This window comes from Bacillus cereus group sp. MYBK227-1 (genome assembly GCF_051916325.1).
Classification (GTDB): domain Bacteria; phylum Bacillota; class Bacilli; order Bacillales; family Bacillaceae_G; genus Bacillus_A; species Bacillus_A cereus.
Window position 1 is genome coordinate 1 of sequence record NZ_JBQAGK010000014.1, and the last position, 48,412, is coordinate 48,412.

Genomic DNA, 48,412 nt, shown 5'->3' on the forward strand with positions numbered 1-48,412 from the left:
GTTCATCCTGAGCCAGGATCAAACTCTCCAATAAAGTTAGTTTGTCTAGCATCTAAAATAAAAATTGACGTTTCACGTTGTTTGTTTCGTTCAGTTTTCAAAGAACTACTTCGTCGCTCAGAAGCGACTTTATCAATATAACATTTCGTTATATTTTCGTCAACAACTTTTTTCAATAAGTTGTTTTTCGTTTGTTTTGTTTGTTACCTTTCGTGGCAACGAATATAAATATACCAGTTTGATTATTAAAATGCAATAGTTTTTCTAATAAAATTTTTAACTTAGTAAAAAAGTATAAAAACAGCACATTTCTTCTATATAAATATAATTTCTCGCACTATCAAGATTTACTATACCCACGCAACTCATGCTCAAATAAAAAAGCTTTGGAGAAATCTCCAAAGCTTAGTCTTGTTTATGGCGCATAGCAGGGAATAATAATACATCACGAATAGATGGTGCATTTGTTAATAACATAACTAGACGATCAATACCGATTCCTAATCCACCCGTAGGAGGCATACCGTACTCAAGAGCTTCAATATAATCGTCATCCATCATATGAGCTTCATCATTACCTTGTTCGCGCTCTTTTAATTGCGCTTCAAAACGTTCTTTTTGATCGATTGGATCATTTAACTCAGTGAATGCATTTGCATGTTCACGCGCAACGATAAATAATTCGAAACGATCTGTAAATCTTGGATCTTCATCATTCTTTTTCGCAAGCGGCGAGATTTCTACCGGATGACCGTAAATAAATGTTGGTTGGATTAATTTATCTTCTACTTTTTGTTCGAAGAATTCATTTATAATATGACCAACTTCCATTGTATCTTTAATTTCTACATTATGTTCTTTTGCAAGCTCACGTGCTTCTTCTACACTCATCGGATTCCAGAAATCAGCTCCAGAGTATTGCTTAATCGCATCTACCATATGAAGACGTGTCCATTCTGGTTCTAGATTAATTTCATAATCACCATACTGGATTGTTGTTGTACCCAGTACTTTTTTCGCGATATGAGCAACCATATCTTCTGTTAACTTCATAATATCTTTATAATCAGCGTATGCTTCATATAATTCAATCATCGTAAACTCAGGGTTATGACGAGTTGATACACCCTCATTACGGAATACACGGCCGATCTCATATACTTTTTCCAAACCACCTACAATAAGACGCTTTAAATGTAGCTCAATTGCGATACGCATATATAATTCCATATCTAACGCATTATGATGTGTAGTGAAAGGACGCGCAGAAGCTCCACCTGCAATTGCATGCATCATAGGTGTTTCCACTTCAAGATAACCGTTGTCATCTAGGTATCTTCTCATCTCACGAATGATTTTACTACGAGTAACGAACGTTTCACGACTTTCCATACTTGTAATTAAGTCTAAGTAACGTTGACGGTAGCGTTGTTCAACATCTTTTAATCCATGGTATTTATCTGGTAATGGACGAAGAGATTTCGTTAATAGCGTAAAGCCTGTTGCTTTTACTGAAAGTTCTCCAACGTTTGTTTTGAACACTTTACCTTCAATACCTACTAAATCACCTAAATCTGCTGTTTTAAATAATTCGTACTCGTCATCTCCAACAGCATCTTTACGAACATAAATTTGAACTTGTCCATGTAAATCTTGAACGTGTGCAAATCCAGCTTTCCCTTTTCCGCGTTTTGTCATAATACGACCAGCGATAGAAACAGCGATTTCCTTCTCCTCTAATTCTTCCTTAGAGAACTCTCCATATAGACTCACTAAATCAGTTGTTGAATTTGTGCGTTCAAATCTTTTACCGAACGGGTCAATTCCTTGTTCACGTAAATTATGTAGCTTTTCACGACGAACAATCAATTGGTCGTTTAATTCTTCGTGGTTCATGTTATCCATGATATTGATATCACTCCAGCTCTATTTAATTTTACAATATATACAGTATAGCATTTTCTACTCAACTAGAAAAACTGCCAGCAACTAACTGGCAGCTCTTCTTTCTTTCACGTAATTATAGGAAGTGTATAGAAGAATGTCAATCTCCTATGTCCATTATTAACCAACGTAAATTGTTTGTTGTTTCGCTTCCACTTCTTCTACAAATGTACCTAACACATTCGCAAGGTCTTCCCGTGTGTTACAAGCATTAATACCATTACGTACACTCGCATTACCACGAACACCTTTTAAATACCAAGCTGCATGTTTTCTCATCTCTCTTACAGCGACACTTTCGTTCTTTAAGTCAATAAGACGATCTAGATGTAACATACATACATCAATTTTCTCGCGCACTGTTGGTTCCGGCATTAATTCACCCGTCTCCAAATACTTTACCGTACGATAAATCATCCACGGATCTCCAAGAGCCGCACGACCAATCATAACACCATCTACACCAATTTCATCAAGCATACGCTTTGCATCTTGCGGCGTTGCGACATCACCATTTCCGATAACCGGGATATTTACAGATTGTTTTACTTGTTTAATAATATCCCAATCCGCTTTTCCTTCATACATTTGCACTCGTGTACGTCCGTGAACCGCCACAGCTTGGCCACCAGCACGCTCAACAGCCCTAGCATTTTCTATTGCGAAAATATGTTCTTCATCCCAACCGATACGCATTTTAACTGTAACCGGCTTTTCAACAGCATCTACAACCGCTGCTACCATTTCATATATTTTATTCGGATCTAAAAGCCACCTTGCCCCCGCATCACATTTAACGATTTTCGGCACTGGACAACCCATATTAATATCAATTATGTCTGCTGTCGTATATTTATCTACATATTTCGCAGCATCTACAAGAGTTTCTTTCTCTCCACCAAAAATTTGTAAACTTAATGGCTTTTCTCTCTCGTCGATATATAACATATCTAATGTTCTTTTATTATTAAGTAATATTGCCTTATCACTTACCATTTCAGCACAAACTAAGCCGGCACCAAATTCTTTTACTGTTAAACGGAATGCAGAGTTACACACTCCCGCCATCGGTGCTAGTACAACCGGATTTTTCATCTCGATATTTGCAATCTTTAACAATCAACCTACTCCTTCCTGTACAATCACTTTGGCATTAATTCCTCTATCGAAACATTTAATGCCTTAGCAACTTCTACTACAAAATCTTGAGAAGGCGATCTATTCCCTCTCTCAACCTCACCTAAAACAGATACAGATACCCCTAGTTCTTTAGCAAAACCTTCTTGTGTATAGCCTTTTAGCTTTCGAAAAGCACGAATGCGTCTTCCCCATTTTTCTGCTTCCATACCGTTACTCCCTCTCGCCTTTTCATTTCTTCTATTTGTGAACGTGAAATGTTTTGTTTTATGTCTTGATTAATCTCTAACAACGGAACGATAACAAAAGCTCTTTCAAACATCCGCGGATGCGGAACAATAAGATTCTCTGCTTCAATATTCTCTTGATTATAAAGTAAAATGTCAAGGTCGATAGTCCTCGGCCCCCACCTAATTTCCCTTTTTCTTCCTAGGTCATTTTCTACTTTTTGTGTTACTTTCAATAACTCTTGTGGTGATAAATTGGTAGAAATTTTTATAACTAAATTTAAAAAGCAACTTTGGTCAGTATAGCCAACTGGCTCAGTTTCATATACAGATGAAATATCATCAACCTGAATATAAGGATTTTTATTTAAAAACTGAATCGCTTCAGTTAGATACGTATAACGCTCTCCAATATTTGACCCTAATGCAATGTAAGCTATATTGTTCATGGACGTTCTCTCGTAATTTCTACTGCTACAGCACGATAATGACCCGGTATCGGTGGATCCGGCTTAATTACCTTAATTGTACAGCGTGAAATACTTTCATATTGTTTTAATATATCTGCAGCAATATTTTCAGCGATACTCTCCACAAGCTTATACTTTCTATCCTCAACAACTTTTCTACATAATTCGAAAAGCTCTCCATAATTGACCGAATGCTCTAAGTCATCACTTTCCCCTGCACGCTTTAAATCCAACTCCACCGTTAAGTCAACTTTAAATCTCTGACCTAATTTATTCTCCTCTGGGAACACACCATGATAACCATAAAACTCCATATCATGGATATAAATTTTATCCAATTACCTTACCCCCTTACCAATCATCGCATCCATCATTTTAGCCATACGCGCCATTTCTTTCACATCATGGACACGAACAAACTCACAGCCCTTTTCAATACCAAGACAAACGGTAGCTCCTGTTCCCTCAAGACGTTCCTCCACTGGCAAATCTAATACGTGCCCAATAAAGGACTTTCTCGAAGTACCTAAGAGAACCGGATAACCTAGCACATTTAACTGTTCTAAATTACGCATCGCCTCTAAGTTCTGCTCAGGTGTTTTAGCAAAACCGATACCTGGATCTAAAATAATATTCTCATCTGGCACACCAGCATTTTTAGCAATTTTAATACTGTCATACAAATCAGCAATCATATCCGCCATTAAATTACGATAATTCATATTATCGCGGTTATGCATTAAAATGATGGGTACATCATAATGAGCTGCGACTTCAGCAATTTTTGGCTCCGCCTTCGCTCCCCAAATATCATTAATAATATGAGCACCAGCCTCAATTGCTTGCTTTGCAACTTCAGCTTTATATGTATCGATAGATATAGGCAATTTTACTTCTTTTGAAACTGCTTGAATCATCGGGACAACTCGCTTTATTTCTTCTTCTACTGATACTTTAGCAAAACCTGGGCGAGTAGATTCGCCACCAATATCAATAATATGAGCACCTTGACCTTGCATTTCTTTTGCGTGACGTACCGCAGCATCTACCTCGTTGTAACTCCCACCATCAGAAAACGAATCTGGTGTTACATTTAAAATCCCCATAATTAATGTTTTTTCATTTAAATTCAATGTATATTCGCCGCAGCGCAAATCATAATCCCACTTCAAACTACACATCTCCTCTTCGTAATTCATTTCTGCTCCATAATTTCTCTCTTTGCATTCCATAAAGGTACATTAAACTTTTTGTAACCACTCCTACTTTACCCGGGAAATCCTGCGCTTCTATACGATAAAGCGGAACAATTTCTTGAATGGAGTTTGTTACGAAGACTTCATCCGCTGAAAGTAGCTCATCTTTTGTAAAGAAACCTTCCTTTACTTCTATATTTAATTCTTCAGCACTCTTTATAATAAACGCACGAGTGATACCATTTAAAATCCCTGTCTCTAACGAAGGTGTATATAAAACATCACCTTTCACAAAAAATAGATTCGAAACAATGCCCTCTGCAACATAACCTGCTTCAGTGAGGAAAATACCTTCCTTACTCACAACATTTCCAATTTCACGCTTCCCTAAAATATTATTTAAATAGTGATGAGACTTCAGGCGAAATGTCCCTTCCGGTGTATTTCGCACTTGTTTTAGAATAACACCTTCTTTTTCCACTACATCCCCTGGAGCTGTTAAAGGTTTTATAAAAACAATAACAGAAGGCTCTTCATACATTTCCGTTTGTAATCCTATTTCATCTATACCCGCCGATACATTAAAACGTACATATGCATGCTTCAATTCATTCTTAGCGAGTAAATCTTTCAAAATAAGCATCACATCATTTTTTGTCATTGTCCATTTAATTTGCAATGTATCCAGCGCCTCTATTAAACGGTTATAATGATCATCCAATAAGAAAGGATGACCATTATAAATACGAAACGTTTCAAAAACTCCAAGACCATATAAATAACCATGATCATAAGGAGAAATTCTCGCTTCACTTGCTTCTACATACTGACCATTTACGTAAATTAACATAATGTCGCACTTGGACTGTATTTACGAATGAAATTCTGCAACAGCTCTTTCCCATGAGAAGTCATAATAGATTCTGGATGGAATTGCACACCCTCTATCGGCAATGTCTTATGACGAAGTGCCATAATTTCCCCTTCCTCTGTCCAAGATGTTACCTCTAAGCAATCGGGTAACTTCTCTTTCTTAACAATAAGGGAATGATAGCGCGTCGCATTAAACGGATTAGGAATATCCGAAAAAATCGTCTTTCCATCGTGATGCATAAGCGACGTTTTTCCATGCATTAATCGCTCTGCACGGACAACCTCTCCCCCAAACACTTGTGCAATAGATTGATGCCCTAGACAAACACCAAAAATCGGAGTCTTTCCAGCAAAGTATTTAATAGCTTCCATACTAATCCCAGCTTCATTAGGACTACATGGGCCTGGAGAAATCATTAGAAAATCTGGTTTCATATTCTCAATATCTGAAATGGTCACTTCATCGTTACGTTTAACAACGAGCTCTTGTCCAAGTTCTCCAAGAAACTGCACTAAATTAAATGTAAAAGAATCATAATTATCAATCATTAATATCATTTCTCTCACCTAACCGTTTCTTCGCTACGTTCTTTTGCACGCCATAAAGCAATCGCCTTTTTTAACGACTCTTTATATTCATTTTCCGGATTTGAATCAATTACAATTCCCGCCCCTGCTTGTACATGAGCTTTTCCATCTTTAGCAAGAAGTGTTCTAATTACAATATTCAATTCTGTATCTCCAGAATAACCAATCCAACCGATTGAACCTGTATAAATCCCTCTTCGAACAGGTTCTAATTCCTCAATAATTTCCATCGTACGTATTTTTGGGGCACCAGTAATTGTTCCCCCAGGGAATACAGCCTTCACTAAATCAAAAGCATCTTTATCTTCTTCCACCTCACCACGCACATTAGAAACAATATGCATAACATGTGAGTATTTCTCAATTACCATAAATTCATCTACTTCTACAGTGCCATATTTACAAACACGTCCTAAATCATTTCTTTCTAAATCCACAAGCATTACATGCTCTGCTCTTTCTTTTTCGTTCTCAATTAATTCTCTTGCTAATTCTTCATCCTCTTGCTCATCCGCGCCTCTAGATCTCGTTCCAGCAATCGGTCTTGTACTTACTTCAGTTCCTTGTTTCTTAATTAACAACTCTGGCGATCCACTAACAATTTGAAAATCCCCAAGCTCCAGGTAACCCATATATGGAGATGGATTAATCTCACGAAGACTTGTATAAATTTCTAGTGGGTGTGTCTGTAACGTTCTTTCTTGTCTCGTCGACAAGTTTACTTGGAACACATCACCCGCCCCAATATATTCTTGAATACATTCAACTGCCTTCATAAAGCTGGCTTCAGTAAAAGCAACTGCTTCACTTTTCTTTTCAGGACTTTCAAAGGGCACGGTCACTTCAGGCGCTTCTGTCATCCAAAGACTCTTCCACTCATTTAGCCGTTCTTTCGCCTCTTCATATTTATCTATATAATGCGTAATAACCCATAACACTTGTTCTTTTTGATCATAGACAAATACGTCATCAAATAATAAAAAGAAGATGTCAGGTATATTAATATCATCTTCCGCAAGAGAAGGCAGCTTTTCAATATAACGGATACAGTCATAACTGAAATAGCCAATTGCACCACCTTGAAAAGGCGGATACTCTGGGTTATAGTCCGTCTTCCATTGTTCCATATATTCTTGCATTAAATCTAACGGATTCCCTCGTTTTATTGTTTCCTTACCACTTTCACTTATATGTAACGTTTCATCCTTCCCTCGAATTACCGCTACTGGGTTCAGCCCTACAATATTATAACGACCGCCACGGCCGCTTTCTAACAAAATATGTTGCGATTTACCCTGAGAAAGAAATTTATATTGCTTAAAGAAATCTAACTGATATGGAATAGAAAGCGCTAAAGATTTTCTTCGTTGCATATCAACACCCCGTCTTCTTTTATCCCACCCTCTTAGATAAACCAGCTCAAACTACATAAGTTATTTATATAGAGATTGATTATACTCGAAGGCTAGTGAAAATAATTTAATTATACTACCTCTTATTTTACATGAAGTTTTCTAGTCATTCACTCTTTTCCTATTTCCAATCCCAAAAGAAAAAGCACCCTTTTTCAAGGATGCTTTTTCAATCGCATTTAATTAGGATTCAAATTGATAAAGTGGTGTACTTAAATAACGTTCACCGTTACTCGGGATAATAACAAGTACCTTTTTCCCTTTACCTAACTTTTTCGCAACTTCTGTTGCTGCATAAATAACTGCGCCTGAAGAGATACCAACTAAAATACCTTCCTCTTTAGCCACTCTTCTCGCATATTCAAATGCTTGCTCTGTTTTCACTTGAATAATTTCATCATATACTTCTACATCCAACGTCTCCGGAACAAATCCCGCCCCAATTCCTTGGATTTTATGTGGACCTGGCTTCCCACCAGATAATACTGGTGAATCTGCAGGTTCTACTGCATAAATTTTAATATCTTTATACGCTTCCTTCAGTACTTCACCAGCACCAGTAATCGTTCCACCTGTACCAATACCTGCAATAAACGCATCTAATTGGTCGCCCATTTGTTCAATAATTTCTGGACCTGTTGTTAAACGGTGAATTTCTGGATTCGATTGGTTTTTGAACTGTTGTGGTATAAAGTAGCCATGTTCTTTTGCTAATTCAGTCGCTTTACGAATTGCTCCACCCATTCCTTCAGGCCCTGGAGTCAATACTAATTCCGCACCGTAAGCACGTAATAAATTACGACGCTCAATACTCATTGTTTCTGGCATTACTAAGATTGCATTATATCCTTTAGCAGCCGCTACCATCGCTAAACCAATTCCTGTGTTACCACTTGTCGGCTCAATGATTGTATCGCCCTCTTTTAATAATCCCTTTTTTTCAGCATCTTCAATCATAGCTAATGCGATACGATCTTTAACACTACTCCCCGGATTCATAAATTCTAATTTTAAGTATATATCTGCGCTGTCTGATTCTACGATGCGGTTCAACTTAACGATCGGCGTTTTCCCGATTAATTCTGAAACTGATTGTGCCACTCGCATTCCTGTCACTCCTAACACCGAGTATTTTTATTGGTTTTATCTATATTTAGATTTTGTCAGAAAATTCCCTGTTTGTCAATTCATTTGGAGGATTGCTCCTCTTAATTCCCTTATTACAAATTCTCGATTAAATTTGTAATATCTTCTTTAGAGAACTTGTATCGTTCATTACAGAAATGACAGTGAACTTCTGTCTCTTCCTCTTCTTCACGAACTTGCTCTAACTCTGTTTTACCTAAACTAATTAATACACTCTCAATACGCTCGCGTGAGCATGTGCAATTAAATTGAACATCCATTGTTTCTAATACTTTTACTTTATCTTCTCCAAGAACTGCATATAGTAGCTCTTCCGGAGAAAGACCTTGTTCAATCAACGTTGATACAGGTGGAATCTTTTGTAAACGGTCTTCAATAAATGAAATCGTTTCATCTTGCGCACCCGGCATAATTTGAAGGATGAATCCACCTGCCGCTAATATGCTATCATCTCCATTTACAAGAACACCAACACCTACAGAAGAAGGCGTTTGTTCAGAAACTGCAAAATAATACGTAAAGTCTTCTCCTAATTCTCCTGAAACGATTGGAGATTGACCAATAAACGGCTCACGCATTCCAATATCTTTAATTACAGTTACAAACCCCTCTGTACCTACCGCTTGATATACACGTAACTTCCCTTGTTCTGTTCCTTCAAAATCAACATGCGGATTCGTTACATAACCACGTACATCTCCATTTGCATGAGCATCTACTAAGATAGGGCCAATTGGACCGTTACCTTCTACCTTAATCGTTAACTTTTGCTCGCCCTTTAACATTGCGCCCATCATTGTACCCGCAGTCAAAGAACGCCCTAGTGCCGCTGAAGCTGTTCTCCATGTATCATGACGTCTTTGCGCCTCACTTACTGTATTTGTTGTACGCACACTATACGCACGCACTTCTCCATCAAATGCTAACGCTTTTACTAAATAATCTTTCATACGTATTTATTCACCTTTCTCATGCTGTAAATTTGCATTACGTTCATATAACATATACAAACCTTTTAACGTTAAAAACGGATCTACAATATCAATTACATTCGATTCTTCGGAAATTAATTTTGCCAATCCACCTGTTGCAATAACTTTAGGTTCTTGTCTAGCTTCTTCTTTCATACGCTTAACAATACCTTCCACTTGTCCAACATAACCATAAAGAATACCAGATTGCATCGCACTTACTGTATTTTTCCCAACAACACTGCTTGGTTTTGTAATTTCGATACGAGGAAGTTTTGCTGCTCTGCTATATAAAGCCTCTGCTGAAATCATAATTCCTGGCGTAATAACTCCACCCATATAATGTTTTTCTTCGTTAATATAACAATATGTAGTAGCCGTACCAAAATCAACAATAATGAGCGGACTTCCATATAAGTGGATTCCTGCTACTGCATTTACAATTCGGTCTGCGCCTACTTCACGCGGATTTTCATATTTAATATTTAGTCCTGTTTTTATCCCAGGCCCTACTACAAGCGGTTTAATTTTAAAATATTTTTCACACATGCGCTCTAAAGCAAACATAATTGGTGGTACGACTGAAGACACAATAATACCTTTCACATCTTCAAACGAAAGACCCTCATGCTCAAGCAATTGCTTTACAAGCATTCCATATTCATCTTCTGTCTTATGACGATCTGTTTCCATGCGCCAATGCTGACGAAGTTCCCCCTCTTCAAACACACCTAGTACAGCATTTGTGTTCCCTACATCCAATACAAAAATCATATTCTCACCACTTATCTTATTTAATCTATATTTGTGCAGTATGTATAAAACTTATAAAAACATCATATCACACATACTTATATAATCAGCTTTCCTACCCTCATCATTTTACAAAAAGATTGCTCTCTATTTCAATTTTTAATACTAGTTTTACTTAAATTACTTTATCCACTAAGTTCTCAATAGTAATTAACAAAGATTTTAACAAACAAAAAAGGAGTGACGATAGTCACTCCTTCACTTCTTACTTATCTTCTTTATCTTCATCGTCTTTCTTCATGTTGATGTTTACTTTCACATCATCTGAAGATGTTGGACGTTCTGGCAATCTGCCGTAATCACATAAATGATTGATTTGCTCTGCATCTAATGTTTCTACTTCAAGTAACGTTTGTGCGATAATATCTAGTTTATCACGGTTTTCAGTAAGAATTTGTTTTGCACGAGCATAACATTCTTTCATAATTGATTGCATTTCCATATCGATTTCATGTGCAATCGCATCACTATAGTTTTGTTCTGAGTGGAAGTCTCTTCCTAAGAACACTTGACCACCTTGCGAGCTACCAAATTGCATCGGTCCAAGTTTGTCACTCATACCAAATTCCGTAACCATACGTCTTGCAATACCAGTCGCACGTTGGAAGTCATTATGAGCACCTGTACTCACTTCACCAAATACAATCTCCTCAGCTACTCGGCCACCAAGTAAACCAGTGATTTTATCAAGTAACTCTGGTTTCGTCATGAAGTAACGATCTTCTTTCGGAAGCATTACCGCATATCCACCAGCCTGACCACGAGGGACAATTGTTACTTTATGAACGACATCTGCTTCATCGAGAACAACACCAATTACAGTATGACCTGCTTCATGGAAAGCAACGATATTACGTTCTTTTTCAGAGATAACACGACTTTTCTTAGCTGGACCTGCAATAACACGATCCGTCGCTTCATCGATATCACTCATATCAATTTTCTTCTTATCTTGACGTGCAGCTACTAAAGCAGCTTCGTTTAATAAGTTTTCAAGATCCGCACCAGAGAATCCTGGTGTACGAGTCGCAATCGCTCTTAAATTAATATGCTCATCAAGTGGTTTATTACGCGCATGTACTTTCAGTACAGCTTCACGGCCATTTACATCTGGACGATCTACTGTAATTTGACGGTCAAAACGACCTGGACGTAATAACGCTGGGTCAAGAATGTCTGGACGGTTTGTCGCAGCAACGATAATAATACCTTCGTTTGCACCGAATCCATCCATTTCAACAAGTAATTGGTTCAATGTTTGCTCACGCTCATCATGACCACCACCAAGACCTGCGCCACGTTGACGACCTACTGCATCAATTTCATCAATGAAAATGATACAAGGAGCATTTTTCTTTGCATTTTCAAATAAATCACGTACACGTGATGCACCGACACCGACAAACATCTCTACGAAGTCAGAACCACTGATAGAGAAGAATGGAACGCCAGCCTCACCTGCAACAGCACGTGCTAATAAAGTTTTACCTGTACCTGGAGGTCCAACTAATAGGACACCCTTTGGAATACGAGCACCAACTTCAGAGAACTTACGAGGGTCTTTCAAGAATTCAACTACCTCAACAAGTTCTTGTTTCTCTTCATCCGCACCAGCAACATCTCTGAAACGAACTTTTTTCTTTTCATCATTATATAACTTCGCCTTACTTTTCCCGAAGTTCATAACACGGCTACCGCCGCCTTGAGCTTGGTTTAATAAGAAGAAGAATAAAATGAAGATGATGACAAATGGAATGATTGAAGTAAAGAATGTTACCCAAGCACTTGTTTCTTCTGCTGGTTGATACTTAACTTCGGCACCTTTCGCTTTATCATTAATTTTCTTTTGTAATTCCTCAGTATTTGGTGCATAAGTAACAAATTGTTCTCCTTGGCTAGAGTTATTAAATTGTCCTTTTACCTCAAATACACCATTTTTCGGTTGAAGTTGCACATTACGCACTTCACCGCTTTCTAGTTTAGTAATGAATTTGTCGTAGCTAACTGATGTCGTTTTTTGTGTCGAACCATTAAAATAGCTCACGATTCCAATTACTACTAAGAATATCAGTAAATAAAAGATGGTATTACGGAAGATACGATTCATTCCTAACCTCCTCTCACGGCATAAACACTATAGTAAATCGTAACATAGAAAAACTTTCCTATACAATTGTGAAGCCTATATTTAATTAATTTGAGTAAACGCTTGGTTTTAATACGCCTACATAAGGAAGATTACGGTACTGCTCTTTATAATCTAATCCATATCCTACTACAAATTCATGTGGAACAGTAAATCCAACATAATCCGCTTTCAGATCAACCTTACGGCCTGTTGGCTTATCTAATAATGTAACAATTTTTACAGACTTCGCTTTACGATATTTGAATAAGTCTACTAAGTAGCTTAGTGTAAGACCACTATCAATAATATCTTCGACGATTAAAATATCGCGACCTTCTACAGAAGTATCAAGATCTTTTAAAATTTTCACTTCGCCTGTTGAAACTGTAGAGTGACCGTAACTAGATACAGCCATAAAATCCATTTCAAGATATGTATCTGTTCTCTTTAATAAATCTGCCATGAATGGCATTGCGCCTTTTAATACACCAATTGCAAGAGGTACTGTGTTTTTATAATCCTCTGCAATAATTGCACCTAGTTCGCGCACCTTTTCTTGTATTTGCTCTTCAGAAATTAATACTTTTTCGATATCTTGATTCATCATTTCATTATCCTCCCGGAAGACTCCTTGCTTTTGTAGTGAATAATCATATATTTATCCTTCTTTGCCATCTCTTTCGAAATTGCAAATGCAGATCGTTTCAACAAGGGTACCCAAATAATAGTCCCACTTGCATCACAAACGACCGGCCATTCTTCTCTTTTTTCTTTCGGTACTTTCGCTTCGATAAAAATAGCTTTTATCTTTTTCGTACCATTCATACCTTGTATTGACATGCGATCTCCATTTTCTCTAGAACGAATACGAAGTGGATATGATATATCATTATACTTAGCAACAAATACTGTTTCATTCATGTTACTTGGTATATCTTCGCTCACCTCTGTTACAAATTCATCCCCGTTCAATAGCGTAATGGTCCCGGGTACTAATAAATCTTGTGAAAAAGGAGAGACAATTTCTTGTTTAAATCTAAAGCTACACTCCTCGTATGAACGAACAATTTTCAAATCACCCGGAAAATCAAGTGAACCTGAAGGTTGTGTCCGCTTAAAAAACTCAATCAACTTGTCAATATGTATAGAAGAAAGAGAAGATGGAATCTTATATTCATAAAGATAGTTTAATATTAGTTGAATCCCTCTTCTTTGTAAAGGCATAGACATGGATTCAAAGGCAGGAATTGATAAGCTAATTTGTTTATCACTTTTTTTTGTAATTACTTTATTCATTTTCTCAAAAGCTAATTCCTGCAAATAAGCCTCATCCTCTTGCATCTGCACGCTAAATTTTTGGAATTTCTCATGCATTTGTGGATTTTCTTCTTTCAAATGAGGAAGGACATATTTACGTAATCGATTCCTTGTATATACTTCCTTTTTATTACTCGGATCTATACGTGGCATTAAATTTAGCTTATTACAGTAATCAACAATTTCTTCCTTCGTTACGCCAAGTAACGGCCTAATTAAATATCCATTATGAAAAGGACGCTTCACTGCAATTCCTGCATATCCTTTCGGAGTACTCCCTCTTACAAGACGCATTAAAATTGTCTCGACTTGATCATCTCCATGATGTCCAAGAGCAACATATCTCGCATCATATTTCTTCATTATTCTTTCCAAAAATGCATATCTGCATTCTCTCGCAGCAACCTGTGCATTCATTCCGTATTGCTGTTGATATTGTGATACATTAATCCTTATCGTTTCACAAATAATTCCCAGTTCTTCACAAAGGCCCTGCACAAACTGTAAATCCTCATAAGATTCATCACCTCTAAACATATGATCCACATGAGCAACTACAATTTCCAACTGTTTTTCCGCTCTTTTTTCTAATAAATAATATAAAAGCGCTAACGAGTCAGGACCACCAGAAACTCCCACAACAATTGTTGAATCATTCTTTAATACATCATGCTGCTTTACAAAGTCATCTACTTTTTCAACAAATGTATCTTTCAACTTCGCAATCACCTTTCATTAAACAAGAACAGCAACCTTAGTCACCTTGTCTACAATGGTACAACTTTTACAAACATTGTGCAAAAAAAAGATATACAAAAATTACATTTTTATCTTACATCCTCCGTGTATATTCACAAAATTAATAACATTACCTTTTCCCACAAAAAAACCTAGGTATTCACCTAGGTTTTTAAAATCAAATTATAGATAAACATTCCACTTACATTTTACTGCGCCTGCATTCCTACAATCGGAATCGTAGCCCACTTCGGCATATTTTTCTTCACTTTTGCCACTACAATAGTCATATCATCATTTATATAACCATCACAAGAGCGAATCACTTCTTCCATAATGATATCAGCAATTTCTTGCGGGTCTTCGGTTTGCAATTCTTTAATTTTTCGTTTCATCCACAATTCATGATTCTCCACATGCTGTGCTCCTTCAAAAATCCCATCGCTCATCATAATAAGAATATCGCCCGTTTTTAATTGTTCACCCACCACATCAACTTCAACATCTTCGATGATTCCCATCGGCAAATTACTTGCTTCAATTTTCAAAATATTATTTGCGCGTTTAACAAAACTCGGCGTCGATCCAATCTTTAAAAACCTTGCACTCGCATCCCGCAAATCTACCATAGCTAAATCTAATGTCGTAAACATTTCTTCTGTCGTTCTCAAAGAAAGAATTGAATTGATAGACTTAATTGCTATTTCTTCATCAATGCCTGATTGGAGTATTTTTTGTAATAATTTCACCGTTTCCTTACTTTCCATATGAGCTCTTTGCCCATTACCCATACCATCACTAATCGCAAGTGCATATTTACCAACACTTAAATCCATCATCGCATAAGAGTCACCCGAAACAAATCCACCGCCTTTTGCAGCTGTAGCCAATCCTGTATCAAGAGAATACGTCTTCGCCGAACCAAATGATATTAAACTGTGGCCATTTGGATAAGACGACTTTTCTTCATGTTTAACGACAATATTTTCTTTAAGGATATCTGAAAGCATCGGTGCAACTAACTTTTCACACTCACCATGTTCATTAGATGCAACTGGAATTAACATTTCAATATCAATACTTCCTCTATCTAAACAATAAATATCAACATGCTCTACTTCAACACCAAAATCTCGGAACGCTTGCATAATCTGTTCTTCCTGCACTTGATGATTTTCACGCTCTCGTTGTATCTCCTTAGCAAAATCCTCCATAACCTTTGATACACCTAATAGTTGCTCCGCTACTATTCTACGATTTTCCTTCATTTGTTTTCGTAATTTTTGTCCCTCATAGAAGTGATCTAATTCACCGGCTACTAAATCCGTCACTTTTTTCCCTCTCACACAATGCTTGTCCCACTCACGAACTAATTTACGATTATGTTGCAGGGTTCCTTCTTCCGTTTCATTCATTATTTGTTTCATATAATCGTACGTTTTATCAAAATTCACTACCCAGCATTGATCCTTTTTAAAGCATGTTTGACATGTTTTCGCAGTAATTGTACTCAAAAACAAATCTGCTTCTGTCTCTTTATCTTCTTCCTCTACATACCCATATACAGAAAAGCTATTAGATAAAGCAGCAAATACATTTGCAAATTGGTTGATTTTATTTGCTGTAACATCACGCATCCTTCTTAAATATTGTTGTTGATCTTGCGAATGCTCTTGTGTACCTGGCATAAATTTAGCAATACGATCCAAAACAAGCTTCGGTGTTAATAAGAAGATAACAATCGCTACACCTGACTCAATTAAAGTTGTTACAATATTTGTCTGTTTGTCTACATATAATGTAATTAAGCTTGTCCCAATTAATAAACCTAAACTAACACCTAAACGCTTTCCTTCTTTTAACAATCCACCAAGCAATCCAGAAAAAGCAAGAAGGCTAAGCTGAGACAAGCTAGACACATTTGCTAAACTTAATATTAGTCCTGTTACAACCCCCACTGTAGACCCTGTGGCAGCACCCGCAATAAATGCAAATACTAGCACTAAATACCTTGTAAAAATATGTTGAATAGAAGCATCATATACAAACCAATCTGTTGTACCCGTTAAAACAGATGCTAGTAATATAATCAAACAAACAATTTCTTCCGTCTCTAATGCCTGTTGTTTTCCTTTCCTTTCCACTAAAAGCGGGACACTTTGTAAAAATATCATAGTTAATACAAAACTAAGTCCAGCCTCAATGGTACTAACGAGTAAATCGTACATGGTGACAGTTTGTTGCGCAAAATATACAACAACTAAGTGTGCGGTTAATGCGGAGATAAATACTTGAAATGGAACAAGTCCAACAGTTTTACGTGTAAATCGACTAAAGAAGATATTATAAATGAAGAAGGTAAAGATAGATGCAAAGGTAAAAAACAAATTATCTATCGATACTGAAAGAGCTCCTCCCATTAGAGCTAAAAATGCTAGCGGCATCTTATCCCGCTTCATAACATAAACAGCAGCAAAAAATGGCAGTGCAAACGGTAAAATATTTGTTAATATATATGCTCGTCCCAAAAGAAAACCAATAACAACAATAATAAATCCCCATCTAAAGAAAACTTGCTCAAATTTCATTCGCAACTTACTCGTCCACTTTATTCCACCAAGCTGACTCTCATTCATTGCCAATGCACTTGTATTCATAGTATTCCTTCCTGCTTTAGGCATATTTTTAACACCACCTGCATAGTTTAATTACTGTCATTATAAAAGATGATTGTTGGTTTTTTTGTCAAAACAACAGTTTTCACTTTTATAATCGTTCGACTTTTTATTCGAAATAACTCTACAGATATACAGGGTATGTAAGTTATTTTCGATATTTTAATTAAATATTCAGAAAATATAGGGTGATTTTGTAGAAGTATTGTATATCTTAATTTATTTAACAAAAAAAGATCATGCAAATTTGCATGATCTTTTTAGATGACCCGTACGGGATTCGAACCCGTGTTACCGCCGTGAAAGGGCGGTGTCTTAACCACTTGACCAACGGGCCGTTAAATTAAATATAGCGGCGGAGGGGATCGAACCCCCGACCTCACGGGTATGAACCGTACGCTCTAGCCAGCTGAGCTACACCGCCATGTCGTCTTATTTAACGGACAATTAGTATCTTACATCAGATACTGATTAAAGTCAACACATCTCAAAAACTTTTTTGAAAATATTTTTTACATATAAAAAAGCACCCTGAGCCATCACTCTGGGTACCTCTCTATATGTTAAAAACTAAACGTCCTTATTATCCGCGACGCGCGCCACGGCCACCACGTTTAGACTCTGTGTTACGCTTTAAAGAAGTTAAACGATCTTCGCTATCTTTTAAGAAGCGTGCCATCTTTTGCTCAAATGTTTCTTTCGGAGCTCGGTCGTTACCGCCACCGCGATTATCTCTGTTGAAAGAGCGATTATTACGTTGTGGACGTCCAGAACGTTGTTGATCACCACCGCGTTGGTATTCACCACGTGGACGATCTCCTTCTGTTTTTTCACGTTCTTTCGCTTTTTTGATAGATAAACCAATCTTTCCATCTTTTTCAACATTAATAACTTTTACTTCTACTTGGTCGCCCACTTTTAAGTGATCGTTAATATCTTTTACATAGTTATCAGCAACTTCACTAATATGAACAAGACCCGTTAAGCCCTCTGGCAGCTCCACAAAAGCCCCAAAATTTGTAATACCTGTTACTTTACCCTGTAACTTGCTGCCTACCTCGATTGACATAAAAAAAATGCTCCTCCTTAGTGGTTAAAAAGTCAAATTTTACTTTATTATATATAATCCTAAAATATAGTGTCAATAAGACATACTCTACTTAGAAACAGGAAAAATTATCTCCCCTTTACCAGAGAAGAAATAATCCCTTCTAGCAATCTTTAATACGTACTCTTCATCATTTAACTTTTGAACTTCGTCTTTTAGACTTTTTTCTTTATTCGTTAATGAATCCAGTTCTTTTTTCATGTCCTTAACTTTTGCTTCTTTTGCTTTAATGGAACTGTTTTGTTGATAAAACGTTACACTAATACTCGCAATAATTGTAAAAGTAAAGACAAGAAAAACCGCTAAACGGCGATAAAGTCGCTTCCTGTTCTCATCCGTTTGTATTATATGCTCTTTAACAGGATTTGGACTCTGTTTTTCGATTGTTCTTTGTCTCAGTTCCCTCATTTCCGAGGTCCCCCTAACTTCTTTTTTATATGCTCCCATAGTTGGAAGATATGTCCCTTCAATTTTGCTATATATTGCAGGAACCCTATATGTTTCACTATAAAAAGTTTAACACGATTAGGGAGAAGTTTCCATATGAGCGAAGCAATAAATCGAACAGGCCAGAAAAAAACTTTCCATATGAAAAGTAATATCCAAATCACCATTTTCCATAACACATGTCCAATTGAAAGCAGTATACGAAATAAGAATAATATAAATGCAATAAATAGCTGCGCTATAATAATAACAGGTTTTATCATGAGTAGCTGTATAATTCGAACAAAAAAATATGTTGTTTGCATAAAAATATAGATGAGAAAATTTAACAGCTTCATGTATAGTGCCTTCAATAAGCTTTGATATGCCGCAAAACCACATAATAATGCCAAAAACACATATATACGTAGCTCAGCTTCATTTACGAGAAGCAATACATAAAAGACGAATAATGCTTGGACAATCCAAAATAATATATCATGTATAAATACAAGCCAACGTTTACGTTCTTGGCGCTTTAAAAAACGTTGATATGTATCTAAAGACGCTCCAATCCAAGCACCCATCCCAATCATTGAAAGCATTGTATACAACTGAATTGTTAAGCTCATTTAAACAACTTACTAAAGAAACCTTTAGTTTTTTCCCCTTGATTTTCATCAATATACAGCATCTCATTAACTTTCCCTTTAATCGACACAATACCTTTTTCCACATCTAAATTTTTCATTTGTAAATTTTGACCACGAATCGTTAAAAAACCCATTACGGTCTCTAGTAAAAACTCTTCGCTATCAAAACTCTCTACCTGCTTCACACCGGTAATATCGATTATACGCCTGCCACGCATAATAATGTCATGCTCTACAGAAACATTTTGTTGATTAGAAGACGTAGGTGAGTAACCATTATTCACGTAAATCCCCCCATAGGTTTTTACTAGCTAATAGTAATGTATGAGGGGGTACATGATTTTAGAACAAGCCTTCTTCCGCTTTTACTTTTTCTTCACGAACTAAGCTATACATATTTGCTGCATCTTCTTTTTTAGTTGTTTCTTTTAATTCATTTATTTTCACAGTCACTATTTTTTGACCAAAACGAATTGTTAATTCATCAGCTACTTTCACATCAGAACTCGCTTTTGCCACTTGACCATTAATAGATATTCTTCCTTGATCAGCTACTTCTTTCGCTAATGTTCTTCTTTTAATTAAACGTGATACTTTTAAAAACTTATCTAGACGCATATCAAATCCCCCTATTAACGCTCTGTTTGTTTCGCTTCTTCCCATAAAACATCTAACTGTTCTAATGATAAATCTTTCATCTCTTTATTCATTTCAGCTACTTTTGCCTCCATGTATAAAAAACGACCAGTAAATTTCTCATTAGTTGAACGTAACGCCTCTTCTGGATCTATTTTGTAATGACGAGCTATATTAACAAATGCAAATAGTAAATCACCAAACTCACCCAGCATCTTTTCCTCATCCATATTTGTAACCTCTTGTTGGAACTCTTGCCATTCTTCCAAAGCTTTCTCTATCATCGGTTGCACATCAACCCAATCAAATCCAACCTTACCAGCTTTCTTCTGAATTTCATAGGCGCGTAGTAACTGCGGCAAACTTTTTGGAACGCCATTTAAAACAGATTCTTTCACGAATCCTTTTTCTTGTTTTTTAATTTCTTCCCAATTTGCAATCACTTCATCAGTGCTGTTTACATCCGTATTTCCAAACACATGCGGATGGCGACGAACCATTTTCTCAGATAGAGTTCGAATGATATCATCTATAGAGAACCAACCTTCATCTTCTCCGATTTGAGCATGAAGCATAACTTGTAATAATATATCACCTAATTCTTCTACTAAGTGATCATCATCCTCTTCATCGATTGCTTCCAACACTTCATAAGCTTCCTCAATTAAATATTTCTTTAATGATTGATGTGTTTGCTTTTTATCCCACGGACAACCATTTGGACCACGAAGTTCCGCAATAATTTCTCTAAGAACATCAAACTGTTGATACAAGGACGCACGCTCCTGAACTGGCGGCACGTACACACTCGTTAAATTATTCAATTCCGTTTCATGATCTAACATGTACAACGGTACCTTCTTTACTTGTTCAAATGAAGTTCCTGCAGCTGTTACGATATACACTTCATAATCATCTGGTAACATCTCCATTAATGTTAATTTCACATCAGATGCAACGAATGCATCATATACTTGGCAAAAGATTAAATGTTGACGCAGTTCTAATTGCCCTCTTTCAAATGATGTAGCATCAAGTAATTGGAATCCTTCAATCGGATCAATCTTTAGACTTGCAAACATAGGATCAAGGAAACTTTGTCCACCCTCAATTCGCACTTCAACATTTGAAACTTCTCCTTTTTCTAACAGTAGCTGAACTGTTCTTTCTGCTACAAGTGGATGCCCGGGAACAGCATAGATAATTTCTGTACCTTCAGCTTGTTCTAGCAATTTATTCGCAATTGTTTCATATACAATTTCAAACGTATCATGCGCTTCATATACAGCATCAAAAGACGTATATTGTACGCCTTCTTTCTCCAATTCTTCTATAACTGGATGTTCCTTCGTTCTAACAAACAGATGGTCTGCTTCTTTTATTTTTCGATATACACCCATCGTTAGCTGATCTAATTCACCAGCTCCTAAACCTAAAATAGTAATGATTCCACTCACAACCAGTCACCTCTATCCACTCTTCTTCAATGAACCTTCTTTTTTCTCTTGTTTCATAACGGTTCCTAATTCTTTTTTTGTAAATACACGTAATTTCAAAATAAAAAACATATATGTCAATCCGCCGATGGCTACACCTAACAACGCTTCAAGCGTCGCGCTTCCTCTATGTTCCGTATTAATTACTAATCCAGACATCTGTAACACACGTGTGAACATCATTAATACAAACCCCATACAGATACCACTAATTACTATCCCTAACATATTTCGCTTATTGATAAGTGACCCTGATACAGCTCTCGTAAGCAACAAACTATTTAATCCAGAGATTATAATTAACGCACATAAAGTCGCAAAAGCTGCACCTTTCACACCAAAATAAGGCATGAATATATAATTTAACGCTAACTTTAAGCAACCTCCAAATACAACAAATAACGCTGGCTTAAACGTTTGCCCTAATCCTTGTAAAATAGAAGCTGTCGTAATTGACAATGAACTAAATAAAATAGATAACGATAAAATAGATAAAACATCTGATCCATCACTGTTTTCAAACAACATAATATTGGTAGGTTGAATAATACAAGTTAGTCCAATAGCTGCTGCAAGTCCAATAACAAATGTTATTTTCATTGCTAACTTTACCTTTTCTTGAATAAAGGAAAGATCTCCTCTTTCCTTCGCCGCTGTAATAATCGGAATAAGTGACAACGAGAAAGAAGTCGTCACAACAGTACCTAATTGCATTAGCGGAATACTTCTATCATAAACACCCTTTAATACCTTTGCATTTTCAACCTGTTCTCCCGCACCAATAAGTAAGCTGTAAAAGGACACTGAATCAGCCATCTGTATAAAAATAAGCACTAAATTACTAACACAAATCGCTAACCCCTGCCAAAAAAGGATTTTAACTATCTTCCTTTTACCCTTAATTCTCGCTGCACTTTTGAAGAATATAGAACGAAAATCTTGACGCATATACAATATAAGTACAATAATCCCAATAAGTCCACCCGCAATTGAGCCTAACATAGCCCCTGCACCAACTGTATATAAATCAAATCCGTGAGCAATTAGGAATAGCGATAAAAATACAATAATAGAAACTCGAATTGTTTGTTCTATTACTTGCGAAACAGCCGTTGGCATCATATTATTGAATCCTTGAAAATACCCTCTTGCTACAGACAAAAATGGCATCAATAAGAATGAAAATGAAATAACACGTAGTAACTTATCTAAGTGTATATCGCCCATAGCTACCGCAATTGTTTCGGCCCCAAAAAACAGTGTAAAGAAGCCTATAAAACCAATCCCTAATAAGAACCAAAAAGATACACAAATAATTTCTTCTGCTTCTTTTTGTTTTCCCCGCTCTAGTCGTTCTGCAACCATTTTCGAAATGATAACAGGAAATCCATAAGTAGCTAAAATTAAACAAAATCCATAAAACGGGTAAATTTGTTGGTAAATATAAAACCCAATATCCCCCGCTATATTTTGATATGGAATACGGTAAAAAGCGCTTAATACTTTTGTAACGAAACTTGCAATCGTTAATATAATAGCCCCACGCCAAAAGGCTTGATACTTCTTCGCTTCCATACAAGAAAACTCCTTTTTCTATTCTCACCTCTCGTATTATATCATAAAGAAAAGAACAAACTCCCTTACCAACACGGGTAATAATGAGTTCCTAAATGTTAAAAATATTCAACGAAAAAAGGTAGCAAAGTGCTACCTTCATTCAATATACATATATCTCCAAATAATTGATTTCTCAAAAAGAAAGATCATAATTAGGAAAGATTGCTACTTCTAAAATCAATATACCCTTACTGTTCCATTTGTTTCGCTAAGAAACTGGCAGCAGTATTAACCGCTTTATGCTCGATCTCGCTTATAATGGCTTCTTTTGAAAAAATAATGACGGCTCCAATCGGATCTCCGTTTGCAACAATCGGTCCAACTGTATAAGAATGAACCTTTTCTGTTACACCATCAATAATGGAAATATCACTTTCATCCGTCATAATAACAGACTTTCGTTCTTCCATCGTTTTTTCAATTAGATCGCCAACACTTTTATTTAAGTATTCTTTTTTCGATACGCCTGATACTGCGATGATAGAATCTCGATCACACACAAGCACATTATGTCCTAAGCTGTCATATAAAGCATCAGCATATTCTTTTGCAAAATCACCTAGCTCACTAATTGGAGAATATTTCTTTAAAATTACCTCTCCATCGCGATCAACAAATATTTCTAGTGGGTCTCCTTCTCGAATACGTAAAGTTCTACGAATTTCCTTCGGGATTACTACCCTGCCTAAATCATCAATTCGACGTACGATTCCAGTTGCTTTCATTCTAATGCTGCCTCACTTTCTACTGATGATCAAAGTGGTGAATTTACCTGTTCATGTAAAAATCACCAACTGTTAGACATAGTATTTTACACATTAGTTCTTCTATGCACGTCGAATTGTATTTTTTTATCTTATTTTAGGCATTTATTACTTCTTTTTTTACATTTGGTAAGCCTTTTAATAAATTTTCAGCAATTGTTAACCACTTCGATGTCTCTAAGCCATTTGTTTTCATAACAATTTTCAATTGTGATCCTTCCATTCCTAAACCGATCATACGTCCAAAACTATTTCCGAGCATGAATAATTTTCCACCATCAATATTTTGACTTGCTTGTTCAGAAAACAGGAATGTTACTTCAAATTTATTCTGCTTAATTAATTCAATTTGTTCTTTCATTGCCAACACTTTAATATTTGCAATTTGTAATAAATAACCAACTTCTTGTGGATAATCGCCAAATCTATCGATCATTTCTTCCTGCAATTCTTCAATATCCTCAATTGCAGAAACACCTCTAAATTGTTTATACATCATAATTTTTTGCTTACTATCTGAAATATAAGCATCTGGTAAATATGCATCTACCTCTAAGTCAATTTCAACATTAACTATATTTTCAGCCCCATCTGTTCCTCTACGCTGTTCAATTGCATCTTTTAACATTTGCGAATATAGATCAAATCCGACAGAATCAATAAATCCATGCTGTTCTGCCCCTAACAAATTACCTGCTCCACGAATAGATAAATCTCTCATCGCAATTTTGAAACCAGATCCAAGTTCCGTGAACTCTTTAATTGCTTGTAGACGCTTCTCTGCAACCTCTGACAGCACTTTGTCACGTTTATATGCAAAGTATGCATACGCAACACGATTAGAACGTCCAACACGCCCACGAAGCTGATACAACTGTGATAATCCCATACGATCTGCATCAAATACAATTAACGTATTTACATTCGGAATATCTACACCCGTCTCAATAATTGTTGTACTTACAAGAACATCATGCTGTCCTTCTAAAAATGATAGCATAACAGACTCTAATTCGCTTTCGTTCATTTTCCCATGTGCGTACGTTACGCGGGCATCTGGAACTAACATCGAAATTTCATCTGCTTTTCTTTCAATATCCTCTACACGGTTATATAGGAAGTAAACTTGACCACCTCTTGCAAGCTCTCGCTCTATTGCCTCTCGCATTAACGCTGGATTATACTCGACTACATACGTTTGGACTGGGAAACGATTTTCTGGTGGTGTCTCAATAACAGATAAGTCGCGCACACCAAGCATAGACATATGAAGCGTCCGCGGAATCGGAGTTGCCGTTAATGTTAATACGTCAACATTTGCCTTCAATTGTTTAATTTTTTCTTTATGTGTTACACCAAATCTTTGTTCTTCATCAATAATAAGAAGCCCTAAATCTTTATACGTAACATCTTTAGATAAAATACGATGTGTTCCGATTACGATATCTACTGTTCCATCCTTTAAGCCCTTAATTGTTTCATTTTGTTGTTTTCTCGTACGGAATCTACTTAATAAGCCTATATTGATCGGATAATCTTGAAAACGCTCTCGAATTGTTTCATAGTGTTGCTGCGCAAGAATCGTTGTCGGTACTAAAATTGCAACTTGTTTTTCATCCATAATTGCTTTAAATGCCGCACGAATAGCCACTTCAGTCTTTCCATACCCTACGTCACCACAAAGGAGCCTATCCATCGGGCGTCCGCGTTCCATATCTTTTTTAATCTCGTCAATAGAACGTAACTGATCCTCTGTCTCTTGATATGGGAAAGAGGATTCGAACTCTTGTTGTTCTGCCGTATCTGGCGTATATGCATAGCCTTTTGAAGCTTCGCGCTCAGCATATAGTTTAATTAGGTCATCCGCAATGTCTTGTACAGATTTTTCAACTTTCGTTTTAACCTTTTTCCAATCATTACCGCCTAATTTATAAACTTTCGGATCCTTACCTTCAGATCCTACATATTTTTGGACTTGATCAATTTGTTCAATTGGAACGTATAGCTTATCATTACCTTGATATTTAATATTTAAATAATCTTTGTGAACACCATTAATCTCTAATGTCTCAATACCTAAAAATTTACCTATACCATGATTTACGTGAACTACATAATCTCCAACTTTTAATTCCGAATAACTTTTAATACGTTCAGCATTCGATAACTTTTGTTTACGTTGTGATTTTTTAACTTTCTTATGAAAAAGCTCCTTTTCAGTAATGACAACAAGCTTTTGCATCGGCATTTCAAATCCTGCATGTAAATCACCTACAGCAATTTGTAACCTTCCAGGCAATAAGATATCTGTACCTTCTACAATATCTGCCTCAATATCATAATCACTTAAAATATGTTGTAATTTTTTCACACGTTCATCATCTGTTCCAAGTACAACAGTCGTAAAATGCCCTTCATTCCATCTATCAATTTCTGTTTTTAACAAATTCATCTGTCCATGGAAATCTTGCATTGTTTTACATGTTACATTAACAATATTTTGCGGATGTGTGTGTGCGATATGACGCAAGAATAACGTTAAATATACAAAACTTCTTTTTTTATGATGAAGAAACCCCTCGAATGGGTGAGAGAAAGATAAATCTTGAATAATTGTTCCTTCACCAAGAAGTGATATATACCATTCCGCCTCTTCTGTTTCAAGATGCGATGCTGTTTCTTGAATACGGGAAATCTCGTCTAAAATTACAACACCGTCTTCTGGTAAATAATCTATCAGACTAGCAGGTTCTTTATAGAAAATAGATAAGTATTTAAACATCTGTTCTATACTTTGCCCGTTTTTCAACATCTCAATTTCATGACTTACCGTCTCAAGCACTGTAGTCTTTAGTTTATCATCAGAAAGTTTTTGCATCGTCTTAGTTAAACCTTCTTCAAGATGCTGAATTCCTGATTTTAATTCTTCCTGTGAAAATAAAAACTCTGTTGCCGGACCAAACCTAACGCTTTCTTTTTTACCTTGAGAACGCTGTTCATCCACATCAAATAATCGAATAGAATCGACTTCTGTATCAAAGAATTCAATACGAAATGGTAGTTCTTCAGTTAAAGGATAAATATCTAATATTCCCCCACGCAAACTGAACTCCCCTGGAGCTTCTACCATCGACTTACGTTCATAGCCAATATGATGTAAAGTATGCAAGAGCGCATCTAAATCAATCTCTTGCCCTAGATTGATTTCAACTTGCTTTTGCTTCCACAATTCTTTTATTGGTAAAAATCTACGCAATCCTGCCACTGGCGCTACAATGATTCCATTCTCTCCCGCAGCCAAGCGATTTAACACTTCTATACGTTGCGCCTTCAATTCTGGACTTGCAACCCCAATTTCCGATGCTATCAGTTCATTCACTGGATATAGCCACACATCTTTTTCACCAAGTAATGCCACTAAATCTTCATGTACTTTTTGTGCTTGGTATAAGTTATGTGTCACGATTAATTGTGATTTTTTTGTTTTTTTATATAAAGCCGCCATTAATAACGAACGAGAAGACGTTGCCATCCCTGATATAAGTTGTTCTTTTAACCCATCTTCTAATCCATTAATAACCGATTGTATCTCTTCATTTTTATAAAATTGCTCTAATAAACCTATCATTTTTAAAACTCCTCTCAACATAAAGAGCAAGTCATTCTATTTTATGCAAATATTTTGGAAAAGGAAAACAGAAAAATGCTTTGGACATGCCAAAGCGACAACATTTTATTGCAGAAATTTTTCATACTCATAATACTCAGGATAAGATGCGAGCGTTTCTTGACACGATTCACAAATCGTTTTTATATATATATTTCCATTCTCATGAAAATGAATCATTTCTACTACTTCTTGCTCTGTTAGTTGAAATAAAACGTCGCTATATACTTTTTCTGCGTTAATGGAGCCTACATTACCTCCGCAGTGTCTGCAATAATAATACCCTTCCATACTAGCCTCCTAAAAATTCAATTACTACTAGTATGGGTAAAACAAAAGAGAAATATTCCCAATCTCATTTTTAACTATTGAAAGTATTCATGATTTGGAGAAAAGGCTTATTTAGCCACTCTTCACATGCATCCGCTGCTTTTTCAATAGAATGGTTAACATCCGGAATCTCTTCAGATGTAAAGCGTCCTAATACATAATCGACTACCTTCATTCCATTTTTCGGGCGATCGATTCCCATACGGATACGTTGAAATTCTTGTGTTCCTAGGTGCGAAATCGTTGACTTTACACCATTATGTCCACCAGCACTACCTTTCATGCGAAGACGCAATTTACCTACAGGAATGTCCAAATCGTCGTACATAACAACGAAGTCCTCAACATCAATTTTATAATAATCCATGAGTGGACGAATACTTTCCCCAGATAAGTTCATGTATGTTAGCGGCTTTAATAAGATTACCTTTTCTCCATTAACAAACCCTGCACCAAATACACCTTTAAATTTTTGTTCATTCAAAGAAATGTTCCAACGCTTCGCAAGTTCATCAATGGCCATAAATCCAATATTATGCCTTGTTAATTCATATTCTCTACCTGGGTTCCCAAGTCCTACTATCAATTTCATTCTTGTACCACTACTTTCTTTTTTCGATACGAAAAGACGTAACCAATTTTGGTTACGTCTCATTCTATCCAATTAATTGAATAATACACTCACAGATTCTTCTTCGTATACACGAATGATTGCTTCTCCGATTAATGGAGCAACTGAAAGTTCATGTACTTTGTCGATTTTCTTCTCTTCTGGTAATACGATAGAGTTCGTTACAACTAACTCTTTAATATTTGAATTTTGAATACGCTCAATTGCTGGACCAGATAATACTGGGTGTGTACAGCAAGCATATACTTCAGAAGCACCGTTCTCAACAAGAGCGTTTGCTGCTAATGTAATTGTACCAGCTGTATCAATGATGTCATCAATTAAAATCGCTGTTTTACCTTCAATATTACCGATAATGTTCATTACCTCTGATACGTTCGGGCGAGGACGACGCTTATCAATAATAGCGATTGGCGCTTTTAGACGATCTGCCATTTTTCTTGCACGAGTTACACCACCATGGTCAGGAGACACGATTACGATATCTTTAAGACCTTTTGTTTCAAAGTAATCTGAAAGAATCGGTACACCCATTAAGTGGTCGATTGGGATATCAAAGAACCCTTGAATTTGTGGAGCATGTAAATCTAGAGTGATTACACGAGTTGCACCTGCTGTTTCAAGCAAGTTTGCTACAAGTTTCGATGTAATTGGTTCACGAGAACGCGCTTTACGGTCTTGACGCGCATAACCATAGTAAGGAATAACAATATTAATTGTTTTCGCAGATGCACGTTTTAATGCATCAATCATAATAAGTAATTCCATGATATGTTCGTTTACTGGGAAGCTTGTAGATTGAATAATGAATACATCGCAACCACGGATACTTTCTTCAATGTTAATTTGAACTTCTCCATCACTAAAACGATCAACAGAACATTTTCCTAGCCCTACTCCAATATGCTTTGCAATCTGCTCAGCAAGTTCCTTATTAGAGTTTAAAGAGAATACTTTCAAATTAGAATTTAGATATTGAGTCGACATCTAGATTAACCCTCCACATTATGATTTTTTCTTATTCAGCAATTGATCAACATAGTCTTCTTTGTTAACTTGACGTGCACGTGCTACCGATAATGCTTTTGATGGAACATTCTCTGTAATTGTAGAGCCTGCTGCCACATAAGCACCATCTTCAACTGTTACTGGAGCAACAAGGTTTGAATTACATCCAATAAATACCCCATTACCAATCACAGTTTTGAATTTATTCTTACCGTCATAGTTCACCGTAATTGAACCACAACCAAGATTCACGTCTTCTCCAACTTGTGCATCCCCGATATAACTCAAGTGTGAAGCTTTACTTCTATTACCAAAGACAGTTTTTTTGATTTCCACGAAGTTTCCAACGCGTACTTCGTCTCCAATAACTGAATCTGGGCGAATATGTGCAAATGGACCAACCGATACTTCTGTACCAAGCTTACTATCATGTACAGTAGATTGTCGAATTGTCGTACGATCTCCAATTTCACTATCGCGAATTACTGTATGCGGTCCAATTTCACAATCAGAGCCAATTACAGTGTTCCCCTCAATAATTGTTCCTGGATGAAGAACTGTATCACTACCGATAACTGCATCAGCAGAAATATAAGTGTTACTTGGATCAATAATTGTAACACCGTTTACCATGTTCTTTCGGTTGATACGGTTTTTCATAATAATTTCCGCTTGCGATAGAGCGACTCTGTCGTTAACACCTAACGTTTCGTCGAACTGCTCTGTTTGATAAGCTGATACGATATGACCTTCATTTTTTAAAATCTCAATAACATCTGGAAGGTAATATTCACCTTGCACGTTATCATTTGAAACTTTAGAAAGTGAAGCAAATAAAGCCTTATTATCAAAACAATACGTACCTGTATTGATTTCTTTAATAGCTAATTCTTTCTCATTTGCATCTTTATGCTCAACAATCTTTTCAACATGACCATTCTCATTACGAACAATACGGCCATATCCAGCAGGCTCTTCTATGTATGCTGTTAGCACCGTCGCCATTGCTCCTGCTTCTTTATGTTGCTGAAGTAATGCTTCCATTGTTTCAGCAGTTATTAGAGGCGTATCACCACAAATAACTAAAGTTGTTCCTTCTTCATTTGCAAGTACACTTGCAGCTTGATCTACAGCATGTGCTGTACCAAGTTGTTCTGCTTGTAATGCAAATTCACTTACGTTCCCTAGCTGTTCTTGTACCATTTCAGCACCATGTCCAACAACCGTTACAAGTTTCTGCAATCCTAATTGAGATACTTGATCGACTACGTGTTGTACCATAGGTTTTCCACATACAGGATGCAGCACTTTGTATAGCTTAGACTTCATACGTGTGCCTTTACCTGCAGCTAGAATCACTGCAAATCTGTTTGACATATAGACCCTCCATCGCAACCTATTTATCCATTAAAGATATTATCCTAAATCATCATATATTTCAAGAAACACATTTTAACTATTAAATTTTACCATAATTCTTATAAGATGTTTTACTCTTTAGTATCTTTTTTAAGAAATAAGCTATACTATTTAAAATGATTTTGAAAAAATTAGTAGTTTCTTCTTTTTATGTTAATAAATTATGCAGTTTCCAAATATAAAGCAAAAAAAAACAAACCCCTGTAAATGCTTACAGGAGTTTGCTACAAAATTATAAGGCTTTTTGTCAAAAGCCCTTTTCATTCGAATTTTACGAAGCACCCGCTTCTTCAAACTCAACCTCTTCTAACTCGCCTAAACGATGATACTCTGTTAAAACCGCATCTTGAATTTTAGAGCGTGTACCAGAATTAATTGGATGTGCAATGTCACGGAACTCTCCATCTGGAGTACGTTTACTTGGCATTGCTACAAATAATCCATTATTACCATCAATTACACGAATATCATGAACAACAAATTCATGGTCTAGAGTAATAGAGGCAATTGCTCTCATGCGGCCTTCTGTGTTTACGCGGCGTAATCTTACGTCAGTCACTTCCATCTTGTGTTCACCACCCTTTTCTAAATAAGCGATATATTTGTATAAATTCCACAAATTTTCTATTTTCCCTTTAATTTTTTAAAAATTTTTAAGATAAAAATTTTTAAAGTAGTTGAATATAGAGATTAGTGGAGGTTATCGCTTACAAAAGGTTACTTAACTAGGGCGATTACTTCAATTTCAACGGAAACATCTTTCGGTAATTTTGCTACTTGCACACAAGATCGAGCTGGTTTATGAGTAGAGAAATAAGAGCTATACACTTCATTCACAGCATTAAAATCATCCATGTCCTTTAAAAATACTGTTGTTTTTACGACTGTATCAAATGAAGCACCTGCTTCCTCTAATACCGCTTGTAAATTTTGAAATACTTGTTCTGTTTGTACTGTTACATCTCCTGTTACAAGCTCCCCATTTGCCGTCAATGGAATTTGTCCTGAGCTATAGAACATGTTATTTACAATAATCCCCTGTGAATAAGGTCCAATTGCTTGTGGTGCCTTGCTTGTTTGAACAACTTTCATACTTTTCACCCTTTTATTATTTATTTTACTCTTTAAAAATAGTGTACGAAAGGCAGTTTGTCCATCTATTTTATAATCTATAAATAAAATAAAAAAAGATAGAGCTATCTGCTCTATCTTTTATTCCGCCTCTACAAGCCCTTCATCAAATGGCGCAAGAGAATAATTCCCTTTTTCCACTTGAATCGTTTTTTCTTTCACATCAACTTCCGATAGACGAATTAATGATACAAAATTATTAATTAGTCGTTCTTCAATATCTGTGGATTCTACTAATACACCAATACCAACAACATTAGCCTTGAACTCTTCTAACATACTCATCATACCTTGAATTGTTCCGCCAGCTTTCATGAAGTCATCAATAATTAAAACATTCGACCCTTCTGGAAGACTGCGTTTTGCTAACGTCATTGTTTGAATTCGTTTAGAAGAACCCGACACATAGTTAATACTAACAGTCGGACCTTCTGTTACCTTATTATCTTTCCTTGCAATTACAACTGGTACATCTAAGTAATTTGCCACTGCATAAGCAAGTGGAATCCCCTTCGTTGCCACCGTCATAACTGCATCAATTGGTTGCCTAGCAAAAACAGAAGCAAACAAACGACCTGCGCCATTAATATGGCGAGGATTACTCAATAAATCTGTCATGTATAAGTAACCGCCAGGCAAAATACGATCTGGGTTTTCAAATAAGCCACAAAGCTCATCAATAATTAGATCTGCCTCTTCTTCACTTATATACGGTATATATTTCACTCCTCCTGCTGCTCCTGGTATCGTTTGCAATGTGCCGACCCCTTGTTGTTCAAACGTTTGCTTAATAATAACTAAATCTTCACTAATGGAAGACTTAGCCGATTGATACCTTTCAGCAAAAAAAGTGAGAGATACTAGCTGACGAGGGTTTTGTAGCAAGTAATAAGTCATATCGACTAATCTTGTACTTCTTCTAATTTTCATACTCTCACCTCAAATCACGAATATTCTAAACAAATCATAACGTATTATACGTCTTTATTCAAGCGTTTCTCGCTCTCCTAATAAACGTACCGCATAGACTTGTTCACAAAATCCTTTTAATCCGTTATAAATGCGATGCATTCGTGAATCATGGTGTACAAGTCCAAATACAGTTGGACCACTTCCACTCATTAATACAGCATCCGCTCCAAATCGCTTCATCTGTGATTTAATACGGGCAACTTCAGGATGCATTCCAAATGTTACATCTTCTAAAACGTTACCAACAGTATCACAAATTCCTTTATAATCACCAGAATTTATGACATCAACCATTTTATCTACATTCGGATGTGTAACTCGATTTAACTTTAAATTTCCATACACATCAGCAGTAGATACACCTATATGTGGTTTCGCTAAAATAACCCAACAAGAAGGCGGAGTCTTTATATGCTCAATTTTCTCTCCTCTTCCAGTGGCAATTGCTGTGCCTCCGTATACACAGAACGATACATCTGATCCAATTTCTGCGCCAAGCTCTGCTAACTCATCAATTGTAAGCCCTAAATTCCATAATTTATTAAGACCACGTAATGTCGCTGCTGCATCACTACTTCCACCTGCTAATCCAGCTGCTACTGGAATCGTTTTTTCAATAGTAATAGATACACCTTTTTTTACATTAAACTTCTCTTTTAATAATTTCGCTGCCTGATAAGCTAAATTTCGTTGGTCGTCTGGGACATACCGATTATGGGATAAAATTTCAATACGGTCTTCTGCTAATTCCGTTAGTTCTAGACGATCTGCTAAATCAATGGTTGTCATAATCATTTTCACTTCATGATATCCGTCTTGTCTTTTTCCCAGTACATCTAACGACAGATTAATCTTTGCTGGTGCTTTCACTAGTAGCTTCAATCTATTCACCCACTCTATGTACTCAATCTTTTATCGTTTATTTTACCATAAATTTATAGTAAGACGATGACACTTCCCTAATTATAACGAAAAGCATTCAGAATGAAACTACTTATGTAAAATGATGGCACCTTTTAGAGTACAAAAAGCCGAGGAATGTCTCCTCGGCTACCGTAGCATAGAAAGTATCTTACAACTACTGGTTTCGTTTCATTAATTGCTGTTCTGCAATTTCTATAGCACGTTTCACCATGTTACCAGCATCTTTCGCACGAATTCCGCCCCATCCTTCTTTCTGAACAACATCATAAAAGCCAAGCTCTTTTGCTAGCTCTTCTTTAAATTGGTTTGACATGACACCTCTTCGTCTACTCAATGCAGAGTCCCTCCTTATTTTGCTACGGTATAGTTAGTATGCAAAATAATATAGCTTTTCATTTATGGGAATATATGTAATGATATACAAATTATAAAATGACCTCATTATGAGGGTCTCCATAAAATGTTAACTCTACTGTCTCTGTTAAAACATCTGCATAACTATAAGATACACGTTGCAACGCATCTTCTTGTTGATCTAATTGTACAACAAAAACGGAACGGTATGTTTCTGCTAGTACACCTGATTGCTCCACAGTTTTTCTTCTTCCACTATTTGCTTTTAACATAAGTCGCTGTCCAAGATGGTGATCTAATTCGCTTTTAATTTCATCTAAACGTTTTGACATATACTTCGCTACACCTCGCTGTAATTTAGATTGAACACTTAAAGCACGATATATCTATCCTAATTATTAACCGCGATTCACAGCTAATATCATCCTGCGTTTGAATAGATAGAAGAAATACTATATTGTAAAAGTATCATTACGTAGTCTGCACGTTCTTACCTCTTTTTATCCAAATTCATTTAAATCCTTCCATACAAAAAAGCAAGATACATATGTATCCTGCTTACTCTTCGTAATGTTGAAAAGGTAATCCCGTTCGTAAAATCCCTCTCGTTTCAATTCCACCTAGTCCCTTTTCACCAGTAATTGTATTACGTACGACATCCCATACATTGACTCTCTCCATAAATGAAGTAAAACTAATTTTACCAACTACATATACAGGATCTAGTGCATGAATATTAATTCTAGATGGTGAACTAGCGAAATTGGCCCCTGCACGAATTAGTGCCTCAAAATGTGATTGACATGCCCCAGCAAAAATAACAAGTTGATCCAATGATGGATATTTTTTTCGCACTTCACGAACAGCCTGTACAAAATGTCTTGAATGCCTATATGCCGCTAAATCTCCCTTCACTCCTTTTGATTTTGTATATGCATCATGCCCTGTAATAACGAGAATGTCTGGGCGAAAGTGATCTATTAAGTCTACTACTTTTTCATGCATCTCCGTTTCTTTACAATGAATACCTTGAACAGGAACGCCAATTTTATTATATAAATCTAAGCACTTGCGCAAATATAAAGGGTCTCCATCTATATGCAATACACGTCCCGGCATTTGAAAATAATTCACCTCACTTGTGTATCCACCAGTTGAAGTATGTTCATGCCTTTGTTTCATCAGTACATAATCTTGTTGAAACAAACGATACGTGCGCTCCATTGTTTCTTTCTCACGCTTCACCCTTTTTTTATGTTCTCTTTGATCTATACTAATTAAATCTTCAAGTGGCGCATCCGCCACCAGTCTAATTTCCTCTCCAAACAATATAGCTATCTCGCCTTTTATTTCTATAATACGAAAAAGAATATCCCTCTTATGAGAATATCGTTCCACTAATTCTCCAACATGTAAAACCATTCTCCTACCTCCAAACTCATTAGGCCATCTTACCTGTTTTTAAAGTATGAATTTAAAGAGAGAAAGGTGACAAAAGGGACAGTTCAACTTGAACTGTCCCTTTCATATTCTTATGATAATTTATGAAGAACTAATGCATTACTTAATGTTGCAAACTCTTCAATAGATAGCGTTTCGCCTCTTCGCTTTGGATCAATTCCTACTTCTGTTAAAATTCGATCCAATAATTCCTTATCTTTCGGGAAACCATTTAAATTATTTGATAAATTATTCATCAAAGTTTTACGGCGCTGTGCGAAACTTGCTCGTACTACTTCAAAGAAGAATGTTTCATCTGTCACCTCTACAACCGGTTTCGGACGCTTTAGAAGGCGAATAATTGCAGAATCAACATTTGGCTGTGGTACAAACACTGTACGCGGTACAGTCATAACTGTTTCAACTTCTGTATAATACTGAATAGCAATCGATAAAGAACCATACTCTTTCGTTCCAGGTTTAGCAGCTAAACGATCTCCAACTTCTTTTTGCATCATAACAACAAATCCACGAACTGGTAACTTTTCTTCAAGCAATTTAAATAAAATTGGCGTTGTAATATAGTATGGTAAGTTAGCTACTACCATTACATCTTGCCCTTCTTCAAATTGCTCATTAAATACTTCATGTACATCTGCTTTTAGTACGTCTTTATTAATAACTGTAACGTTACCATATGGCGCTAACGTCTCATCTAAAATTGGTAATAGTCTTTGATCAATTTCAAAAGCCACTACTTTTTTAGCACGCTTTGCTAATTGCTCTGTTAATGCACCAATACCTGGTCCAATTTCAATTGCACCACTTTCTGAACCAATTTCTGCATGATCGACAATACGATTTAATACATTTGTATCAATTAAAAAGTTTTGTCCTAAACTTTTTTTGAATGAAAATCCATACTTTTCAACAATGTCTTTTGTACGATTTGGCGTTGCGATATCCTTCATTTTTTTTCCTCCTGTATTACTTGCTTATAAGCTTCTGCAAATGATTCCTTTGAAACTTGAAACATCTGTAATCGTTTATGTAACTGTTTTGCATTTGTATAACCAATCTTTAATAGCTTACCCATTCTTTCTCTGCGGCTCTTTGCCATTTCTCCGCCCACTAAGCCTGCATCGACTAAATCACTCCAACTAATTTCACTTGTGTAAGCTTCCATTTCTTCATGTATATTCTCTAGAGCGCGGCGAATCGACTCATTAGAAGCGTGTTCTATCCCAACACCCTTTTTCCTTTTAGCAAGCGCTTCTTCCTTCGGTAAAAAGGCATGCTTACAGCCAGGAACCTTGTCAGAAATAATTTTTCGAATACGCTCTCCAGGATAATCCGGATCTGTGAAAATAATAACGCCCCTTTTTTGCTGCGCTAATTTAACTTGCTCAATAACATGATCACCGATTGCTGAACCGTTCGTTTCAATTGTATCCGCATCAACAGCACGCTTAATCGCAACTGTATCATCTTTACCTTCTACAACGATAATCTCTTTTATTTTCATGCTTGCCTCCACACTCATTTCGTCTCTACTTAGTAAAACAAAAAAATGACGACTTTTCCATTATTATTTTCCCCATTCTTATATTTTAAAAAATAGAATAGAAAAATCTTTGTTCTCTGTCCTTATTGTAACACTTCATCATTCACATTTATTTTCTTCATCACTTCTACTAGTTTTTCTCAAAATAAAAAAGAACAGGTTTCCCCATTCTTTTTTATTCAACACCAAATAAAACTTTTGCATTTTTAGTTGTCATTTCTGCTACTTCCTCATAAGAAATTCCTTTTAAATTCGCAATTTCTTCTGCCACGAGTTTTACATAACTCGGTTCATTTCGTTTCCCTCGAAATGGATGCGGTGTTAAATACGGACAATCCGTCTCTATTAACAATTTCTCTAATGGAATCTCCGTAGCAACCTCTTTCGGCTTCTTAGCGTTTTTAAATGTAACTGGTCCACCTAACGAAATTAAAAAGTTCATATCAACACATCGCTCTGCTACCTCTACGCTGCCGCTAAAGCAATGCATAATGCCTCCTACTTCAGCTGCATTCTCTTCTTCTAGAATATCAACAATATCTTGAGTTGCATCGCGGTTATGTATAATAATCGGCAATTTTACTTTTTTCGCTAATGCAATTTGTTTACGGAATACTTCTTTCTGTATTTCTTTTGGAGACTTATCCCAGTGATAATCTAAGCCCATTTCTCCAAGTGCAACGACTTTAGGATGAGAAGCAAGTTCTTCTAACCAAGCTAAATGTTCTTCTGTCATGTCGATTGCATCAACTGGGTGCCACCCAACCGCAGCGTAAATAAAATCATAGGCTTCAGCTAATTCCATCGCCTTTTTTATCGTTACTTCATCAAAACCAACAACAACTGTATAAGTAACTCCCGCTTCTTTCATTCGGGCAATAACCTCTTGCAAATCTCCTTCGAATTGCTCTGCATTCAAATGTGAATGTGTATCAAACAACATAATACATAACTCCTTTTATATTGAAATCAAGTTTATTCTACAAAAATAAGTTCTTTAATAACTTAACGATAACAATACTACAATCTTAATGCAAAAATAGAGAGTGTAAAAAGAAAAAAGACGCTTCACACATGTTACACGTGAAACATCTCTTTTCTTGTCTTAATTACTTGATTTTTGTACCATTTGGTAGATTTTGGTCAATTGATGCTAATGACAATACGCCATTCTCTTCACCCGCTAAAATCATACCTTGCGATAATTCACCGCGTAATTTTACAGGTTTTAAGTTTGTTACACAAATAACCTTTTTACCTTTTAAGTCTTCCGGCGAATAGAATTTTGCAATTCCAGAAACAACTTGACGCTTTTCTGTACCTAAGTCTAGTTGAATTTTTAACAGCTTGTCTGCTTTTTTCACAGGTTCAGCAGATAGTACTTCAGCTACGCGTAATTCTACTTTAAAGAAATCATCAATTGTAATTTCTTCTGCCTTCGGTTCTTCTTCTTTTTTCTCTTCTACTTTAGGAGCAGAGCTTTTCATTTGTTCTTTAATGTACTCTACTTCCACTTCCATTTCTAAACGAGGGAAAATTGGGTTTCCTTTTTCTACTTTTGTTCCACCTGGAATGCAGCCAATTGTAGATAGACTTTCCCAAGATTTATGAGCTTCATCAGTAAGGCCAAGCTGAGCAAACATCTTGCTTGGTGCTACTGTTAAGAATGGCATAAGCATAATACCTGTTTGACGAAGTACTTCTGCTAAATGAGCCATTACAGAGGCTAACTTTTCACGATCATTCTCATCTTTTGCTAATACCCATGGTTGTGTTTCATCAATATATTTATTCGTACGACTAACTAGTTGCCAAATAGATCCTAACGCTACAGAGAACTCCATATTCTCCATTGCTTCTTCTACTTTTTTCAAAGTATCTTGTGCAAACGCTACTAACGTTTCATCAAATTCCGTCACATTTGCTTTAAATGCTGGGATTTCTCCGTTAAAGTACTTATCAATCATAGCTACTGTACGATTTAATAAATTACCTAAGTCATTTGCTAAGTCGAAATTAATACGCTCCACAAATCCTTCTGGTGTAAATACGCCATCAGATCCAAATGGAACTTCACGAAGTAGGTAATAACGTAATGCATCTAATCCGTAACGATCGATTAATGTAACTGGATCTACTACGTTTCCTTTTGACTTACTCATCTTTCCATCCTTCATTAAAATCCAGCCATGAGCAAAGACTTTCTTCGGAAGAGGTAAATCTAATGCCATTAAAATTATCGGCCAATAAATTGTATGGAAACGAACAATTTCTTTCCCAACTAAATGCACATCTGCAGGCCAGAATTTTTTATATTTCTCTTCATTTGCTGTTCCATAACCTAACGCCGTAATATAGTTAGATAATGCGTCAACCCATACGTAAATAACGTGTTTTGGGTTACCAGGAACACGAACTCCCCAGTCAAATGAAGTACGAGAAACTGCTAAATCTTCTAATCCCGGTTTAATAAAATTATTAATCATTTCATTTTTACGAGACTCCGGCTGAATGAAATGTGGATTATCTTCATAGAACTTTAATAGTCTGTCGACATATTTACCCATTCTAAAGAAATAAGATTCTTCACGAACAAGTTCTACATCATGACCACTATCTGGGCTTTTTCCTCCAACTACTTTGTCGCCTTCCATAATTGGCTCTACTAATTGATGCTCTGTATAGAACGTCTCATCTTGTACAGAATACCAACCTTCATATTCATCAAGATAAATGTCACCTTGATCTACTAATTGTTTAAAGATTTTTTCGACAACATCTTTATGACGATCTTCAGTTGTACGAATAAAATCATCATAAGAAATATCCATCTTCTCCCAAAGCTCTTTAATTCCTGCAACAATGTTATCAACATATGCCTGTGGCGTAATATTTAACTCTTCTGCTTTCTTTTGGATCTTCTGTCCATGTTCATCAGTTCCTGTTAAATAATGCACATTATAACCTTGCATACGCTTATATCGTGCCATCGCATCTCCTGCTACTGTCGTATAAGCATGTCCAATGTGTAATTTTCCACTTGGATAATAAATTGGGGTAGTAATATAAAAGGACTTATTTTCCTCTGTCATTGTTTTGGACCTCCCGAATAACCTCATATGTATTTATAAACAGTATATCAAAAACTCATATATAAAGTGAAACTTTAATCAGTAGGGTTTTTGTTCCTCCCCACTAATTATTAGCCTACGTTAATTGGGCTTTTACGAGCAGCCCAAATCTAACTTATCTTCTTTACGCCAACCTAATTTTCAATTTAGATCTTAATGCTCAATATCTTTATCATCTATTGCTCATATTTCAAAAAAATATACAATATCCACTTTTAATTTATTATTTTTTCAGAAAATAATGTAAATAATTGTGGAATTTCCTCTCAATCTATTATATATAAGAAATAAGAAATCTATAAATCTTTTTAAAAAATATAGAATTTAAGAATTGACGGAAATGTAAATGATTGGTATCATATGTCCATAGGGTATTTTGTCGAAAAATGACGAATCTAAAAATAGACTCGAAACTTATAAACTATTTATTTAGGAGGAAAAAAATTATGAAATCTACTGGTATTGTTCGTAAAGTTGATGAATTAGGTCGTGTAGTAATTCCAATCGAATTACGCCGTACTTTAGGTATTGCAGAAAAGGACGCTCTTGAAATCTATGTTGATGACGAAAAAATCATCTTAAAGAAATATAAACCAAACATGACTTGCCAAGTAACTGGTGAAGTATCTGACGGTAACCTTTCTTTAGCTGAAGGTAAAATCATCTTAAGCAAAGAAGGCGCTGAGCAAATCTTAAACGAACTTCAAGATTATATCGAAACAGCAAAATAAGCTTCTCAATTATGAGAAGCTTATTTTTTATCGACATGATAGATTTGATATACATCTCTTTTCGACAAATCTCGATCTTTAGCGACTGTTTTAATCGCTTCTTTTGAATTCATACTTTTTTCATTTATATAATATTCAATATGATCATATACCGAAAGAGATTCCCACCATTGTTCTTCTGGAGCAGGTTCTTCTGTTGAACCAGCTACTAAAATACAAAACTCACCACGTACTTCATTTTGCTTCGTCCACTCAATTGCTTCTTCGATTGTTCCTCGAATAAATTCCTCAAATTTTTTCGTTAACTCTCGACATAATACAATCTCTCTATTTCCCAACACTTCCTGCATCGAAATTAAAGTATCATCTAAACGATGAGGTGCTTCATAAAACATCATTGTAGTTTGTACATAACGAAGCTTTTCTAACTCCATCTTCCGTTCCTTTTTGTTTCTCTGCAAGAAACCATAGAAATAAAACTGCTTTGTTTCAAGACCGGATGCAATTAATGCTGTAAGGGCTGCATTTGCTCCAGGAAGCGGAATTACATGATATTGCTCAGCTACTGCCTCAACGACAATATCGTAACCTGGATCAGAAATACACGGCATACCAGCGTCACTAACAAGTGCTACATTCTTTCCATCCTCTAATTTCTCTAATAGTTTCTTCCCACTTACTTCTTTATTGTGCTCATGATAACTCGTGACAGGTGTTTCAATTTCAAAATAATTACAAAGTTTTTTCGTTTGTCTCGTATCTTCAGCAGCAATTAAATCAACTTCTTTTAAAATTCGGATTGCACGAAATGTCATATCTTCTAGATTTCCAATAGGAGTTGGTACTAAATATAAAACTCCCTTTTCATTTTGTTGAAAGCTTTTTTGTTGCCACATAGCGTTCTCCTTTTTGCATATATGCCTCTTTTTGTTTTCTCGTTAATTGCTTAAAGTAATACTCCGCTTGCATAGCTGTACGCTTATCATCGTGGGTCTCTACATATTTTAAAACGACAGGAAGCCTGACGCGTGTATACTTAGCCCCTTTGCCGCTATTATGAGTCTGAATTCTCTTTTCTATATGGTTTGTATATCCAGCATAATAACTTCCATCAGAGCACTCTACCACATAAAAAAAGTGCTTATTCTTCTCCATATAAAATTGAACGTAGCTCCTTTGTATATTCGTTATTGTTCTCATATACAACGAGAGGCGGTAAAATTTTCAAATCTGCATTTCCATCCTTAATTCCTTCAATTAACAATGTATTTGCTTCTTTTCCAACCTTAGGATAAACAAATTGCACACGCTTTGGTTCAATTTTATATTTACGCATTAATGTGACAATGTCTAGTAATCGCCCTGGACGATGTACAAACGCTACTTTCCCACCTTGTTTTACTAACTGACTACTTGCAGATACAACATCTTCTAATGTACACATAATTTCATGACGAGCTATCGCTAAATGTTCATTCATATTTTTCTCTGAAGTTTGAGGTGTTTGAAAATATGGTGGATTACATGTAACAACATCATATTGATGACGTCCAAGTTTCTCTGGCATATCTTTCAAATCTCCATGTATGAGGTGAATTCTTTCTTCCAACCCATTGTATTGAACACTTCTTACTCCCATATCATATAAGCGTTCTTGAATTTCCACACCAGTAATATTTCCTTTTGTTCTTGTACTTAATAGAAGGGGAACAACAGCGTTACCTGTACACAAATCAAGTAAATTCCCCTTTTGAATTGGTACCCATGCAAAATCTGCAAGTAAAACGGCATCTAAAGAAAAATTAAATACTGATGGGCTTTGTATAATCTTCATGTCTTGTGCTAATAAGTAATCTAAACGTTCATCTTCATATAAATTCATATACTGCTCCTTTTCTTACCCTTAACCTACCCTATTTCATGTATAAAAAATTACCTTTCCAATTATAATTGGAAAGGTAATTTCACTTTTTATTTAAGAATGAAAGACAGAACAAACAATCTCCCTCTTTACGTACACTTCCATAATGTAGATTGCAAATATGAAAACCTTCTTGATATAGTCTCGCTAAATTGTCATAGCCTTCACCAATATCTGTTTTCGGCTTCACTTCTTTACGTTTTTGAGTTTTTTGTTTTTCTTTATTCTGCACTTCTTCAAAACGGTGTCGCAAATTGTTATTTTCCATTTTTATATGCTGGTTTTCTTCCAACAACTCTGCAAGATGCTGTTTTAACTCTCCCAACTGTTTATATAAATGTCCAATTTGCTCTTCCATACTAGAAACCGATTCAAAAATATCTTTTTTCTCCACAAGCACCCACCTCATTAATCTGTGGTTTGACTCGAAACGACCCCTTTATTCACTAACTCATCTAACGTATATTCTACTATCCGTTCCTTGTCTACTAGTTCCACTTGAATTAATCTTTCTAAAATATTTAATCCGATAACACGGCCAGTACCATGCGGGGTTTGTATACGTTGATCTAAATCAGGAAGTTGTTCCTTTGCTGCCTCATATTCATCATTCTCATATTTTAAGCAACACATTAAGCGACCACATAAACCAGAGATTTTTGCAGGATTTAATGATAAATTTTGATCCTTTGCCATTTTAATGGATACAGGTTCAAAATCCCCTAAAAAAGTAGAACAACAAAGCATACGACCACATGGACCAATACCACCTAGCATCTTCGCTTCATCACGAACACCAATTTGTCTTAGTTCAATTCTTGTTCTAAAAATTGCGGCTAAGTCCTTCACTAGTTCGCGGAAATCGATCCGACCATCCGCAGTAAAATAGAAAATAATCTTATTACGATCGAATGTATACTCTACATCTACAAGTTTCATATCAAGATTATGCTCTACTACCTTTTGTTGACAGACTTGATATGCTTCTTTGGCAGCATGTTTGTTCTCTTCAACAATGGTACGATCATTTTCATTTGCAATACGAATAACCTTTTTTAGCGGTAATACAACGTCGTTTTCATCAACTTGTTTTTTGGTAATAACTACTTTTCCGTATTCAATACCTCTTACCGTTTCTACAATGACAAACTCATTTTCAGAGATATCGAACTGGTTTGGATCAAAGTAATATACCTTTCCGGCCTTCTTAAAGCGAACACCTACTACATCATACAAAACGGTCATCCCTCCTGCAACCGCAACACTAACTGTTCGAACACAAGCTGCGCATTTACATTAGCGTTGATTCTATTTTTTGCCTCTAATATATTAAAGAGAGCTGATACAATGCGCTTCTGAGCATAGGAAAACGATTCAAACATCTCTTTCTGCTCATGAAAAACAAGACGATCTTCTTCTCCAAGTTGAACATATAATAAATCCTTATAAATAAGGAGTAACATATCTAAACCTTGCTGTAATTGTTCTTTCTCTCCAAAGTGTTTTCCCCATTTTTCTTGTACAAAAAAAATAGAGGTTTTATCTTTTTCGAGCGCTTCACATAATTTTATCACTAAAGCTCGTGCTTGTGCAAACCATTCATCACTACATAAAGCTAAAGCTTCATCAAAACTATTTGTAAGTTGAGCAGCAAGTGTCGATAAAGATGCTGTAATCCCTTCATCCTGTAATCTTCTAATTAAAGATTCCGTAGGTAACGGTCTAAACGTAACAACTTGGCAGCGAGATAAAATCGTATTTAAAATTTGATGACTTTGTTCAGTAAGTAAAATAGCAGTTGTATCACTACTTGGTTCTTCTAAAAATTTCAAAAGTGTATTTGCCGCATTTGCTGTCATACGATCTGCGTGCTCAATAATATATATTTTTTTATTTGCCTCTAATCCTGTTTTGGAAAACTCTTCTTGTAAATCATGAATTTGCTGCTTCTTAATAGATAATCCGTCTGGTTTTACAATATGTAAGTTAGGGTGGTTACCTGAATCAATTCGCTTACAGTTTGTACATACATGGCAGGGCTCTACTCCATTCCGCTCAGAACAGAGGAAACTCTTTGCCATTTGAATTGCTGTCGCAAACTTTCCTGTCCCTTTCCCTCCCTCTAACAAGTAAGCGTGGGATATACGCTCTTTTGCAATGCTATTCATCAACATTTTTACACCGATGGGTTGTATAGCAGAAAGCTGCTCCCACGTCTTCGTCATAATGCATACCTCACTTATTTCATTCTTTCCTTCTATTATAACAATTTATCTTCTATAATCTGAACAACTTCTTCTATAAGTTTTTCCATCGGTTGATCAGCATTTACCAATACAATACGATCCGAGAAACGTTCTACAACTTGTAAATACCCTTCGCGCACACTTTTATGGAAAGAGATATCTTCCATATCTAGTCGATTTACTTCACGTCCTGCATCTTTTTCAATCCGAGCCAAACCAACCTCAGGCTCAATGTCTAGATAAATTGTTAAACTAGGCATACAGTCCTCTGTTGCGAAACGATTTATTTCAAATACCTTATCCATACCCAATCCTCTTGCATAGCCTTGGTATGCTAAAGAGCTATCTATAAAACGATCACATAACACGAGGTAGTTCTCATTAAGTGCTGGCATAACTTTTTCTACTAAATGTTGTCTGCGCGCAGCAGCATAAAGAAGCGCTTCTGTACGTGCTTCCATCATCGTATATTCTTGTTTATGTAAAATCGTCCTAATGTCCTCAGAAATTGCAATACCGCCTGGTTCCCTTGTCGCCATTACCTTCTGTGCTTTTTGTTCAAAATATGGCAATAAGCTTTTAATTAACGTTGTTTTACCTGAACCTTCTGGGCCCTCAATTGTTACAAATAATCCCTTCATCCTAAAACCTACTTTCTATATCATACACTTTCATATATTTCGTATTACCTTGAAAACGAGCTCCTGCTCTTTCTAAATACATAATTTGCTCTTTATGCTCTGAAGTAATTCTCTCTCCATACATAATTAATGGAATTCCAGGTGGATACGGAATCACCATTTCCGCCGCAATCATTCCAACAGCCTCTTCTATAGATACTATCTTTGTTTCATATCCGTCTAGTTGTTTATACGTATACGGTAAAAGAGAGAATTCACCATTATAAGTATAACGAATAGATTCCCTCTTGTCTTTCACCTCATAATGTTGCAATGCTACTCGGATCATCTCTATAACCTTCATATATCCCTCATTTACTTGTAAGGGTAAAATAAATAGGACATTGTACGGATCAGCCATCTCTGTATATATACCGACCTTTTCAAATACAGACTGTAATTCGTACCCTGATAACTGACAACGAGTTTGTACGGTGACCTTTAACTCATCTTGCAACGGATATTCTAAAATGGCGATTTGGGGAATAGAACGTAATTGTTCCTTAAATCTTCGTAAAAACTCAACAATTTCACTGTGACCTTCTTCTTTTATACGCGCCATTGTAAAGCGTGCTATATCCAAGGAAGCCATAATTGGATACGATGGACTACTAGATTGTAGCATACTTAAATAAGTAGTAACCTTATCTTCGTCTACTAAATGACTATTTATATGTAAATAGGAACCCATTGTCATTGCGGGTAATGTTTTATGTGCAGAATGAACTACAATATCTGCACCATATGTTAATGCTGACTTCGGAAATGGTTCTCCCAAACATAGATGTGCCCCATGTGCCTCATCTACCAAAACAGGGATTTTATGTGCATGTGCAAAAGCGATGCTTGCCTCTAAATCCATCCCCATACCATAATAATTAGGATGCGTTAAAATAAGTGCTTTCGCATTTGGATACTTTCCAATTGCGTTCTTAATAATTTCATTACGAACTCCCACTGGTACGTTATAAGCTTCATCAATCCATGGATCTAAAAAAATGGGATTTGCTCCCGCAAGTTTTAAACCATTAATAATTGATTTATGACAATTTCTTTGTACAAGAACAATATCATGTTCCCCGCAACAAGACAAAATCATTGCTAAGTTCCCGACTGTTGAACCATTAATTAAAAAATAACTTCTCTTTGTATTATAAACTTCAGCCAATAATTGTTGTGCCTCATCTATACATTCAAACGGACTATGCAAATCATCTAGTCCTGCTAATTCAGTTACATCAATAGATAGAATACCTTTAAACTCTCTTATTACCTCCTGAGGGAAGTTTAAACCATTCTTATGACCAGGAACATGAAAGGATAACGGCCCTCTTTCTTTAAACTCTATTAACGCCTCATATAAAGGCATACGATTTTGATTCATCTACATCTCTTCCTTATTATTCATTCTCTATCTATTATACAGAACAAAAAAAATAATAGGCATATGCCTATTTAAAAATATGATACTTCTAATTTTCGAAGCTGCTTTAAATAATATATATATTTCGGATCATCTGTCTCTGTATTCACCATATCCTTTTCACATTCATGGCATATTAAATTATTATAAACATATATACCTTCTTTTCTTTTTGTCTCACAAACAATACAAACTTCACTTTGTAATTTCATAATCTTCCCTCCCTATTTAAGTGAACCTATTTTATACTTCTAATCCTTAACAATTTACAGAAAAATATACACCCATCTTTTATATAATATGATTAACTCTTGGGCAACGTGTTTGTATTTCCATTACTTCTTTCCCATTCTTTTTAACAATACAAAAAAACACAAGTCAAATGACTTGTGTTTTTAGTTGCTTGGCGACGTCCTACTCTCACAGGGACAAGGTCCCAACTACCATCGGCGCTAGAGAGCTTAACTTCCGTGTTCGGTATGGGAACGGGTGTGACCTCTCTGCC

General features: G+C 36.0%; 50 protein-coding genes, 2 tRNA genes and 1 rRNA gene. 1 reads left to right on the plus strand and 52 read right to left on the minus strand.

Features of this window, described 5'->3' with window-relative positions:
* Nucleotides 1–405: 405 nt before the first annotated feature.
* From lysS to metG, 42 genes are all read right to left on the minus strand, one after another.
* Complete coding sequence (gene lysS, locus ACTFRM_RS29810; protein ID WP_000369668.1) at nt 406–1,905, minus strand: lysine--tRNA ligase; 1,500 nt, start codon at nt 1,903–1,905, stop codon at nt 406–408.
* Between the two features lie 159 nt (nt 1,906–2,064).
* On the minus strand, nt 2,065–3,063 hold the full coding sequence (dusB, locus tag ACTFRM_RS29815) for a tRNA dihydrouridine synthase DusB (protein ID WP_000912251.1): 999 nt from the start codon (nt 3,061–3,063) through the stop codon (nt 2,065–2,067).
* Nucleotides 3,064–3,086: 23 nt separating this feature from the next.
* Entirely contained in the window at nt 3,087–3,290 is a 204-nt protein-coding gene (locus ACTFRM_RS29820) for a helix-turn-helix domain-containing protein (RefSeq protein ID WP_000387031.1), read from the minus strand.
* The gene (folK, locus tag ACTFRM_RS29825; RefSeq protein ID WP_173601081.1) at nt 3,242–3,757 is read right to left on the minus strand and encodes a 2-amino-4-hydroxy-6-hydroxymethyldihydropteridine diphosphokinase; all 516 of its coding nucleotides are present in this window, start codon (nt 3,755–3,757) and stop codon (nt 3,242–3,244) included. The genes ACTFRM_RS29820 and folK overlap by 49 nt, the downstream gene beginning before the upstream one ends.
* Nucleotides 3,754–4,116 (minus strand): dihydroneopterin aldolase, encoded by a 363-nt coding sequence (gene folB, locus ACTFRM_RS29830; RefSeq protein ID WP_000358062.1) that lies wholly within the window; start codon nt 4,114–4,116, stop codon nt 3,754–3,756. The genes folK and folB overlap by 4 nt, the downstream gene beginning before the upstream one ends.
* Nucleotides 4,117–4,977, minus strand: a complete 861-nt coding sequence (folP, locus tag ACTFRM_RS29835; RefSeq protein ID WP_002164656.1) for a dihydropteroate synthase — start codon at nt 4,975–4,977, stop codon at nt 4,117–4,119.
* A complete protein-coding gene (gene pabC / locus ACTFRM_RS29840; protein WP_000909884.1) occupies nt 4,952–5,824 on the minus strand; it encodes an aminodeoxychorismate lyase in 873 nt (290 codons plus the stop codon). The genes folP and pabC overlap by 26 nt, the downstream gene beginning before the upstream one ends.
* Complete coding sequence (gene pabA, locus ACTFRM_RS29845; protein WP_173601080.1) at nt 5,818–6,405, minus strand: aminodeoxychorismate/anthranilate synthase component II; 588 nt, start codon at nt 6,403–6,405, stop codon at nt 5,818–5,820. The genes pabC and pabA overlap by 7 nt, the downstream gene beginning before the upstream one ends.
* Nucleotides 6,406–6,410: 5 nt before the next feature.
* Entirely contained in the window at nt 6,411–7,808 is a 1,398-nt protein-coding gene (gene pabB / locus ACTFRM_RS29850; RefSeq protein WP_001189717.1) for an aminodeoxychorismate synthase component I, read from the minus strand.
* Between the two features lie 222 nt (nt 7,809–8,030).
* Nucleotides 8,031–8,954, minus strand: coding sequence for a cysteine synthase A (gene cysK / locus ACTFRM_RS29855; RefSeq protein WP_001261712.1), 924 nt, complete (start codon nt 8,952–8,954; stop codon nt 8,031–8,033).
* A 113-nt stretch (nt 8,955–9,067) separates the two neighbouring features.
* Nucleotides 9,068–9,943 carry a redox-regulated molecular chaperone HslO gene (gene hslO / locus ACTFRM_RS29860; RefSeq protein WP_000656372.1) on the minus strand — a complete coding sequence of 292 codons (876 nt, stop codon included), beginning with the start codon at nt 9,941–9,943 and terminating at the stop codon, nt 9,068–9,070.
* Between the two features lie 6 nt (nt 9,944–9,949).
* The gene (locus ACTFRM_RS29865; protein ID WP_000578368.1) at nt 9,950–10,738 is read right to left on the minus strand and encodes a type III pantothenate kinase; all 789 of its coding nucleotides are present in this window, start codon (nt 10,736–10,738) and stop codon (nt 9,950–9,952) included.
* A gap of 244 nt (nt 10,739–10,982) precedes the next feature.
* A complete protein-coding gene (gene ftsH / locus ACTFRM_RS29870) occupies nt 10,983–12,884 on the minus strand; it encodes an ATP-dependent zinc metalloprotease FtsH (RefSeq protein ID WP_001079674.1) in 1,902 nt (633 codons plus the stop codon).
* Nucleotides 12,885–12,969: 85 nt separating this feature from the next.
* Nucleotides 12,970–13,512 carry a hypoxanthine phosphoribosyltransferase gene (gene hpt, locus ACTFRM_RS29875; protein ID WP_000981842.1) on the minus strand — a complete coding sequence of 181 codons (543 nt, stop codon included), beginning with the start codon at nt 13,510–13,512 and terminating at the stop codon, nt 12,970–12,972.
* Nucleotides 13,509–14,939 (minus strand): tRNA lysidine(34) synthetase TilS, encoded by a 1,431-nt coding sequence (gene tilS, locus ACTFRM_RS29880; RefSeq protein ID WP_000655463.1) that lies wholly within the window; start codon nt 14,937–14,939, stop codon nt 13,509–13,511. Before tilS ends, hpt begins: the two co-directional genes overlap by 4 nt.
* Before the next feature lie 230 nt (nt 14,940–15,169).
* Entirely contained in the window at nt 15,170–17,641 is a 2,472-nt protein-coding gene (gene spoIIE / locus ACTFRM_RS29885) for a stage II sporulation protein E (protein WP_001123552.1), read from the minus strand.
* 259 nt (nt 17,642–17,900) lie between these two features.
* A tRNA-Glu gene (locus ACTFRM_RS29890) sits at nt 17,901–17,972 on the minus strand.
* 13 nt (nt 17,973–17,985) lie between these two features.
* A tRNA-Met gene (locus tag ACTFRM_RS29895) sits at nt 17,986–18,059 on the minus strand.
* Nucleotides 18,060–18,218: 159 nt separating this feature from the next.
* Nucleotides 18,219–18,704, minus strand: a complete 486-nt coding sequence (locus tag ACTFRM_RS29900; protein WP_000021451.1) for a S1 domain-containing RNA-binding protein — start codon at nt 18,702–18,704, stop codon at nt 18,219–18,221.
* A gap of 87 nt (nt 18,705–18,791) precedes the next feature.
* Complete coding sequence (gene divIC, locus ACTFRM_RS29905) at nt 18,792–19,151, minus strand: cell division protein DivIC (RefSeq protein WP_001208739.1); 360 nt, start codon at nt 19,149–19,151, stop codon at nt 18,792–18,794.
* Nucleotides 19,148–19,801 carry a spore cortex biosynthesis protein YabQ gene (yabQ, locus tag ACTFRM_RS29910; protein ID WP_000059772.1) on the minus strand — a complete coding sequence of 218 codons (654 nt, stop codon included), beginning with the start codon at nt 19,799–19,801 and terminating at the stop codon, nt 19,148–19,150. Before yabQ ends, divIC begins: the two co-directional genes overlap by 4 nt.
* Nucleotides 19,798–20,106, minus strand: a complete 309-nt coding sequence (gene yabP, locus ACTFRM_RS29915; protein ID WP_001059104.1) for a sporulation protein YabP — start codon at nt 20,104–20,106, stop codon at nt 19,798–19,800. Before yabP ends, yabQ begins: the two co-directional genes overlap by 4 nt.
* A gap of 58 nt (nt 20,107–20,164) precedes the next feature.
* On the minus strand, nt 20,165–20,440 hold the full coding sequence (locus ACTFRM_RS29920) for an RNA-binding S4 domain-containing protein (RefSeq protein ID WP_001234876.1): 276 nt from the start codon (nt 20,438–20,440) through the stop codon (nt 20,165–20,167).
* Nucleotides 20,441–20,454: 14 nt separating this feature from the next.
* Complete coding sequence (mazG, locus tag ACTFRM_RS29925; protein ID WP_440043826.1) at nt 20,455–21,915, minus strand: nucleoside triphosphate pyrophosphohydrolase; 1,461 nt, start codon at nt 21,913–21,915, stop codon at nt 20,455–20,457.
* Nucleotides 21,916–21,927: 12 nt separating this feature from the next.
* Nucleotides 21,928–23,529, minus strand: coding sequence for a putative polysaccharide biosynthesis protein (locus ACTFRM_RS29930; protein ID WP_000387591.1), 1,602 nt, complete (start codon nt 23,527–23,529; stop codon nt 21,928–21,930).
* 230 nt (nt 23,530–23,759) lie between these two features.
* A complete protein-coding gene (gene spoVT, locus ACTFRM_RS29935; RefSeq protein WP_000648302.1) occupies nt 23,760–24,296 on the minus strand; it encodes a stage V sporulation protein T in 537 nt (178 codons plus the stop codon).
* A 136-nt stretch (nt 24,297–24,432) separates the two neighbouring features.
* Nucleotides 24,433–27,963 (minus strand): transcription-repair coupling factor, encoded by a 3,531-nt coding sequence (gene mfd, locus ACTFRM_RS29940; protein WP_440043828.1) that lies wholly within the window; start codon nt 27,961–27,963, stop codon nt 24,433–24,435.
* Nucleotides 27,964–28,068: 105 nt separating this feature from the next.
* On the minus strand, nt 28,069–28,293 hold the full coding sequence (locus tag ACTFRM_RS29945) for an anti-sigma-F factor Fin family protein (protein ID WP_000399438.1): 225 nt from the start codon (nt 28,291–28,293) through the stop codon (nt 28,069–28,071).
* Between the two features lie 70 nt (nt 28,294–28,363).
* Nucleotides 28,364–28,924 carry an aminoacyl-tRNA hydrolase gene (gene pth / locus ACTFRM_RS29950; RefSeq protein WP_000767702.1) on the minus strand — a complete coding sequence of 187 codons (561 nt, stop codon included), beginning with the start codon at nt 28,922–28,924 and terminating at the stop codon, nt 28,364–28,366.
* Nucleotides 28,925–28,996: 72 nt separating this feature from the next.
* Nucleotides 28,997–29,950 carry a ribose-phosphate diphosphokinase gene (locus tag ACTFRM_RS29955; protein ID WP_000107420.1) on the minus strand — a complete coding sequence of 318 codons (954 nt, stop codon included), beginning with the start codon at nt 29,948–29,950 and terminating at the stop codon, nt 28,997–28,999.
* Between the two features lie 18 nt (nt 29,951–29,968).
* Nucleotides 29,969–31,348 (minus strand): bifunctional UDP-N-acetylglucosamine diphosphorylase/glucosamine-1-phosphate N-acetyltransferase GlmU, encoded by a 1,380-nt coding sequence (gene glmU, locus ACTFRM_RS29960; protein WP_000071041.1) that lies wholly within the window; start codon nt 31,346–31,348, stop codon nt 29,969–29,971.
* A gap of 313 nt (nt 31,349–31,661) precedes the next feature.
* Complete coding sequence (gene spoVG, locus ACTFRM_RS29965; protein WP_000454041.1) at nt 31,662–31,955, minus strand: septation regulator SpoVG; 294 nt, start codon at nt 31,953–31,955, stop codon at nt 31,662–31,664.
* A gap of 152 nt (nt 31,956–32,107) precedes the next feature.
* A complete protein-coding gene (locus ACTFRM_RS29970) occupies nt 32,108–32,482 on the minus strand; it encodes a RidA family protein (protein WP_000869815.1) in 375 nt (124 codons plus the stop codon).
* A gap of 120 nt (nt 32,483–32,602) precedes the next feature.
* Complete coding sequence (gene purR, locus ACTFRM_RS29975; RefSeq protein WP_000702466.1) at nt 32,603–33,451, minus strand: pur operon repressor; 849 nt, start codon at nt 33,449–33,451, stop codon at nt 32,603–32,605.
* Between the two features lie 54 nt (nt 33,452–33,505).
* The gene (gene ispE / locus ACTFRM_RS29980) at nt 33,506–34,375 is read right to left on the minus strand and encodes a 4-(cytidine 5'-diphospho)-2-C-methyl-D-erythritol kinase (protein WP_000772104.1); all 870 of its coding nucleotides are present in this window, start codon (nt 34,373–34,375) and stop codon (nt 33,506–33,508) included.
* A gap of 196 nt (nt 34,376–34,571) precedes the next feature.
* On the minus strand, nt 34,572–34,751 hold the full coding sequence (gene sspF / locus ACTFRM_RS29985) for an acid-soluble spore protein SspF (RefSeq protein ID WP_002094215.1): 180 nt from the start codon (nt 34,749–34,751) through the stop codon (nt 34,572–34,574).
* Nucleotides 34,752–34,842: 91 nt separating this feature from the next.
* The gene (gene veg / locus ACTFRM_RS29990; protein WP_000044347.1) at nt 34,843–35,103 is read right to left on the minus strand and encodes a biofilm formation stimulator Veg; all 261 of its coding nucleotides are present in this window, start codon (nt 35,101–35,103) and stop codon (nt 34,843–34,845) included.
* Between the two features lie 226 nt (nt 35,104–35,329).
* Nucleotides 35,330–36,193, minus strand: coding sequence for a sporulation peptidase YabG (gene yabG, locus ACTFRM_RS29995; protein ID WP_000242868.1), 864 nt, complete (start codon nt 36,191–36,193; stop codon nt 35,330–35,332).
* A gap of 110 nt (nt 36,194–36,303) precedes the next feature.
* A complete protein-coding gene (gene rsmA, locus ACTFRM_RS30000; RefSeq protein WP_000651548.1) occupies nt 36,304–37,182 on the minus strand; it encodes a 16S rRNA (adenine(1518)-N(6)/adenine(1519)-N(6))-dimethyltransferase RsmA in 879 nt (292 codons plus the stop codon).
* Nucleotides 37,179–37,736, minus strand: coding sequence for a ribonuclease M5 (gene rnmV, locus ACTFRM_RS30005; protein ID WP_000692835.1), 558 nt, complete (start codon nt 37,734–37,736; stop codon nt 37,179–37,181). Before rnmV ends, rsmA begins: the two co-directional genes overlap by 4 nt.
* 214 nt (nt 37,737–37,950) lie before the next feature.
* Nucleotides 37,951–38,718, minus strand: a complete 768-nt coding sequence (locus ACTFRM_RS30010) for a TatD family hydrolase (protein WP_000895851.1) — start codon at nt 38,716–38,718, stop codon at nt 37,951–37,953.
* A gap of 166 nt (nt 38,719–38,884) precedes the next feature.
* Complete coding sequence (gene metG / locus ACTFRM_RS30015) at nt 38,885–40,867, minus strand: methionine--tRNA ligase (RefSeq protein ID WP_254520382.1); 1,983 nt, start codon at nt 40,865–40,867, stop codon at nt 38,885–38,887.
* A gap of 485 nt (nt 40,868–41,352) precedes the next feature.
* Between metG and ACTFRM_RS30020 the strand changes: the two genes are divergently transcribed.
* Nucleotides 41,353–41,637 carry an AbrB/MazE/SpoVT family DNA-binding domain-containing protein gene (locus tag ACTFRM_RS30020; RefSeq protein ID WP_000843036.1) on the plus strand — a complete coding sequence of 95 codons (285 nt, stop codon included), beginning with the start codon at nt 41,353–41,355 and terminating at the stop codon, nt 41,635–41,637.
* A gap of 20 nt (nt 41,638–41,657) precedes the next feature.
* Here the strand turns inward: ACTFRM_RS30020 and rsmI are convergent, their stop codons facing one another.
* The 10 genes from rsmI to rrf form a co-directional block, all read right to left on the minus strand.
* The gene (rsmI, locus tag ACTFRM_RS30025) at nt 41,658–42,533 is read right to left on the minus strand and encodes a 16S rRNA (cytidine(1402)-2'-O)-methyltransferase (RefSeq protein WP_000267821.1); all 876 of its coding nucleotides are present in this window, start codon (nt 42,531–42,533) and stop codon (nt 41,658–41,660) included.
* Nucleotides 42,502–42,792 carry a GIY-YIG nuclease family protein gene (locus tag ACTFRM_RS30030; RefSeq protein ID WP_000414350.1) on the minus strand — a complete coding sequence of 97 codons (291 nt, stop codon included), beginning with the start codon at nt 42,790–42,792 and terminating at the stop codon, nt 42,502–42,504. Before ACTFRM_RS30030 ends, rsmI begins: the two co-directional genes overlap by 32 nt.
* Nucleotides 42,779–43,519 (minus strand): tRNA1(Val) (adenine(37)-N6)-methyltransferase, encoded by a 741-nt coding sequence (locus ACTFRM_RS30035; RefSeq protein WP_001055366.1) that lies wholly within the window; start codon nt 43,517–43,519, stop codon nt 42,779–42,781. The genes ACTFRM_RS30030 and ACTFRM_RS30035 overlap by 14 nt, the downstream gene beginning before the upstream one ends.
* Before the next feature lie 82 nt (nt 43,520–43,601).
* Nucleotides 43,602–43,952 carry a DNA replication initiation control protein YabA gene (gene yabA, locus ACTFRM_RS30040; protein ID WP_000412063.1) on the minus strand — a complete coding sequence of 117 codons (351 nt, stop codon included), beginning with the start codon at nt 43,950–43,952 and terminating at the stop codon, nt 43,602–43,604.
* Between the two features lie 14 nt (nt 43,953–43,966).
* The gene (locus ACTFRM_RS30045; RefSeq protein WP_000272429.1) at nt 43,967–44,794 is read right to left on the minus strand and encodes a PSP1 domain-containing protein; all 828 of its coding nucleotides are present in this window, start codon (nt 44,792–44,794) and stop codon (nt 43,967–43,969) included.
* A gap of 5 nt (nt 44,795–44,799) precedes the next feature.
* Nucleotides 44,800–45,783 carry a DNA polymerase III subunit delta' gene (holB, locus tag ACTFRM_RS30050; RefSeq protein WP_000169561.1) on the minus strand — a complete coding sequence of 328 codons (984 nt, stop codon included), beginning with the start codon at nt 45,781–45,783 and terminating at the stop codon, nt 44,800–44,802.
* Between the two features lie 35 nt (nt 45,784–45,818).
* Nucleotides 45,819–46,445, minus strand: coding sequence for a dTMP kinase (gene tmk, locus ACTFRM_RS30055; RefSeq protein WP_000677221.1), 627 nt, complete (start codon nt 46,443–46,445; stop codon nt 45,819–45,821).
* Between the two features lies 1 nt (nt 46,446).
* Nucleotides 46,447–47,868 (minus strand): aminotransferase class I/II-fold pyridoxal phosphate-dependent enzyme, encoded by a 1,422-nt coding sequence (locus ACTFRM_RS30060; RefSeq protein WP_001075304.1) that lies wholly within the window; start codon nt 47,866–47,868, stop codon nt 46,447–46,449.
* Nucleotides 47,869–47,939: 71 nt separating this feature from the next.
* The gene (locus ACTFRM_RS30065) at nt 47,940–48,119 is read right to left on the minus strand and encodes a sigma factor G inhibitor Gin (protein WP_000776278.1); all 180 of its coding nucleotides are present in this window, start codon (nt 48,117–48,119) and stop codon (nt 47,940–47,942) included.
* 189 nt (nt 48,120–48,308) lie between these two features.
* Nucleotides 48,309–48,412, minus strand: a 5S ribosomal RNA gene (gene rrf / locus ACTFRM_RS30070); the annotation flags it as partial.

Excerpts from the sequence above, each read along its gene's own strand:
- ACTFRM_RS29920 (WP_001234876.1), bottom strand. The coding sequence starts at position 20,440 with ATGCGTCTAGATAAGTTTTTAAAAGTATCACGTTTAATTAAAAGAAGA.
- pabC (WP_000909884.1), bottom strand. The coding sequence starts at position 5,824 with ATGTTAATTTACGTAAATGGTCAGTATGTAGAAGCAAGTGAAGCGAGA.
- rnmV (WP_000692835.1), bottom strand. The coding sequence starts at position 37,736 with ATGAAAATAAAAGAGATTATCGTTGTAGAAGGTAAAGATGATACAGTT.
- divIC (WP_001208739.1), bottom strand. The coding sequence starts at position 19,151 with ATGAGGGAACTGAGACAAAGAACAATCGAAAAACAGAGTCCAAATCCT.
- ACTFRM_RS29930 (WP_000387591.1), bottom strand. The coding sequence starts at position 23,529 with ATGGAAGCGAAGAAGTATCAAGCCTTTTGGCGTGGGGCTATTATATTA.
- ACTFRM_RS29945 (WP_000399438.1), bottom strand. The coding sequence starts at position 28,293 with ATGGAAGGGTATTATTATTGCAGACACTGCGGAGGTAATGTAGGCTCC.
- pabB (WP_001189717.1), bottom strand. The coding sequence starts at position 7,808 with ATGCAACGAAGAAAATCTTTAGCGCTTTCTATTCCATATCAGTTAGAT.
- purR (WP_000702466.1), bottom strand. The coding sequence starts at position 33,451 with ATGAAAATTAGAAGAAGTACAAGATTAGTCGATATGACTTATTACTTG.
- folP (WP_002164656.1), bottom strand. The coding sequence starts at position 4,977 with ATGAATTACGAAGAGGAGATGTGTAGTTTGAAGTGGGATTATGATTTG.
- ACTFRM_RS29970 (WP_000869815.1), bottom strand. The coding sequence starts at position 32,482 with ATGAAAGTTGTTCAAACAAGCAAGGCACCACAAGCAATTGGACCTTAT.
- yabQ (WP_000059772.1), bottom strand. The coding sequence starts at position 19,801 with ATGAGCTTAACAATTCAGTTGTATACAATGCTTTCAATGATTGGGATG.
- folK (WP_173601081.1), bottom strand. The coding sequence starts at position 3,757 with ATGAACAATATAGCTTACATTGCATTAGGGTCAAATATTGGAGAGCGT.
- hslO (WP_000656372.1), bottom strand. The coding sequence starts at position 9,943 with ATGAAAGATTATTTAGTAAAAGCGTTAGCATTTGATGGAGAAGTGCGT.
- ACTFRM_RS30020 (WP_000843036.1), top strand. The coding sequence starts at position 41,353 with ATGAAATCTACTGGTATTGTTCGTAAAGTTGATGAATTAGGTCGTGTA.
- cysK (WP_001261712.1), bottom strand. The coding sequence starts at position 8,954 with ATGCGAGTGGCACAATCAGTTTCAGAATTAATCGGGAAAACGCCGATC.
- hpt (WP_000981842.1), bottom strand. The coding sequence starts at position 13,512 with ATGATGAATCAAGATATCGAAAAAGTATTAATTTCTGAAGAGCAAATA.
- ACTFRM_RS30065 (WP_000776278.1), bottom strand. The coding sequence starts at position 48,119 with ATGAAATTACAAAGTGAAGTTTGTATTGTTTGTGAGACAAAAAGAAAA.
- ACTFRM_RS30030 (WP_000414350.1), bottom strand. The coding sequence starts at position 42,792 with ATGGAGAAGAATAAGCACTTTTTTTATGTGGTAGAGTGCTCTGATGGA.
- ACTFRM_RS30010 (WP_000895851.1), bottom strand. The coding sequence starts at position 38,718 with ATGTTGTTTGATACACATTCACATTTGAATGCAGAGCAATTCGAAGGA.
- veg (WP_000044347.1), bottom strand. The coding sequence starts at position 35,103 with ATGTCAAAACGTTTAGATGAAATTAAAAGCGAATTAGATCACCATCTT.
- ACTFRM_RS29865 (WP_000578368.1), bottom strand. The coding sequence starts at position 10,738 with ATGATTTTTGTATTGGATGTAGGGAACACAAATGCTGTACTAGGTGTG.
- glmU (WP_000071041.1), bottom strand. The coding sequence starts at position 31,348 with ATGTCAAACAGATTTGCAGTGATTCTAGCTGCAGGTAAAGGCACACGT.
- holB (WP_000169561.1), bottom strand. The coding sequence starts at position 45,783 with ATGACGAAGACGTGGGAGCAGCTTTCTGCTATACAACCCATCGGTGTA.
- lysS (WP_000369668.1), bottom strand. The coding sequence starts at position 1,905 with ATGGATAACATGAACCACGAAGAATTAAACGACCAATTGATTGTTCGT.
- rsmA (WP_000651548.1), bottom strand. The coding sequence starts at position 37,182 with ATGAAGGATATCGCAACGCCAAATCGTACAAAAGACATTGTTGAAAAG.
- ACTFRM_RS30060 (WP_001075304.1), bottom strand. The coding sequence starts at position 47,868 with ATGAATCAAAATCGTATGCCTTTATATGAGGCGTTAATAGAGTTTAAA.
- ACTFRM_RS29955 (WP_000107420.1), bottom strand. The coding sequence starts at position 29,950 with ATGTCGACTCAATATCTAAATTCTAATTTGAAAGTATTCTCTTTAAAC.
- metG (WP_254520382.1), bottom strand. The coding sequence starts at position 40,867 with ATGACAGAGGAAAATAAGTCCTTTTATATTACTACCCCAATTTATTAT.
- ACTFRM_RS29820 (WP_000387031.1), bottom strand. The coding sequence starts at position 3,290 with ATGGAAGCAGAAAAATGGGGAAGACGCATTCGTGCTTTTCGAAAGCTA.
- pth (WP_000767702.1), bottom strand. The coding sequence starts at position 28,924 with ATGAAATTGATAGTAGGACTTGGGAACCCAGGTAGAGAATATGAATTA.
- spoVG (WP_000454041.1), bottom strand. The coding sequence starts at position 31,955 with ATGGAAGTGACTGACGTAAGATTACGCCGCGTAAACACAGAAGGCCGC.
- ACTFRM_RS30035 (WP_001055366.1), bottom strand. The coding sequence starts at position 43,519 with ATGAATTTATATGAAGATGAACGTTTAGATTACTTATTAGCACAAGAC.
- mfd (WP_440043828.1), bottom strand. The coding sequence starts at position 27,963 with ATGATAGGTTTATTAGAGCAATTTTATAAAAATGAAGAGATACAATCG.
- spoIIE (WP_001123552.1), bottom strand. The coding sequence starts at position 17,641 with ATGCCTAAAGCAGGAAGGAATACTATGAATACAAGTGCATTGGCAATG.
- tmk (WP_000677221.1), bottom strand. The coding sequence starts at position 46,445 with ATGAAGGGATTATTTGTAACAATTGAGGGCCCAGAAGGTTCAGGTAAA.
- rsmI (WP_000267821.1), bottom strand. The coding sequence starts at position 42,533 with ATGTGGCAACAAAAAAGCTTTCAACAAAATGAAAAGGGAGTTTTATAT.
- ACTFRM_RS29900 (WP_000021451.1), bottom strand. The coding sequence starts at position 18,704 with ATGTCAATCGAGGTAGGCAGCAAGTTACAGGGTAAAGTAACAGGTATT.
- ftsH (WP_001079674.1), bottom strand. The coding sequence starts at position 12,884 with ATGAATCGTATCTTCCGTAATACCATCTTTTATTTACTGATATTCTTA.
- pabA (WP_173601080.1), bottom strand. The coding sequence starts at position 6,405 with ATGATATTAATGATTGATAATTATGATTCTTTTACATTTAATTTAGTG.
- spoVT (WP_000648302.1), bottom strand. The coding sequence starts at position 24,296 with ATGAAAGCAACTGGAATCGTACGTCGAATTGATGATTTAGGCAGGGTA.
- yabG (WP_000242868.1), bottom strand. The coding sequence starts at position 36,193 with ATGGTTTTACATGTTGGAGAATTAGTGGAACGATATTCTCATAAGAGG.